General features: G+C 67.8%; 57 protein-coding genes and 3 pseudogenes (1 of these 60 only partly in view). 30 read left to right on the forward strand and 30 right to left on the reverse strand.

Annotated elements, in window-relative coordinates; all coding sequences use genetic code 11:
* The 3 genes from ABZY57_RS04265 to ABZY57_RS04275 all read left to right on the forward strand — a co-directional run.
* Positions 1–793: hypothetical protein (locus tag ABZY57_RS04265; RefSeq protein WP_356507951.1), on the forward strand; the 793-nt coding region annotated here is incomplete at its 5' end.
* A 494-nt stretch (positions 794–1,287) separates the two neighbouring features.
* Positions 1,288–2,277, forward strand: a complete 990-nt coding sequence (locus ABZY57_RS04270) for a Ku protein (protein ID WP_356507953.1) — start codon at positions 1,288–1,290, stop codon at positions 2,275–2,277.
* 164 nt (positions 2,278–2,441) lie between these two features.
* A complete protein-coding gene (locus ABZY57_RS04275; RefSeq protein ID WP_356507955.1) occupies positions 2,442–3,464 on the forward strand; it encodes an ATP-dependent DNA ligase in 1,023 nt (340 codons plus the stop codon).
* 673 nt (positions 3,465–4,137) lie between these two features.
* Here the strand turns inward: ABZY57_RS04275 and ABZY57_RS04280 are convergent.
* From ABZY57_RS04280 to ABZY57_RS04290, 3 genes are all read right to left on the reverse strand, one after another.
* On the reverse strand, positions 4,138–5,070 hold the full coding sequence (locus ABZY57_RS04280) for a hypothetical protein (RefSeq protein ID WP_356507957.1): 933 nt from the start codon (positions 5,068–5,070) through the stop codon (positions 4,138–4,140).
* Positions 5,071–5,254: 184 nt separating this feature from the next.
* A complete protein-coding gene (locus tag ABZY57_RS04285; RefSeq protein WP_356507959.1) occupies positions 5,255–5,641 on the reverse strand; it encodes a hypothetical protein in 387 nt (128 codons plus the stop codon).
* Positions 5,642–5,777: 136 nt separating this feature from the next.
* Positions 5,778–6,263 (reverse strand): hypothetical protein, encoded by a 486-nt coding sequence (locus ABZY57_RS04290; RefSeq protein WP_356507961.1) that lies wholly within the window; start codon positions 6,261–6,263, stop codon positions 5,778–5,780.
* A gap of 79 nt (positions 6,264–6,342) precedes the next feature.
* On the opposite strand from ABZY57_RS04290, the gene ABZY57_RS04295 reads away from it, so the two are divergent.
* The 3 genes from ABZY57_RS04295 to ABZY57_RS04305 all read left to right on the forward strand — a co-directional run bounded on the left by ABZY57_RS04295 (position 6,343) and on the right by ABZY57_RS04305 (position 8,851).
* Entirely contained in the window at positions 6,343–7,587 is a 1,245-nt protein-coding gene (locus tag ABZY57_RS04295; protein ID WP_356507963.1) for a helix-turn-helix transcriptional regulator, read from the forward strand.
* Positions 7,584–8,150: a flavoprotein gene (locus ABZY57_RS04300; RefSeq protein WP_356507965.1), complete on the forward strand. Its 567-nt coding sequence runs from the start codon at positions 7,584–7,586 to the stop codon at positions 8,148–8,150. Before ABZY57_RS04295 ends, ABZY57_RS04300 begins: the two co-directional genes overlap by 4 nt.
* 113 nt (positions 8,151–8,263) lie before the next feature.
* Positions 8,264–8,851: a hypothetical protein gene (locus ABZY57_RS04305; RefSeq protein ID WP_356507967.1), complete on the forward strand. Its 588-nt coding sequence runs from the start codon at positions 8,264–8,266 to the stop codon at positions 8,849–8,851.
* A 121-nt stretch (positions 8,852–8,972) separates the two neighbouring features.
* Here the strand turns inward: ABZY57_RS04305 and ABZY57_RS04310 are convergent, their stop codons facing one another.
* A complete protein-coding gene (locus ABZY57_RS04310) occupies positions 8,973–9,269 on the reverse strand; it encodes a hypothetical protein (RefSeq protein WP_356507969.1) in 297 nt (98 codons plus the stop codon).
* 215 nt (positions 9,270–9,484) lie between these two features.
* Here ABZY57_RS04310 and ABZY57_RS04315 point away from each other — a divergent pair, with 215 nt between their 5' ends.
* A complete protein-coding gene (locus ABZY57_RS04315; protein WP_356507971.1) occupies positions 9,485–10,162 on the forward strand; it encodes an HNH endonuclease family protein in 678 nt (225 codons plus the stop codon).
* A 95-nt stretch (positions 10,163–10,257) separates the two neighbouring features.
* Positions 10,258–10,486: pseudogene (locus ABZY57_RS04320) on the forward strand (hypothetical protein).
* A 337-nt stretch (positions 10,487–10,823) separates the two neighbouring features.
* On the opposite strand, the gene ABZY57_RS04325 reads toward ABZY57_RS04320, so the two are convergent.
* Positions 10,824–11,273, reverse strand: a complete 450-nt coding sequence (locus tag ABZY57_RS04325) for a lamin tail domain-containing protein (protein ID WP_356507973.1) — start codon at positions 11,271–11,273, stop codon at positions 10,824–10,826.
* 329 nt (positions 11,274–11,602) lie between these two features.
* Here ABZY57_RS04325 and ABZY57_RS04330 point away from each other — a divergent pair.
* A pseudogene (locus tag ABZY57_RS04330) lies at positions 11,603–12,373 on the forward strand (transposase); the annotation flags it as partial.
* Positions 12,374–12,766: 393 nt separating this feature from the next.
* On the opposite strand, the gene ABZY57_RS04335 reads toward ABZY57_RS04330, so the two are convergent.
* Positions 12,767–13,039, reverse strand: coding sequence for a hypothetical protein (locus tag ABZY57_RS04335; protein WP_356507975.1), 273 nt, complete (start codon positions 13,037–13,039; stop codon positions 12,767–12,769).
* A 1-nt stretch (position 13,040) separates the two neighbouring features.
* Positions 13,041–19,952: an HYD1 signature containing ADP-ribosyltransferase family protein gene (locus tag ABZY57_RS04340; RefSeq protein WP_356507977.1), complete on the reverse strand. Its 6,912-nt coding sequence runs from the start codon at positions 19,950–19,952 to the stop codon at positions 13,041–13,043.
* 276 nt (positions 19,953–20,228) lie between these two features.
* Here ABZY57_RS04340 and ABZY57_RS04345 point away from each other — a divergent pair, with 276 nt between their 5' ends.
* From ABZY57_RS04345 to ABZY57_RS04355, 3 genes are all read left to right on the forward strand, one after another.
* Positions 20,229–23,531, forward strand: coding sequence for a hypothetical protein (locus ABZY57_RS04345; protein WP_356507979.1), 3,303 nt, complete (start codon positions 20,229–20,231; stop codon positions 23,529–23,531).
* Positions 23,532–24,314: 783 nt separating this feature from the next.
* On the forward strand, positions 24,315–24,752 hold the full coding sequence (locus ABZY57_RS04350) for a hypothetical protein (RefSeq protein ID WP_356507981.1): 438 nt from the start codon (positions 24,315–24,317) through the stop codon (positions 24,750–24,752).
* Between the two features lie 14 nt (positions 24,753–24,766).
* Complete coding sequence (locus ABZY57_RS04355) at positions 24,767–24,916, forward strand: hypothetical protein (protein ID WP_356507983.1); 150 nt, start codon at positions 24,767–24,769, stop codon at positions 24,914–24,916.
* A 65-nt stretch (positions 24,917–24,981) separates the two neighbouring features.
* Here the strand turns inward: ABZY57_RS04355 and ABZY57_RS04360 are convergent, their stop codons facing one another.
* Both ABZY57_RS04360 and ABZY57_RS04365 read right to left on the reverse strand, forming a co-directional pair.
* Positions 24,982–25,734 (reverse strand): HNH endonuclease family protein, encoded by a 753-nt coding sequence (locus ABZY57_RS04360; protein ID WP_356507985.1) that lies wholly within the window; start codon positions 25,732–25,734, stop codon positions 24,982–24,984.
* A 158-nt stretch (positions 25,735–25,892) separates the two neighbouring features.
* Positions 25,893–26,189 carry a hypothetical protein gene (locus tag ABZY57_RS04365; RefSeq protein WP_356507987.1) on the reverse strand — a complete coding sequence of 99 codons (297 nt, stop codon included), beginning with the start codon at positions 26,187–26,189 and terminating at the stop codon, positions 25,893–25,895.
* A 176-nt stretch (positions 26,190–26,365) separates the two neighbouring features.
* Here ABZY57_RS04365 and ABZY57_RS04370 point away from each other — a divergent pair, with 176 nt between their 5' ends.
* On the forward strand, positions 26,366–26,788 hold the full coding sequence (locus tag ABZY57_RS04370; protein ID WP_356507989.1) for a hypothetical protein: 423 nt from the start codon (positions 26,366–26,368) through the stop codon (positions 26,786–26,788).
* 157 nt (positions 26,789–26,945) lie between these two features.
* Here ABZY57_RS04370 and ABZY57_RS04375 read toward each other — a convergent pair whose 3' ends face one another.
* The 9 genes and pseudogenes from ABZY57_RS04375 to ABZY57_RS04415 form a co-directional block, all read right to left on the reverse strand.
* Entirely contained in the window at positions 26,946–27,518 is a 573-nt protein-coding gene (locus ABZY57_RS04375; RefSeq protein ID WP_356507991.1) for a S1 RNA-binding domain-containing protein, read from the reverse strand.
* A gap of 44 nt (positions 27,519–27,562) precedes the next feature.
* Positions 27,563–28,685, reverse strand: a pseudogene (locus tag ABZY57_RS04380) (IS630 family transposase).
* Positions 28,686–28,768: 83 nt separating this feature from the next.
* On the reverse strand, positions 28,769–28,975 hold the full coding sequence (locus ABZY57_RS04385) for a hypothetical protein (RefSeq protein WP_356507993.1): 207 nt from the start codon (positions 28,973–28,975) through the stop codon (positions 28,769–28,771).
* Positions 28,972–29,790: a hypothetical protein gene (locus tag ABZY57_RS04390; RefSeq protein WP_356507994.1), complete on the reverse strand. Its 819-nt coding sequence runs from the start codon at positions 29,788–29,790 to the stop codon at positions 28,972–28,974. The genes ABZY57_RS04385 and ABZY57_RS04390 overlap by 4 nt, the downstream gene beginning before the upstream one ends.
* A 13-nt stretch (positions 29,791–29,803) precedes the next feature.
* Positions 29,804–30,052, reverse strand: a complete 249-nt coding sequence (locus tag ABZY57_RS04395) for a hypothetical protein (RefSeq protein ID WP_356507996.1) — start codon at positions 30,050–30,052, stop codon at positions 29,804–29,806.
* Positions 30,053–30,133: 81 nt separating this feature from the next.
* Entirely contained in the window at positions 30,134–31,009 is an 876-nt protein-coding gene (locus ABZY57_RS04400; protein WP_356507998.1) for a sigma-70 family RNA polymerase sigma factor, read from the reverse strand.
* A complete protein-coding gene (locus ABZY57_RS04405; protein ID WP_356508000.1) occupies positions 31,006–31,389 on the reverse strand; it encodes a VOC family protein in 384 nt (127 codons plus the stop codon). The genes ABZY57_RS04400 and ABZY57_RS04405 overlap by 4 nt, the downstream gene beginning before the upstream one ends.
* A gap of 337 nt (positions 31,390–31,726) precedes the next feature.
* On the reverse strand, positions 31,727–32,089 hold the full coding sequence (locus ABZY57_RS04410) for a hypothetical protein (RefSeq protein WP_356508002.1): 363 nt from the start codon (positions 32,087–32,089) through the stop codon (positions 31,727–31,729).
* An 87-nt stretch (positions 32,090–32,176) separates the two neighbouring features.
* Positions 32,177–32,590, reverse strand: coding sequence for a hypothetical protein (locus ABZY57_RS04415; protein WP_356508003.1), 414 nt, complete (start codon positions 32,588–32,590; stop codon positions 32,177–32,179).
* A 315-nt stretch (positions 32,591–32,905) separates the two neighbouring features.
* On the opposite strand from ABZY57_RS04415, the gene ABZY57_RS04420 reads away from it, so the two are divergent.
* Positions 32,906–33,208, forward strand: a complete 303-nt coding sequence (locus tag ABZY57_RS04420) for a hypothetical protein (protein WP_356508005.1) — start codon at positions 32,906–32,908, stop codon at positions 33,206–33,208.
* A gap of 204 nt (positions 33,209–33,412) precedes the next feature.
* Positions 33,413–33,649, forward strand: a complete 237-nt coding sequence (locus ABZY57_RS04425) for a hypothetical protein (RefSeq protein ID WP_356508007.1) — start codon at positions 33,413–33,415, stop codon at positions 33,647–33,649.
* Between the two features lie 51 nt (positions 33,650–33,700).
* On the opposite strand, the gene ABZY57_RS04430 is transcribed toward ABZY57_RS04425, so the two are convergent.
* Positions 33,701–33,958, reverse strand: a complete 258-nt coding sequence (locus tag ABZY57_RS04430) for a hypothetical protein (RefSeq protein WP_356508009.1) — start codon at positions 33,956–33,958, stop codon at positions 33,701–33,703.
* 21 nt (positions 33,959–33,979) lie between these two features.
* Between ABZY57_RS04430 and ABZY57_RS04435 the strand changes: the two genes are divergently transcribed.
* The 3 genes from ABZY57_RS04435 to ABZY57_RS04445 all read left to right on the forward strand — a co-directional run bounded on the left by ABZY57_RS04435 (position 33,980) and on the right by ABZY57_RS04445 (position 35,985).
* The gene (locus ABZY57_RS04435) at positions 33,980–34,153 is read left to right on the forward strand and encodes a hypothetical protein (protein WP_356508011.1); all 174 of its coding nucleotides are present in this window, start codon (positions 33,980–33,982) and stop codon (positions 34,151–34,153) included.
* A 184-nt stretch (positions 34,154–34,337) separates the two neighbouring features.
* Complete coding sequence (locus ABZY57_RS04440) at positions 34,338–35,030, forward strand: hypothetical protein (RefSeq protein ID WP_356508013.1); 693 nt, start codon at positions 34,338–34,340, stop codon at positions 35,028–35,030.
* A gap of 85 nt (positions 35,031–35,115) precedes the next feature.
* The gene (locus ABZY57_RS04445; protein ID WP_356508015.1) at positions 35,116–35,985 is read left to right on the forward strand and encodes a DNA ligase; all 870 of its coding nucleotides are present in this window, start codon (positions 35,116–35,118) and stop codon (positions 35,983–35,985) included.
* A 14-nt stretch (positions 35,986–35,999) separates the two neighbouring features.
* Here ABZY57_RS04445 and ABZY57_RS04450 read toward each other — a convergent pair whose 3' ends face one another.
* Positions 36,000–37,931: a hypothetical protein gene (locus ABZY57_RS04450; protein WP_356508017.1), complete on the reverse strand. Its 1,932-nt coding sequence runs from the start codon at positions 37,929–37,931 to the stop codon at positions 36,000–36,002.
* 150 nt (positions 37,932–38,081) lie between these two features.
* Between ABZY57_RS04450 and ABZY57_RS04455 the strand changes: the two genes are divergently transcribed.
* Complete coding sequence (locus tag ABZY57_RS04455) at positions 38,082–38,231, forward strand: hypothetical protein (protein WP_356508019.1); 150 nt, start codon at positions 38,082–38,084, stop codon at positions 38,229–38,231.
* 91 nt (positions 38,232–38,322) lie between these two features.
* Here ABZY57_RS04455 and ABZY57_RS04460 read toward each other — a convergent pair whose 3' ends face one another.
* Positions 38,323–39,570 (reverse strand): NPCBM/NEW2 domain-containing protein, encoded by a 1,248-nt coding sequence (locus tag ABZY57_RS04460; protein ID WP_356508021.1) that lies wholly within the window; start codon positions 39,568–39,570, stop codon positions 38,323–38,325.
* Between the two features lie 313 nt (positions 39,571–39,883).
* On the opposite strand from ABZY57_RS04460, the gene ABZY57_RS04465 reads away from it, so the two are divergent.
* The 5 genes from ABZY57_RS04465 (at position 39,884) to ABZY57_RS04485 (ending at position 43,611) form a co-directional block, all read left to right on the forward strand.
* On the forward strand, positions 39,884–40,033 hold the full coding sequence (locus ABZY57_RS04465; protein ID WP_356508023.1) for a hypothetical protein: 150 nt from the start codon (positions 39,884–39,886) through the stop codon (positions 40,031–40,033).
* A gap of 144 nt (positions 40,034–40,177) precedes the next feature.
* Entirely contained in the window at positions 40,178–40,603 is a 426-nt protein-coding gene (locus tag ABZY57_RS04470; protein ID WP_356508025.1) for a hypothetical protein, read from the forward strand.
* A gap of 164 nt (positions 40,604–40,767) precedes the next feature.
* Complete coding sequence (locus ABZY57_RS04475; RefSeq protein WP_356508027.1) at positions 40,768–41,898, forward strand: tyrosine-type recombinase/integrase; 1,131 nt, start codon at positions 40,768–40,770, stop codon at positions 41,896–41,898.
* Positions 41,895–42,230 (forward strand): helix-turn-helix transcriptional regulator, encoded by a 336-nt coding sequence (locus tag ABZY57_RS04480; RefSeq protein WP_356508029.1) that lies wholly within the window; start codon positions 41,895–41,897, stop codon positions 42,228–42,230. Before ABZY57_RS04475 ends, ABZY57_RS04480 begins: the two co-directional genes overlap by 4 nt.
* 736 nt (positions 42,231–42,966) lie before the next feature.
* On the forward strand, positions 42,967–43,611 hold the full coding sequence (locus tag ABZY57_RS04485) for a hypothetical protein (protein WP_356508031.1): 645 nt from the start codon (positions 42,967–42,969) through the stop codon (positions 43,609–43,611).
* 17 nt (positions 43,612–43,628) lie between these two features.
* On the opposite strand, the gene istB is transcribed toward ABZY57_RS04485, so the two are convergent.
* Both istB and istA read right to left on the reverse strand, forming a co-directional pair.
* Positions 43,629–44,444: an IS21-like element helper ATPase IstB gene (gene istB, locus ABZY57_RS04490; RefSeq protein ID WP_356508033.1), complete on the reverse strand. Its 816-nt coding sequence runs from the start codon at positions 44,442–44,444 to the stop codon at positions 43,629–43,631.
* On the reverse strand, positions 44,441–46,126 hold the full coding sequence (gene istA, locus ABZY57_RS04495) for an IS21 family transposase (protein ID WP_356508035.1): 1,686 nt from the start codon (positions 46,124–46,126) through the stop codon (positions 44,441–44,443). Before istA ends, istB begins: the two co-directional genes overlap by 4 nt.
* Positions 46,127–46,745: 619 nt before the next feature.
* Here istA and ABZY57_RS04500 point away from each other — a divergent pair.
* Complete coding sequence (locus ABZY57_RS04500) at positions 46,746–47,855, forward strand: hypothetical protein (RefSeq protein WP_356508037.1); 1,110 nt, start codon at positions 46,746–46,748, stop codon at positions 47,853–47,855.
* 115 nt (positions 47,856–47,970) lie between these two features.
* On the opposite strand, the gene ABZY57_RS04505 is transcribed toward ABZY57_RS04500, so the two are convergent.
* Positions 47,971–48,762 (reverse strand): hypothetical protein, encoded by a 792-nt coding sequence (locus ABZY57_RS04505; protein ID WP_356508039.1) that lies wholly within the window; start codon positions 48,760–48,762, stop codon positions 47,971–47,973.
* Between the two features lie 10 nt (positions 48,763–48,772).
* Here ABZY57_RS04505 and ABZY57_RS04510 point away from each other — a divergent pair, with 10 nt between their 5' ends.
* Positions 48,773–49,189, forward strand: coding sequence for a DUF1524 domain-containing protein (locus ABZY57_RS04510; RefSeq protein ID WP_356508041.1), 417 nt, complete (start codon positions 48,773–48,775; stop codon positions 49,187–49,189).
* An 18-nt stretch (positions 49,190–49,207) separates the two neighbouring features.
* On the opposite strand, the gene ABZY57_RS04515 is transcribed toward ABZY57_RS04510, so the two are convergent.
* From ABZY57_RS04515 to ABZY57_RS04530, 4 genes are all read right to left on the reverse strand, one after another.
* Positions 49,208–49,402, reverse strand: a complete 195-nt coding sequence (locus ABZY57_RS04515) for a hypothetical protein (RefSeq protein WP_356508043.1) — start codon at positions 49,400–49,402, stop codon at positions 49,208–49,210.
* 353 nt (positions 49,403–49,755) lie between these two features.
* The gene (locus tag ABZY57_RS04520; RefSeq protein ID WP_356508045.1) at positions 49,756–49,965 is read right to left on the reverse strand and encodes a hypothetical protein; all 210 of its coding nucleotides are present in this window, start codon (positions 49,963–49,965) and stop codon (positions 49,756–49,758) included.
* Between the two features lie 465 nt (positions 49,966–50,430).
* The gene (locus ABZY57_RS04525; RefSeq protein ID WP_356508047.1) at positions 50,431–50,583 is read right to left on the reverse strand and encodes a hypothetical protein; all 153 of its coding nucleotides are present in this window, start codon (positions 50,581–50,583) and stop codon (positions 50,431–50,433) included.
* Positions 50,580–51,578 carry a hypothetical protein gene (locus ABZY57_RS04530; protein WP_356508049.1) on the reverse strand — a complete coding sequence of 333 codons (999 nt, stop codon included), beginning with the start codon at positions 51,576–51,578 and terminating at the stop codon, positions 50,580–50,582. The genes ABZY57_RS04525 and ABZY57_RS04530 overlap by 4 nt, the downstream gene beginning before the upstream one ends.
* A 246-nt stretch (positions 51,579–51,824) precedes the next feature.
* On the opposite strand from ABZY57_RS04530, the gene ABZY57_RS04535 reads away from it, so the two are divergent.
* The gene (locus ABZY57_RS04535) at positions 51,825–52,721 is read left to right on the forward strand and encodes a hypothetical protein (RefSeq protein ID WP_356508051.1); all 897 of its coding nucleotides are present in this window, start codon (positions 51,825–51,827) and stop codon (positions 52,719–52,721) included.
* 368 nt (positions 52,722–53,089) lie between these two features.
* Here ABZY57_RS04535 and ABZY57_RS04540 read toward each other — a convergent pair whose 3' ends face one another.
* The gene (locus ABZY57_RS04540; RefSeq protein ID WP_356508053.1) at positions 53,090–53,251 is read right to left on the reverse strand and encodes a hypothetical protein; all 162 of its coding nucleotides are present in this window, start codon (positions 53,249–53,251) and stop codon (positions 53,090–53,092) included.
* Between the two features lie 47 nt (positions 53,252–53,298).
* Between ABZY57_RS04540 and ABZY57_RS04545 the strand changes: the two genes are divergently transcribed.
* Positions 53,299–53,460, forward strand: coding sequence for a hypothetical protein (locus ABZY57_RS04545; RefSeq protein ID WP_356508055.1), 162 nt, complete (start codon positions 53,299–53,301; stop codon positions 53,458–53,460).
* Between the two features lie 92 nt (positions 53,461–53,552).
* On the opposite strand, the gene ABZY57_RS04550 is transcribed toward ABZY57_RS04545, so the two are convergent.
* Positions 53,553–53,894 (reverse strand): hypothetical protein, encoded by a 342-nt coding sequence (locus ABZY57_RS04550; RefSeq protein ID WP_356508057.1) that lies wholly within the window; start codon positions 53,892–53,894, stop codon positions 53,553–53,555.
* A gap of 474 nt (positions 53,895–54,368) precedes the next feature.
* Between ABZY57_RS04550 and ABZY57_RS04555 the strand changes: the two genes are divergently transcribed.
* Both ABZY57_RS04555 and ABZY57_RS04560 read left to right on the forward strand, forming a co-directional pair.
* Positions 54,369–55,382 (forward strand): integrase, encoded by a 1,014-nt coding sequence (locus ABZY57_RS04555; RefSeq protein ID WP_356508059.1) that lies wholly within the window; start codon positions 54,369–54,371, stop codon positions 55,380–55,382.
* A gap of 187 nt (positions 55,383–55,569) precedes the next feature.
* On the forward strand, positions 55,570–55,591 hold the 5' end (the start) of the coding sequence (locus tag ABZY57_RS04560) for a hypothetical protein (protein ID WP_356508061.1). It continues 764 nt past the right edge of the window; 22 of the gene's 786 nt are visible here — the first part of the coding sequence; the start codon lies at positions 55,570–55,572; the stop codon falls past the right edge of the window.

Here is a 55,591-nt window from a genome sequence, read left to right on the forward strand (position 1 = left end):
CCCCGGATTCGATGTCACGACCCCTGGTGTGGGAGACATAAACGCCGGAATCGAAACTCTCAAAGAATCCGGCTCAGCCAAGAATATGGACCCCGGAATCGAAGCCCCAGGCTTCGGCTCAGTCGCGAACATCGACCTCGGGATCAAAGCCCCCGAACAGAACTTCGGCACGGTCGCGAAACCGGAAGGCGGAGGAGATAAGAATAGTAAGCCCTCAATCAGCAAGGATCAAAAGCAGTGGGAAAGTGGCATCGGCACGATTGACGTTCACGATGATGTCACGAAAATAGATAGCCATAACAGACGGGCGGAGGGCACCGTCGACTCCAGTGCATTCAGAAGGGGCGACGGAAAGACGGAAATCGACACTACCGCCAGGGATGCCACCGGCAACATTACCGAAACTTCCAAGTCCGTGGTAGGAACGGAGGAAGGGGTAACGAGGACCCATACCGATAAGTCTGATGGCAGTGGAAAGAAGACGGGCAGCTCCGACTCTGCGTCGGTAGCGACGCCTGACGGAAAGACACACACCTTCACTGACCGCTTCGATGCCAGTGGCCATAAGACGGGTAGTTCTGAATCGACGTCACATACAGACAATAAGGGGGTGACGCATACGCATACCGTAAACCGTGACGCCAATAACCATAAGACCGGAACTTCCGACTCGACATCGCGGACGGACAGTAATGGCGTTACTCACACCAACGTAATCACCAAGGATGCACATGGGCACCCAACCGGAAGGGAATCACATTCAAGCGACGTGAATTCTTACACCCGTTCTTGACATCTGCGCCCCAGCTGCGATCTCTTGTTTTCATGGCAGACAGAGACCTGTACATCCCCTACAGCAGACCGGCACTCTGCTGGGAGACATCACTGCAATCCGCTGGCCCTCGCTGTGCGGCGACCTGACTACCGCGGTGTGATGCGAGGGGCAGTCACACGGCAAGACGGCAACTAGACGTCTGCAAGGACGGAGTGCTCCGTGGCTGCGATCGCGTTATGGCAGATTTTGAGCATCGAATTTGTCTGTCCAGCCACCTACCGTGCTCAACCATAGACGTGACTGACACGCCGCCACTGACACCCGCTCCGCCTGTGCCCCGGCAGGGCTGATGCGTTTCGAGTGCCGGTGGCTTACACCTCTCACCGACCCGTCTCCGCCTGCGCCTGCGCTGTGCATCGAAGGTGTCCGTCCGTGCCACCTATCGTGCACGGTCACACTGGGTAGGCGCTGTGAGCTGGGATGACGAGGGGGGCCTGAAGGAGGTGGCGCTCGTGGCTCGTCCCGTCTGGGCCGGAAATCTGTCTTTCGGGCTGGTCAGCCTGCCGGTAGGGCTCTTCACTGCTACCGACAGCCACACCATCCACTTCCATCAGCTCCAGCGCGGCACCTCCGACCGCATCCGCAACCGCCGCGTGAACGAGCGGACCGGTGACGAGGTACAGCTGGAGGACATCGTCAAGGGCTACGACACCGGCGGCGAGTACGTCCTGGTCGAGCCGAAGGAACTGGACGACATCGCCCCGGGCCGCTCCCGCTCACTGGAGATCTCCGGGTTCGTGGACCTCGCCGAGGTGGATCCGATCTTCTTCGACAAGACGTACTACCTCGGGCCGCGCGGCGCCGAGTACAAGAAGGTCTACAGCCTCCTGGAACAGGCCCTCGCCAAGACCGGCAAGGCGGGCATTGCCACGTTCGTCATGCGCCAGCACGAGTACCTGGTGGCCCTCAAGGCCGAGAACGGCCTCCTCACCCTCCACACACTTCACTGGGCCGATGAGCTCCGCGACCCGAAGAAGGAGATCGACAACCTCCCCGGCAAGGCGAAGGCCTCGGAGAAGGAGCTGAAGATGGCCGAGCAGCTCATCGATGCCCTGAGCATGAAGTGGGACCCCGCGCAGTTCCACGACGCCTTCCAGGAGAAGGTCGCCGCACTCATCGAGGCCAAGAAGGCAGGTGACACGGTGGAGAAGGCCGAAGCCCCGGCCGAGCCGACTGCGGTGGTCGACCTCATGGAGGCCCTGCGTGCCAGCGTCGAGCGGGCCGACAGCCCGAAGGCCACCGGCGGGAAGGCGACCGCTTCCGGCAAGACCGCCACGAAGAAGCCGGAACCCAAGAAGCGCGTGCGCTCCGCACCGAAGGAAGACCTGAGCGCCATGTCGAAGGCCGACCTGTACAAGAAGGCCGCCGCCACCGACGTCCCAGGCCGCTCACACATGACCCGAGACGACCTGCTAAAGGCACTCGCCCCAACCCCACGCTGATGGCACAGCACCTGTCCTGACGGAGGCCCGCGCCTGCTGGTGGGATGCCCCGGCGTCCCTCCGGGCGATGTTGCAGGCCGTGCGTGGTGCCCGGCAGGCCGGGCTGCCGCCAGGAGGTCATGCTGGGTGAGTTGGTGCGAGTGGCGGTGAGGAGGCCATCCCGAGTGGTTCTGACCCCGCCTCTCGCGCCGATGCTCGCGCAGGCCGCCGAACAGATGTCCCTCCCCCCAAAGCCCGGGACCCTGGCGTACGAGCAGAAGTTCGACGGACACCGGCTCCTAGTCTTCACCCCGACCAGGCCGGGAAGACGGGTGCAGTTGCAGACCCGGCGCGGAGCCCTGGTAGAGGAAGCGTTCCCCGACCTCGTGGCAGCGGCCGCGCAACTCCCCGGCGGCCTGGTCCTTGATGGGGAAGTCCTCGCCTGGGACGTGGAAGCCGGAGCCCTCTCGTTCGAGGGGCTGCAGCGCCGTGCTGCCGCACGCGCCCGCGGGGCTCCCGCCCTGGCCGCCCGCCTGCCTGCCTTCTACGTCGCCTTCGACCTGCTGCAGCAGGAGGGTGAAGAGCTGCTCGCTCTCCCGTACAGGGAGAGGAGGCGCCGCCTGGAGGTGTTGTTCGCCGCATGCGCCCTGACCTCGCCCTGGACGCTCTGCCCGATGACCACGGACGTTGCCGTCGCCGAGGACTGGTTCGAGTCGTGGACCGACGCAGCAGGCCTGGAAGGCCTCGTCGTGAAGAACATGTCCCAGCCCTACCGGCCGGCCACCAGAGGCTGGACCAAGATCCGAAGGCGGGACAGCACAGAGGCGATCATCGGCGCGGTCACCGGGACCCTGACCCGCCCGCAGCTCCTCGTCCTCGGCCGCTACGACCACGAAGGCCGGCTGCGCACGGTCGGCCGCACCGTTGCACTGCGCCCCGAGCAGGCCCGACAACTCGCCGAGCACCTGTCCGCCGCGCCCCCCGGACACCCGTGGGAGGGCATCCGGTTCGCGGCCGCATGGGGCAGCAAGGACGTCCTGGACGCGGTCCTGGTCCGTCCGGACCTGGTGGCCGAGATCAGCGCGGACCGGGCAGTGGACCGAGGCGGCGTCTACCGCCACCCGCTGCGCTTTGTGCGGCTGCGCCTGGACGTGACCGCAGTCGACGTCCAGCCCTTCGGCCAGGGGCCTACCGGCCCGGCCAGCTGACCGGCTGGCGGGCTATCGGTAGGTGCCGTGACAGAGCTGGCTGATCGTCGGACTCGTGACCCCGTGCGAGGAACGGCAGAGTTCGGCCATGGAGACGTGACCGGGCACGGGAGCCGCAGTCGCGCGCGAGCGCTGGGGTGCCACCGGCTTCGACGGCCCCGCTCGGTGCGGCTTGGCCTTCAGCTTCGTCGCCTGGCGTTGCGGGGTGGACCGCTTCGCCTTCACCGGCAGCCGATCCGGCCGCTGCCGCACCGTCCGCGTCCGCTCCTTCGGACCCGATGATCTGTCCGTCTTCGCCGTGCGGGGTGCCTGGCGCGGTGCCGAGGCCGGCGTGCCGTTCTCGGGCTCGGCCACCACAACGGGAGCGGGTGGCTGGCTGACGGGCAGCGGCGTCAGCGGCAGCGCCTCATCAGTCACCCGCCCGGACGCGGGGGCAGGAACCGAGACCGCCGGCCGGGCCCGCGGGGGCTTGTCGTCGGCGGGGGCGACGGAGACGCATCCAGCCGTGGCCAGGAGTACAGCGAGGAGCAGGGGCAAAGTCCGGCGGTTCACATGATCACTGTCGCGCACACCCGACACGGGCACGGCCGACGGCACGCCAGGCCCTCGCCCGGACCTGCTGCTCACGACGTACACCCAACACGTCGTCGACGACCGCGAACCGTCTGCCCGCTCAGGCGGTTTCCCGGGTGGGCAGAGCGATGACGGCGGCGGCCGAGGCCCGGTCGAGAGCGGTGGTGAAGGTCTTCGCGACGATCGCGGCCTCCTTGCTCATGGCCTCGATCTCCGCGACGGCCAAAGCGTCGGCCGCGGTGCGGGCGAGGAGGTCGAGCGCTTCGTCGTTGCCTTCGACCAAGCGCTGGATCTGCTGGAGTTCCTGGTAGCGCCGGTCGGCCTCGCCAACCTGCACGGCGTACTCCTCCAGAGCCGCGATGCGCTGCTCGACGCCGTCCCGGCTGACGCGCAGAGCCTGGCGGCGGGCGGACTGCAGGGCGATGACCTCTGCGCTGGAGCTGTCCGCCTCCGTGCTGGCGGAGAGCCGGCTGTGCTCGCGCAGAGCGCTCGCGATCTCCCACACCTGCACCGGGAGGACGACCTCGTTGCGCTGGCGGTCGATCAGGTCGAGCCGGTGGACCTGCGAGGCGAGGACCGTGCTCTGGGCCCGCTGTGCGCGGGCGAGGAGCGCCCGGGTACCTTCGGTGAGGTCCCGCTCCTGAACGTAGTGCTCGGCTGCGGCGTCCAGGGCCCGGAGCTTGCGGCTGTACAGGACGCACTGGAAGGCCCGTACGCCGGCGAACAGTACGGCGGCGGCCCCGGCGTACGGCCACAGGCCTGCGAGCCAGTGAAGGGTCGCGGCAGTCTTCGCCGTTCCGGCGAAGACGGTGCCGGGGACCGGCACCACGTCAGACGGTGCGGTCACGAACCACACCGGCACCATCGCGGCGAGCCCGAGGCTGCCCTTGAGGAGGATGGGACCCGCCGCCGCCAGAGGATGAACTGCCGGTCCGGCGGCGAGGATCGCGTTGCGGTTGCCCAGCAGGGTTCGGATGGGGCCGGGCGCCTCCGGATTGACGACGGGGGCGACCGGAGTGGGGGTGTCGGGCACGGGCTCTCTTCTGCGTTAACGGACACGGCCACCCTGGAGCGAAGCCCACCAGCACCGCAGCGCGGCTGGCGCCGCGCACGGGGTGTCGTCACCCGTGCGCGTGACCGTGGCCCACACGGCAGAGGGACGGCTTCCCGTAGCGGGAAGCTGTCCCTCTGCCGTCACGTGCCCGTGGACAGGAGGTCTATCGGGTGGAGCGGTGGGTGGTTCCGTTGTGTTCGCCGGTGCCCGGGTCGGGGGCGGTGACGGTCAGGGTGACCTTGTACTCGGAGGTGTCCTCGCGGGGGCCGTCGGTGCGTGCCCAGGCGAGGGAGTGGATCTCCAGGCTGGGGGCTCGGCGGGCGACGGCGGCGGCGGCGCCGGTGCAGACGATGGCGGCGAACGCGGAGACCTCGATGTCGGCGGCGTCCGAGTTCTCGCCGAGCGCGAGGGTGCCGACCGCGGTGGTGGCCGCGTGGAGGGTACGGACAAGGTCCCTGCCGAACGACGGCCCACCGAGCGACTGCGGCTGCAGCGCCGTCTCGGAGGAAGGGGCGGTGGGGGCGGGGAGGGTGTGTGCGGTGTCGGTCATGCCCGGACCGTACGGCCACGCCACGCGGAGGTGGGCACGCAGTGTGCGTGCGTCGTTGTCACAGTAAGAGGCCCCCGGACGCTGCTGGTGAGGGCAGCATCCGCGGGCCTGGAGACGGCAGGGAGGGCGGAGCCCTTCACTCGGCGAAGGCGTGCTCGATCGTCTGCGCCTCGGCGAGGTGCCGCGTGTCGACGGCCAGGAGCGCGGCCTTCAGCCGGGCGGGGTCGATGAGGTGTTCCACCTCGGCTTCGGTGTCATGGGGGCCGCTGAGCCAGGCGGCGGGGTAGGTGCCGTACCGGCCGGCCGGGACCAGGAGGTCGGTGCCCTGGCCCAGGACCCGTACACCTTGGACGCCGTCGAGGACGGCCCCGGTGCCGCAGGGGATGTAGACGATGAGTTCGTGACGGGCATGGTCGGCGATCACGGTGTACCCGCCGTCGGGATCCAGCGGGAGGGCGTCGAGGGCTTCGAGCCCGCGCTGCAGGGGCGCGATGACGACAGCGTCCCAGGACCATCCGCACGCAGCCCACGAAGAGCTGCCGTTGCGCAGGGCGTCGAGGACTTCGGGGGCGGGGGTGAGGAGGGCGGCCCATGTCCGGTCGCCGTTGGAGGAGTTGGCCATGGACGGACCGTAAAGGGAGTACAACCGTATGTAGGCACGCAGTGTGCGTGCCACATTCCCCCGGCCGGGAGCCGCGCTCATGGACAGCCGACGCATCGGAGCCAACGTCGCCTGCTGGCGAGGTCGGCGCCGCCTCACCCAGACCCAGTTCGGCGCGCTGATGGGCAAGAGCAAACGCTGGGTCCAAGACCTCGAAGCCGGATCCCGCCAGGCCGACCCCCGCCTGTCCGTCCTGGAAGCCGCCGCCCGCGTCCTGGCCATCCCGCTCGCCGTCCTCCTCGCCGACAGCGTCGACGACCCCGGCGACCAAGCGGACGACATGGAAGCGATCCGGGACGTCCTCAACCGCCACGACATCGTCACCGGCACCGCCCCCGACGCGGACCCGCTCGACGTCGAGACCCTGCGCCGCTCCGTCCACCACGCCTGGCGCCTCTTCCAGTCCTCCGCCGCCTTCGGCAGCCTCGGCGGCCGCATGCCCGCCCTGCTCACTGATGCGACCCAGGCCGCTGCCCTCCATCAGGGCGACGACCAGCTCGCCGCCTACCGGGCCCTGTCGATGTCCCTCCAGCTCACCGAAGCCCTCGCCATCAAGGCCGGAGCCCCCGACGTCGCCGCCCTCGCCGGCCACCGCGCGGTCCTGGCCGCCGAACGCTCCGGCGACCCCGTCATCCAAGCCAGCGCTGCCCGCCACCTCGCCGACGCCCTGACCGCCGACGGACAACCCCACGCAGCAGCCGCCTTTGCCCAGGCCGCCGCGGCACGCCTCGCCGACGACCTCACCCCGCGCGGCCCGGCGGGCCTGTCCACCCTCGGCATGCTCTACCTCAAAGCAGCCATCGCCCAGGCCACCGCCGCCACCCTCACCGACCGCCGCGCACCCGCCGCCGCCCGCGCGGTCCCCGATCTCCTCGACCAGGCCGACGAGCACGCGGCCCAGCTCCCGCCCGACGCCGACGGCAACGCGTTGTTCACCGCGTTCAGCAGTGCCAACGTCGCGCTCTACCGCGTCGCCACCCACGTCAAGCTGTACGAGGGCGCCGCCGGAGCCGCCGTCGCGCAGGCCATCACCAGCGACGAGCGTGCCGCGCTGCCGCGCGAGCGCCGCGCCCACCTCCTGACCGATCTCGCCCACGCCTACACCCAGGCCGGACAGCGGGAGAAGGCCGTCGACGCCCTCCTGGACGCGGAACGCGAAGCTCCCGAGGAAGTCCTCGGCCGCCCCCGCACCCACCAACTCGTCCAAGACCTTCGTCTCCTGGGCGCCGGATCTTCCGAGGGGCGCTTGCGCGCGCTCGCCGAGCGCTGTGGACTACCCGCGTGACCAAGACCCTGTACGTCATCTCGTGCGCCGCGCCGCCGGCCCGCCACGTCACCACCGGCATCAAGGCCGCCCAGGCCCGCGGGTGGGACGTCGCGCTCGTTCTGACCCCCGCCGCCCACCGCTGGTCCGTCGAAGAAGCCGCAGGCGAGCGCGAACTCGACGCCTGGTGGGAGCTGACCGGACACCCGGTGCGCCACGCCTACAAACTACCCTCCCAGAGCGACGTCCTGCCCGACCCCGACGCGCTCCTCGTCGCACCGGTCACGCTGAACACGACGACGAAGTGGGCCGCCGGCCACGCCGACACCCTCGCCCTCGGCCTCATCACCGAAGCCCTCGGCATGCCCGACCGGCACGTCGTCGCCCTCCCCTACATCAACGCCGCCCAAGCCCAGCACCCCGCCCTCGCCCCCGCCATCGCCACTTTGCGCCGTGCGGGAGTCCACTACCTTCTCGATGATGGCACCGGTCCCGGCCTTTGCCCCCATCAGCCCAAGCACGGCAATGTCGACGCTTACCCCTGGGCTCTCGCCCTCGACACCCTCGACAAGGTCTGCATCTGACCGCGTTGCCGGAGCAGGGAATGGGAAGGTGCACCATCTGGCTCCGGACCGCTGGGTTGCATGGTGGTGGTGCCATTGCAAGGGTGTGGGGCAGGCCTTGAGACTGCACCTTCATGGACCTCATGAACCTGACGCCCGTACAGGCGACGCTGATCGCCACGGTGGTGACGACGATGGTGACGACCTCGACCGTGGCCGGTACCCATCTGCTGACCCGCACCCGTGAGCGCCGCCACCTGATCTGGAACCGGCGCATGGACGCTTACGGGGCAGCGGTCCAGTCCAGCGTCGACCTCGCGCGGATGCGCCGGGACACAGTCGAGCGTGTCAACCGCGAGTCATACGGCGACACAGTCCCTGACCTGACGGCATTGGGGCTGGTCGGGGCCCAAGTGGAGATGTTCGGATCACCGCAGGTCGCGGACCTCTGGAACGAGTTCTACGCCGCTGTCGCCTCATGGAAATCCGACCTGGATCGTGTCGAAGGTCGAATGCAGGTGACCTACGGAGGCTACTTCAGCATCGGAGAGGACTACATCGACGGAGGGAGCCTCCCTTCGGTGCCCCTGCCACCGACTGCAGAACAAGTGCAGGCAGACAACCGGGAAAGGTTCTACGAGGCAGAAGACCACATGAAGGCCGTCGACGCACGCCTCATCAAGGCGATCAAACGCGAGGCCAGATTCCAGCGGCCCAGATAACGGCACGCCCTCAAAGACCCCGCTACCTGCGAGGTGAGAGCGGTGGAGGCGGAGTGCGGCGGCCGTGCAGGTCCCCTAGCCGCGCCCCGCTGACAGGGCGAGCCCGCCCTGAAGAAGCGCTTCAGCCCGCCGTGGTCGGCCGATCGTCGAAGGCGGAGACACCCCCGGATGCAGGAAGACACCCCGCATCCCAGTCCGGGGTGCTCTCCTGCTCGGCGCCCCCATCGACGTAGCCGCCTTCTCCGGGACCCCGGTGAACGTTCGCGTAGACAAGAACCTCTACGTCCGGCTCGCCGGGGGTTCGCCGGAGCCGGCAGGGGCCGGTCGACAGGAAGAGGTCCGAGATACGGCGAGAGGCTGCAAGCGCGGCCTTCTCCGGTCCCCGGATTGCGATCGTGATCACGCTCTCGTCGCTCATGCTCCAGGAACCCGCCAACGGCGGAGCCGGTTCCGCTGTGCCGCCAGGTCCACTCCATCGAGTTCGGGCGTCAAGGTGCTTGATGTGCCAGGAGTTCCTTTGAGGCGGGCTCGGGTGGTCTTCGCGGGGTAGGCGCGGTGGGTAAGGTCGCCGTGGACTTTTCGAGAGGGTTTGGCGTGGTTATGCATCGTCAGATGCGGGTGGGTGTCCGTACGGTGACGGCTGTTCTGCTGGCGGTTGGTCTCGCGGGCTGTAATCCGGGGGTTTCGGCCGGCGGTGACGCCAAGCCGTCCCTACCCGGGCAAGGCAAGGGTGGTGCGCAGGGCGCGCAGGGGGCGCCGGCGCTTCCGGGTCTGTCGACGACAGCGGTCGCCCGTACTCAGCTGGCCGGGCTGAAGGTGGCCGGCCAGCAGGCGATGACGGGGTACTCCCGGGAGAAGTTCACGCACTGGGCCGGGCAGGGTGACAGCTGCGACACCCGCGAAGTCGTCCTCGAGCGCTCCGGGAAGAACGTGAAGCGCGATGCCGAGTGCAGGGCCGTATCCGGGACCTGGGTGTCCGTCTACGACGGGATCACCGTCACTGACGCCGGGAAGCTCGACATCGACCACATGGTGCCTTTGGCCAACGCTTGGCGCTCTGGAGCTGGAAAGTGGACGGCGGAGCGGCGTAAGGAGTTCGCGAACGACCTGACCCGCCCCCAGCTCCTGGCGGTGTCGGCGACCACGAACCGGGCCAAGGGTGACCAGGGTCCCGAGGACTGGCAGCCCCCGGCGAAGGGCTACTGGTGCACCTATGCGACGGCGTGGACGAATGTGAAGGCCACCTATCAGCTCACGGTGACCCAGGCGGAGAAGAAGAAGCTGACCGAGATGCTGGAGACCTGCTCATGACCGACCACCAGCCCGACAGCACCCCGCAGCCCGACCACGGCGCCGACCCGGAGGTGCCGCTGACCGACCACGTGAAGGCGGGCCCGGGCGGGGCCATGACGGATGAGGTCGGCGTCATCACCGGCGACGTCACACTGACCACGGAGCCCGGCCCGGACGGCACGGCCTCGGTGCGGATCCAGTACACCGGCGCCGAGGAGTGGTACACCCTCACCGGCAGCCCCCGCACCCCTGCCATCCGACGGCCTCGCCGCCCTCCACCACCGGGTCGTCGAGGCCACGAAGGCCGGCGCCGGCGCCGAAGTCCCCGACGCCACCTCGTGAGTGCCCGGCAGTGGAATCGTCCGGTCCTGGCGGCTGGGCAACGAGGCGCAACGATCCGAAGTACCGGAATTTCACTGTGAACAAATGGTGTAGACGAGAGGGATTCCATGCTGGTTGTACTCGCCAAAAGTGGACGTTATGACTACCTTCCCGCCGCGGGGTGGGTGCTCGGTTTCATAGCCCTGTGCTTCATCGGCGCGTTCGTCATCAAGGGCATGAAGAAGTGACATGACGTGGCAGCAAACCTGCCCCGGCCGGGGTGTGGCCCGTTGCCATCCGTCTGACGGCCGCCACAGAGAGCCCGAAGACCTGGGAGACCGGCCGAGCGGGTGTTGGCTCAGCAGGTCTTGTAGTCGGACTTGCTGGAGTTGTAGGCGCAGGTGTGGTGGATGGTCTTGTTGGCGCGGCGCAGGGTCGCGGTGTCCTTGTCGTTGTTCCAGACGTAGGCGGCGCGCTGCTGGAACAGGGTCGTGGCGGTGTTGGTGCCCTTTCCCGTTTTGACCGTGACCGTCTTCCCGGCCTGAAGGGTGAACGTGGCGAAGGTGTAGACGTGGCTGGAGGTGTCGGTCAGTGTCCAGCCTTTGAGGTTGACCGCGGTGGTGGTGCCGTTGGTGATCTGGACCCATTCGCCGTTGAGTGAGGTGTTGGTGCGGGTGTCGGTGCCGGGGGAGTCGTACCAGATCTTCGAGATGCGCAGGGTGCCGGCGGCGTGGGCCTGGCCGGGGAGCAGGAGCAGGGCCACGGCGGTGATGGCGGTGCCGGCGGCGAGGTGGCTGGTGCGGGGCATGAGCAAGGTGGGGCACGTCCTGTCCGGTGAAAGGCCCTCGCCAGAGGTGGCGGTGGCGGTGCGGATCTCGGACATTAGGGTCCCCGGACCTGGGGTGGGGCTCTCGTGACAGCCTCGTGACACAACGTCACCCTTTGGTGTCTGATCGCCCGCTATCTCCGAACCGAGAGACCATCGGGACAACCACCAACGCCCCCGAAGCAGAACAGCTCCGTCGCCACTTTGACCTTCAGCGGCAACTTCGTCGCTTTCACCACCAGGTCCGTGACGAGTACGGGATCGTCGTCCTCAGGAACGGTACGAGCGGACCGTGGATATGGGAGGGGTGCGACCTGGCGGGTGAGGCGACCCGGGTCGCGAACCGGCTGCACGGCCTGCTGACCCAGATCCACCCTTCGCTGGAGCGGGTGCTGGGGCCACGGTTGCAGCACCCGGCGGTGCTGGCCCTGCTGGAGCGGTTCGGTTCACCGGCCCAGATCCGCAACGCCGGACGCCGGCGGCTGGTCACGCTGTTACGGCCGAAGGCCCCGCGGATGGCCGAGCGCCTGGTCGAGGAGATCTTCACCGCCCTGGACGAGCAGACCGTCGTTGTTCCGGGGACCGCTTCGGCCGCGCTGATCGTCCCGAGCCTGGCCGGATCCCTGACTGCTGTCCTTGACCAGCGCAAACTCCTGGCTGGGCGCATCGAGGGACTCCTGGAGGCTCACCCCCTTTCGAAGGTCCTGACGTCCATGCCGGGAATCGGCGTCAGGACCGGAGCCGGGATCCTCATCGAGGTCGGTGACGGCAGCACGTTCCCGACCGCCGGCTACCTCGCCCCCTACGCCGGTCTCGCCCCGGCAACCCGCAGTTCCGGGTCCTCGATCCGCGGCGAACAGCCTTCCAGGAGAGGGAACAAGCAGCTCAAGAGGGCCTGCTTCCTCTCCGCGTTCGCAGCCCTGGGCGACCCGGCATCCCGGGCCTACTACGACAAGAAGATCACCCAGGGCGAGCACGACACCCAGGCCCTGCTCTGCCTCGCCAGACGTCGGGCAGACGTCCTCTTCGCGATGCTCCGCGACGGAACCTTCTACGAACCTCAACCCGCCAAGTCAGGCTGAATCGCCGAGAGCCCGCAGTGCCTCGCCCAAAGCCGCTCGAACTCCTCCGTGGAGATCTCGGCCGCCTTCGGCTGGTCCTGCCAGCCGTCCGCTCCGCGCACGGGTACGCCTGCAGTGGGCGCGAGTATCTCGATGAGCTTCGCCGACGCTCGTTCCGGTCATGGAGGTGCGGCTGCCCACGCCCACCCGTCACAACATGGGACCCACTTTCCGGTACCGGTCTGCCACCGGCGCACGAGTTGCCCTCGACGGTGCCGTCGTCTCCGCCGACGCCTTAGGAAACGAAAGCAGGTTGACTCCTGTTGGGAATCTGCAGGAGCCAACCTGTTTACAGCATGTGTTTCACGTCAAGTGGGGAATTTCTAGATTCCCATTCGGCGCGTATTTTGGAGTCTAGTGTGAAGATCTCCACGCCTGATCAAATTCCGCCGCGCTAATTTCTTCGGCTAGGAATTCGGGCTGCCTGGAAATCTCTCCTAGTTCAGGAAATGGGATTTCTGAGAGGCCGATGCTGGGAGTCTCGTGGCCATCGTCGGCCCATTCTGAGCGCCCGTCGCTGTAGACGTTCACTTTTCGAGTCTCGTAGTCGTCGTCGCCGATCTCGCTGAGGCATAGAATCGGCTCGTCTGGGAAGTTGTGTTCCCAGGATACCTTGATGTATCGCATTTCAGTTCCTCCCAGAACTTACGATTCTGCCGGTGAGGTCGAGCGGCTTGTCGTTGAGGATTACGAAGACGTTCGGTCTTCCGTTTACGACATCGTATCCTCGGGTGTCAATTTCTATGTAGTGGGTGAATTTCTGACCCGCCCAAGGGACTCTGACGAATGCATGTGAGAGTTGTCCGAGTGTCCTTGTTCCCGGTTTGATATCGGTCACGTATTGGCCATCCCCGTATCTGGCATCCTTCGGATTATTCACCTTCAGGGATGGGAGCATGGACTTGCTTGCAAGGATCCCGTCGTGGCCTGCCTCGTTTGTGTAGTGGTAGTACGTTGTTGCGCAGTCGTTGTGCACGAGCACAGGGGTTTCCCCGGCGAGTACATAATACGTGTGGAGTTCGTCAACGGTGAAGTTGTAAGTCTTGGTTTTCTCAATGAACGGATGGTTTCCCGCTACTTGGACGGTGTTCCCCTCGTTCGTCAAGAGCTTGACACCAGGCTTGAGGTCTCCGGCGTTTATCCATTTCTTCTCTGAGGGTGACCAGAAGGGATGTTCTCGGGTTGCTGTCAGCTTTTCGACACCGGTGGGCGTCTCAATGGAAAGCTCGTTGAGGTGTTTGTATCCTTCAGATGGGAGAAGCTCCGTTACTTTTCGAGGTCCCGACTTGCCTGATTCTGGATCGGTGGCGAGGACTTCATCTCCGACGGCGATTTCTTCGATTTTCTTGGTCGTGCCATCGGCCATGAGGATGAGAGTTCCTGCGAGGAAGCATTGAGCCAGAGGCATTCCTCGTCCGGGGCGTCGGGCGAGGCCTCCGCCTTCTCCCATTTTTCCGTGACCGATCATTTGCAGAAAGAAGCTCGGTACCGTATACCAGTCAGATGACGTGTTGATGCCACTTTCCAGAGCGTCCTGCGTGAATTCGGCTGCGTAGTCGCAGCCACGGTTGTCGAGACCTCCATTTCTGCAATCCGCGTCCCAGATCGACCCGAAGAGCGAGGCGAAACCGTAGGCGTTGCCGACGAGTCCATAAACGATTTCATCGGCAGTGCCGGAGGTGCTTACGTCCCAGTCGATTGCGTCTTCCGTCGGCGGCTTGCTGTAGTTGGAGTTGCAGTCCGGGTCGTTTCCGCACTCATTCCCGCCCGTCGTACTGCGGTCTTGGTCGCGATTGTCACTTCCGTCGGTGTTGTAGTCCTGTTCGAAGCAGGAGTTTCCGCCTGCGCCGCACATTTCGCGCATGCCGGTGGGGTCGTATGAGGTGATGGGGCTGTTGTTTGCGTAGTTGTAGCCGTTGAGGGACTGGGGGAGGTCCAGGCTGAGAAGGGGGTCGACGCTGATGAATTGGCCTGTGGTGGGGTCGTATTCGCGGGCGCCGATGTGGGTGAAGCCGGTGGTGCTGTCGATGTCGCCGCCGACGAACCCCTTCTGGCCGGGCCAGAAGGCTGGGGTTGCGCCGCGCTGGGCTCCGAACGGGAGGGCTTTGCGGCGGTTGTAGGCGAGGGTTGTGGCGCTGATGGAGAGGGTGTTGGTGCCGTGGTGGTCGGCGATGAGGAAGCGGACGCGGCCGTCGCTGCTGGAGCGGATGGCGCTGCCGCCGGGGAAGGTGTAGTAGCGGTTCCCGGTGACCGTGTTGGTTGCCTTGGTCAGGATGAGTTCCTGGCCGCCGGGGAGGTAGAGCGTGGTTGTGGCCGGTTCACGCTTGAGGATCCGGGCGCCGGTGGTGTCGTAGAGGAACGATGTTGTGGCGCCGGAGGCCGTTGACGTGGCGAGCTTTCCCTCGTCGTCCCAGGTCATGGTCTGCGTGGCGCCCACGGCCGGGTTCTTGGTGGTCATGTTGCCGGTGGCGTCGTACGCGTAGGCGTCGGTGCCAGAGGTTCCGCCGGTGGAGGTGACCTTCTGGAGCTCATGGCCGGCGGTGGTGCCGGTGGGGTAGGTGTGGGTGCGGGTCGTGTCCGCAGTGACGGGGCCCGCCTTGTGCTGCTTCTCCGTGGCCCGCTGGCCGGTGTCGGTGAACGTCCAGCTCGTCCAGTACGGGTCGACACTGCCCAGGTCGGGGGTGCCGGTGCCGTTGACGGGCTTGGTGGTGCAGTTGTCTGCGGAGGTCCAGGCCTCGGTCATCCGGCGGGCCCAGTCATAGGTGAAGCACTGGGTGTCGGTGACCGTGCCGTCCTCTTGGTCGTCCGTGAGCCGGGTGATGTTGCCTGCGGGATCGTACGAGTAGGTGGTGTTGGACAGCTTCCTCGGCGAGGGGGCGGCAGGTGTGGCGTCTCGCTCGACGGTCGAGTTCAGGACCTGCTGGGTCACCGTGTCGTACTTGAATGTGTTGTACACCTGCTTGTCGCCGTTGCCGGTCACGGCTTGGGCAAGCTGCCCGAAGGGGGTGTAGGCGGCGCTGGCCAGGTAGACCTGGGAGAGGTTGCTGTCGATGAGCCCCATGAGGTCTTGCGCGCCGTAGTGGTTCGTCAGTGTTTCTGCCGGCAGGGCAGTGGTCGCCTTGCCGTTGCTGGTGCTGTAGGTAGTAGTCGCGGGCATTCCCGAGACCGGGGTTGCCGTGCCGGAGACGGTGTAGGTGCCGGCGAGGTCTTCTTCTCCGGTGACCGAAGGGACGGTGACCTTGGCACCGGTGGCACGACCGCCGTTGTCGTAGCCAAGGATCGTGGTGACGTAGGCGGCAGCTCCGTCGTAGCGGTAGGACGAGGCGGGCAATCCCTTGCCGCCGGTGGCGGTGTCATAGGTCCATGCGGCGAGCCTGGTACCGGTGACCGAGTCTTTGCGCAGGCTGGTCTTTCGGCCCAGTTCGTCATACGTGGTGGCGAGTGTGATGCCGCGTGCGTCCGTCGTGCTCTGGGGGCGGCCGTCAGCACCGTAGGCGGTGGTGGTTATGCCCTTGTCGGGGTCGCTGGCGCTGGTCTGGCGTCCGCGCAGGTCGTAGGTGTAGGTCCAGGCGTTGCGCCCGGCGTTGTCGGTGACCTTGGCCAGCTTGCCGGCGCGGTCGTAGCTGTTGGTGTGCTTCTCGTAGAGGGTGGCCGCGTCGCCGATGGCGGGGGTGCGGTCCTTGTAGTCGCGGCGTTCGATGACCCGGCCGCGGGCGTCGTTGACTGTCAGGGTGGCTGTGCCGCCCTGGGGCGGGACGGTTGCCTGCCAGTTGGGTCCGTAGGTGGTGGTTGTACGCCACTTCTCGACGTTGAGGGACTTCAGGATCGAGGCGGTCACGCGGCCGCGGCCGTCGTAGAGGGTTTCGGTGGCGTTGTAGATCTTGTTGTCGGCGACGACGGTTATCGTTGTGCTGACGCGCCCCTCTTCGTGATAGGGGGCATTGGTCCACACGACGCGCCCGTAGGTGTCGTAGTACGTGTCGGTGACGACCCGTCCCGCTCCGGTGAGAGAGTCGCTCTGTGTCTGACGGGGCCGGAGGAGAGAGTCGTAGAACGAGACTGAGGTGCCCCAGGTGCCGTCTTCGTAGAGCTTCTTGACGGTGACGGTTGAGGGGGCGGTCGAAGACAGCCGGTAGGTGTAGGTGGCGTTCGGCAGTTCGGTTGTCGGGCGCCCCGCGGCCCAGCCCTTGACGAGGCGGCCCAGCGCATCGTACTGGGAGGTGGTGGTGCGATTGTTGGCGTCGGTGGTGGTCAGGGCGAGGCCGCGCAGGCCGTCGTAGGTGGTGGTGGAGGTGTAGCCCTTGGGGTCCGTGACCTTGATGCTGGTGGGCTGGGCGGCTGCCGCCGGGGTGTAGGCCGTCGTGAGGGTTTCGCCGTCCTGGCCCTTTGCGGTCAGGACTCGGCCGTATCCGTCGTACGTGGTCTGCCCGATGGTCTCCCAGACGAGCTGACTGTTCGCATCTAGCTTGGATGCCTGCTCGGTCTTGGTGGGGAGGGCCAGGCCCGGTTTGGGTGCAGTGCCCGGGGCCTGGCCGTCGTAGGACGTACGGGTGGCGCTGGTCACGGACGGCGTGGTGACGCCGGCCGTGCATGGCTTCGCGTTTGTGGTGGTGACCTGGCTGGGGTAGGCGATCAGCCAGTTTGTCGTGTCCGCCGTCACGTATTGGGTGACGGTGCACGTGGCCTCGGTGGTGTTCGCCCCGTCGTTGCCCTCGGTCACGAGCAGACCGGAGGCATCGTCGTACTTCCGGGTCGTGGTCGATGCCTGCCAGGCATCGTTGGCTGCGAGTTTGCTCGCGACCGTGGTGACGGTTCCTGAGTACCGGGCGACCTTGGGGGCCAGCGTCGGGCCCTTTACGTTTTCCTTGTCGGGGTCGGTGATGCCTGTAACGGGCTGGGAGGCATTCTCAGGGGACTCCCACGGGGTGTGGGTGGTCTTCTCTACCACGGGGCCGGCTTCGCCGTCGTAGGTCCGGGTCTCCGCGACCTTGCCGGCGTGTTCGCGCCGGTCGGGGATGCCGTTGACCATCGGGCCGACGCGGGGGATACCTCCGGCGAGCTTGTCGCCCGTCATGCCGAGGTAGTAGTCGGTCTCGGACCTCAGCCGGTTGCCGGTGCCGACCAGGGTGCGGACGGTGCGGTAGCCGCGGAAGTCGTTCCAGGTGCGTTGCTCGTCGAGAGTGAACTCGCTCTCGTCCCGAGCCCAGTTCGCACTGGGGCCGTAAATGTACTTGGTCGTCTTGGGAGGAGAACCGTCGCCACTGGTGAGGTCGGTGTCCTGGACCGTGTAAACCAGGTACTTGTGGAAGTAGTCCTTGACCGGATCGATTCCACCGTCGCGTGTCCACCAGGAGGGGTAGCAACGCTTCGTGTTGGTGTCGTCGGCGGTGGGCAGGTTGGTCGGGGTGCACTCCTGAGCCGTATAGGTGACGAGGGTCTTGCCGCCGGTCTCATTGATGATCTCGGTGAGGCGCCGCTTGTTGATCGCCGGACGGCCCTCGGTCTCGTTCACCCGGTTGGCCATGAGCGTGCCGGTGAACGTGGTCGTCAGTGCGCCCGAATCAGCTAGGTCCCCAGCCTTGCCGGTGTGCGTGACCGAGGCCAGGCCCAGGGCTGGCTTGGTCGTGTCGCCGGTCCCGAGGTAGGACTGGTTGAGCGTCCAGGTGTCCACGGGTACGTGCGCGGTGCCGGAACGGGCGACGGTGTCGATGGCGATCAGGCGCTTGGTCGACCAGAAGCTGGGCGAGGCCTGGAGGCACTGCTCGCCGGCTTTGCAATTCAGGTAGACGGGGACGTCGGGCCAGTCGGTGGCGTGTTCCTCGTCGAGTGTGCAGGTGGCCTGGGTGCAGCGGTTGGTGACAGTGAAGTTCACCTGCGCCGGGGCGGGGGTCGAGGCGTAGACCTGGCCAGCGCGCAGACCGTAGGAGATCTTCTGCAGGACGCTGTCGCGCGTATAGATGACGGGGTCGTCGATCTTCCCGTTCTTCGCGTAGTAGCCGCCGTACTTGATGTAGTACAGGGCCATGGCGTTGTCGTGGGGGTCGACGACGTAGTCGAGGTTCCACCGCCAGCCCTGGATCTCGCTGGAGGACGCGAAGTCTGTCTCGTGACCCTGCTCGCCGGTGTGGTTGCCGAAGACGGTGACCGTGTTGACCGACCTGGTTTCCTCGTCGCCGGTGGTCCAGCCGGGCAGGCGGTTCTTGCCGAACCAGTACTGCGTGCCGTCGGTGGTGGTGACCTTCCAGTACTCGGAGTCGCTGTCGCCGGAGGCGTTGCCGGGCGAGTCGTAGATCCGCTCGACACGGGAGCCGTCGTCGTTCGACAGCTTCCACACCTTCTTGGATGCGTCCCAGAGGAGCTCGGAGCTGGTGCCGTTCAGCGACATCGTCGCGTTCTCGGACTTCCAACACAGGTCGCCGCTCTTGACGTCCTCGTTGTTGCCGCCCAGCTTGTCGTTCTCACAGGAGGCGTACTTGCGTTCGATGAAGCCGGGGTTGTATTCCCAGCCCTCACCGACCCACGAGGCCTGGTTGTTGGTCGAGCCGGTACGCCCGTCAATGGACGATGAGCTGTAGTTCAGGGCCACCTTGGGGGCGAGACCGCCGGGTGCCGGGGGAACCGTGATGGGCATGTTCCAGGTGAATGAGCCGGAGTTCCCGCCTGCCGCCCAGGAGCCGGACGGGGAGAGGGACGTGGCCTTGAAGGACCCCTCGGAACTGTCGGCCGCCGGTCCCAGCAGCAGGACGGCCGTGCCACCGGCGGGTGCCGCGAGTCTGCTGGCTGCCGGCTTGAGGAGCGTGGACGGCGCAGGCGTGGCGGGCAGGTTCACGGACGCGGTCACCGTCGTGGACTTCGCGTTGTTGTCCGTCGGCAGCGGCGTCCCCTGAAGGCACTCCGGCTTCCGAGGGGTTGTCAGGGCGCAGCCTGGCATCAGGGTCAGGCCCAGCGAAGAGGCCCAGTTCGCGCCATAGGCGTCCTGGATCTTCGAGTAGTCAACCTCGATTTTGGCGCTTCCGGCGTGGGCCTTCCCGTCGGTGCGCTGCACGGACAGGAGGAGACCGGTGATGCCTGCCTGCTGCGTGGCCTCGTGGTCTGCGACCGTGACCCGGACCCGGGACGGGCCTGAGCTCTGAGTGTCCTCCGCGGGGGCCGTGGAGCCGGCGCGGCCGGCAGAAGGCGCCGGCGTGATCGGCGCGACCCGTACGGGCAGGGAGCCGGCCTTGACGAGCGCGGCGGCGTTTCTCTTCGCCGGCGTCGCGGAGGCAGGCAGGCCGACCTCGGCAGTACCGACGCCCGGCCAGCTGACCGGTGTGGGCTTCCACTTCGGAACCTTCGCCTTGGGCTTGGGCGCAATCGGTTCGAGGTCCTTGCCCTTGACCGAGGGGGTTTTGGGAACGGCCGGTGGCTTGAAGGCAGCCGGGCCCGCCCATGCGGGACCGGTAAGGAGAGAAACGGTCAGAGCGGCCGAAAGCGTGCCGACAATTCCACTCCGAAGGAAACGTTTCCTCTGGAAACGATCACTCCCAGGCAATCTGGACATAGGGTCCGTTCTGTTAGGCATAGCAAACCCTCTATGTGAATAAGTGACAGATAAGTCAGCAGCCAACACGCCTTCAGAGTGCGGCGCAAGACTCTTCTTGATCACACTTTGACCTGCTGAAATGCGCCGAACTGGCTGAAGGGGCACGATGCTGGTCGCCGCGACCTCTCAGTATGTGACGGCGACTCAGGACCCACTATGCCAATGCGAATCAATTCGCTTACTCTGCGTCTGTTTAGCCACGGCCTTACAGTCACCAGAGAGACACGAAACTTCATGACCCATCGAAGAGCCACTGCACGTGCGCCCCGGTCACTCGCAGCCCTGCTCGCCCTCACCCTCCCGCTCACCGCAGCAGCCTGGCTGGCCGAGCCCGCAACGGCGTCGGCAGCCGAATCCGGCTCAGTCGGCGGTGACGCCGAGGCTGCAGGTGCCCAGAAGTCGGCTTCGGAGGCGGAGGCCTTTGCCCTCGCCCGGGAAACCAGCCAGCGGGTCGAGATCATCGACCGGCGTGAGGAGTCCGTCGAGACGTTCGCCAATCCCGACGGGACCCTGACCCGCCGTCAGTACGCGGCGCCAGCGTGGACGCGTTACGACAGGACCTGGAAGAAGGCGGATGCCACCGTCGTTGAGCACCCGGACGGCACAGTGGGCCCGGCAGCCCCGGTCTTCGGCATCACCTTCTCCGGTGGTGGCACCACCCTGCTGGCGGCCATGGCCAAGGGTGACAAGAAGCTCGCACTGTCCTGGCCCACCGCGCTACCCAAGCCCGTCCTGGACGGTACGACCGCCCTGTACAAGTCCGTGCTACCGGACGTCGACCTGAAGGTGATCGCCGGGACCGACGGATTCGCAGAGCACCTGATCGTCAATACCCCCCAAGCAGCGCGCAACCCGGCTCTCAAATCCATCAAGCTGGGCATAACCACCCAAGGGGTGACCCTGGCCGACGACGCCGGCGACAACCTGACCGCCAAGGACGCGGCCGGCAACATCATCTTCAGCGCGCCGCGCCCCACAATGTGGGAACAGCCGCCCGCCGACCCCAGCCCGGCTGCCTCGAGTTCCCCGGCCACAAAGAACCTCTCCTTCTCCACGGCAGCCGACGCACCGCCCGCGGTCCAGTCGGCCCCAGTGGCTGTAGAGGTATCCGGCACATCCCTCACCCTCACCCCCAACGCAGCCCTACTCGCAGGCGCCGACCAGTTCCCGCTGGTCATCGACCCACCCTTCGACGGTGGCTCACGGGAGAAGTGGGCGACGGTCTACGACCAGTACCCCAACGAGGCCTACCCCAATGGATCCGGCTGGCACTCCGACACACCCGCCGACGAACCGCGAGTGGGCTACAACGGCACGGGCAACACCCGGGCCTTCTTCGCCATGGACGCCACCGGCCTGAAAGGCGCCACCATCCTGGACGCCACGTTCGCCGTGGAGGAGACCCACTCCTGGGGCTGTGACCCGGCCGCCGCCGGATGGACCGAACTCTGGTCCGCCACCGACATCTCCACTACCCCTACCTGGAACAGCCAGAGCTCGTACTGGGGACACGTACTGGCCTCCGACTCCTACGCCCACGGCAACCCCACCTACTGCCCCGGCGTACAGGGCCACGACTACCACAGCAACGCGCTGACCAACTATGTCCAGGAGGCCGCCACCAAGGGGTGGGACCCCTTGGTCTTCGGGCTCCGTACCGACAACGCACACCTCGGCGACCGGGACAGCTTCAAGCGGTTCAGGAACAACCCGGTACTGGAGGTCGACTACAACTTCAAGCCGACCGTGGACGCGTCCAAGGCATACGAGGGCCACTGGGTAGAGGGCGGCGACGGCAACAAAGAAGTGCCCTGCACGGCTGCCATCGGCAACAGTGCCCTGGTGATGACCGCAGAGGTCACCGACAAGGACCTCGGCCAGGTAGTCGCCATCTTCAAGGTCAACAACTCCGCCGGTGAGGACGTGCCCTTCCCCAACAACTACATGCCCGTGTCGAGCGGAGACACCGCCTTCGCGAAGATACCGACCACAAGCCTGTCCAACGGCAACTACTTCTGGCGCGTGTACGCCCAGGACAGTGAGGGCACGACGAGTGCCAGCACCCCCTGGTGCTCGTTCAAAGTCGACCAGGTTGGTCCCGCCGATCCGGTTACGGTGACGGTCCCCGGCCCCGATGGCAAGCCAGTCGCCGCAGCGACCGCGACCTACCAAGCCCGCACCCCGAGCACGTTCACCCTTTCCAACACCGCAACCGATCTCGCGGGCTTCTGCTGGGCAATGCACAGCCTTACAGTCTCCAACACTCGCTGCCCGAATGGAAACTGGGTACCTGTCACCGCAGGCACCCGCACTGCCACCATCACCGCCGAGCCCACCTGGTACCCCTCCACCGAGTTCCACGCCTTGGCATATGACACGGCAGGCAACCACTCGCCTGTGGGTGGCGGTGTCGACTCCGTCACTCTCACCACGACCAAAGCCGAATTCGTCTACGGCCCTGGAAAGAACCCGGGCAACGCCCTCCTCGCGGACCAGTTTGGGGACCTGAACGGTGACGGCTACCCCGACCTGCTCGCCACCGACACCAACGCCAATCTGCTCCTCTACCCCGGAGACGGCACAGGCAAGCTAGGTGATTCATCCGTCGCACGGCGCGGCGCCTTCGGGAGCGGAGTACTTGTCGCCCACGGCGGAGATTTCACCGGAATGGACGCACGCAGCCAGGGCGACGGCTACGAGGACTACGTTGTCAGAAGCGGCGGCGGCAGCCTCTACCTCTTCGCCGGCAACGGACAGGGCGAACTCTGGCTGGAGAGCTATCGCACGCTGGCAAGGCCATCCGCAAGCGGGACCACCGACTGGAAGCGCACACAGCAGATGATCACCCCAGGTGACATCGACCGGAAAACCGCCACAGGCTACGCCAATGGCAACGACCTGCTCACCATCGAATGTGCCGATGGCAGCAACCCGTGCACCAACGGCGAACTGTGGCTCTACAGCGGCATGACCCGCGCTGACGGCAAGGTCGACCAAACGAAACCGTTCGACATCCAGAACCGCGTCAAGCTCGGGTGGGGCTGGCAGGCCTACACAAACCTCTCCCTCGGCGACCTGAACGGCGACGGGATCAAGGACCTCGTCAGCCGCAACTCCGCCGACGGGAAGCTCTACCTCTACCCCGGCAAGGTCACCAACGGCGTCTACTCCCTCGGCGACCGCGCCCTCTACGGCTCCGGAGGCTGGGCCGAAAACTCACGCCCCCACATCACCTCCCCGGGCAACATTCAGGGCACGGTCGTCAGCATGACCTACACCGACCCGGACAACCCAAACAACCCCATCCCCTACCGCCAGTTCCGGCCCAAGACAGGTGAAGCGTACGGCGACTGGTGGGCCACAACCCCGGCCGATGCCAGCGTGACCGTCGGCTACGTCGACGACTCCGGCGCCGCCAAGACCACAACCAGCTCCACCGGCTGCCTCCTCTTCTACGCCGGAGGCCCCGCCGCAGGCCGATCACCCCGACTCCTCGGTTGCGGAGGCTGGGACACCTACATCACCAACATCTTCTGAGCCCCAGTCCACGGTGGGGGGTGGCCTGGAGCGCTTCCCTCCCACCGTGGCCCCCTCTCGGAGGGGTTCGGAAGGCTCGGCAGGGGGTCGGTGGGAGCCGGGCTGTTGTGATCCGGTCCTCGGCCCTCTGGGTGCGCGACTGGATTGGGGGAGCCTGCGGCGCCAGCTGGCTGTGGCCGCCTTCTCAGCACGCGCTCGGGTGCCGGCGAGGCGGTGGAGGCCGATGCGGGCGGGCTGAGTCTCGTCTCCGGCCTGGTCGCGGCCGGGTAGATCTACATCTTCCGATGCTGGCGCGAGAATTTGGCAGTCAGGGAACGTCTGGCTCCTTGGGTGACACCGCTGGTTTGATCGGTCTCGTCGTAAGAGGCCGCCGCACCAAGGGCAAGCCGTCCCTGCTCGGACAGAGCTCGGGCGGTGGGCCGGGTGCGTCGACTCTTCCGTCGTCCAGACCCGCGCCGAGAAGGCCTTCTTCCACCGGCACGGCTGGTTCAGCAGGTTTTGTAGGACATTAGGGTCCGCGGACCTGGGCTAGGGCTCTCGCGACAGCCTCGTGACACAACGTCACCCTTTTGTGTCTGATCGCCTGCTATCCCCGAACCGAGAGACCAGCAAACCAACCGCTAACGCCCCGAAGCAGAACTGTTCCATTGCCATTTTGACCTTCAGCGGCAAGTTCTTCGCTTTCGCCACCGGGTCCGTGACGAGTACGGGATCGTCGTCCCCGGGAACGGTACGACCGGACCGTGGGCGTGGGGCCGGACCGTGGAGGTGGGAGGTGGAGGGGTGGACGACGAGACGTGGACGTCGGATGAGTTCGGGGCGTCGCATCAGGGCCGGGTGGGTGTGCTCCTGGCCGACGGGAGCACACCGAAGCCGGTCTACTTCGATGGTTCCTCCAGCACGGGACACTACGTTGCGCACTGGAGCGTCTACGACGGCGGTACCTGGCCGGACCGCGCCCGCGCGGCGGTCATGCGGGCCGAGTGCGTGTGCGGCTGGGCCGGCGCGGTCCACACCGTGGACTGGGCCGGGTTCGGTGACCTTCCGTTCCGCGAGGCCGGTACCGAGGACGCGGACCGCTGCATGAACGACTGGGACGGCCACATCGCCGACGTCGCCCGCCGCACCATCCCGCTCCCACCCGAGCTGGAGACCCTGCTGGAGTCGGTCCCAGCGCCGCGATCGAGAACCTGGCCAGCGACGCGCCGGTCGCCGCGGTGAAGGCGGCCCGGCAGTTGGAGATCATTGCCCAGCGCACCGGGTACTGGCCCGCGAACCAGGCCCGCTCCCAGGAACCGGAAAAGGTTGCCGCGGCGCTCGGGCTGAACGTGGATCAGACCCGGTCGCTGTTGGCCCGCTTCGGACGCTGGAGCCCGTACCTCTGACCCTCCGGAAGCGGCGCCCGCGCTGTGCCGGGGCGCCGTATCCGGGCGTCCTGGAACCCTGGGGGCTACGGGGCGGTCTCGTAGATGACGGTGGTGTTCGGGCAGTCCTCGGCGAGACCGAGGAGGGCTTGTACTTCGGCGTCGTCGGCGGCCAGGTCCCAGCGCAGCTTCGTGCCGACCCATGTGGCGGCGTACGTGCAGTGGTAGGAGCCGTCCGAGGGCAGCCACTCGGCCGGGTCCTTGTCGCTCTTGCTCCTGTTGGAGGCGGCGGAGACCGCGATCAGGGTGTCGGGGCTGTTCTGGTCGTTGGCATACGCCTCCCGCCGCGCCGCCGACCACGGCGCTCGTTCAGAATCGAACACCTCAGCCAACGGGACAAAATGGTCGACATCGAGGCGGCCGGCGTCGGTGACGACGAGGTTGTCGTACGGGCTGCGCCAGGACCCGCCCGTCAGCTTGCAGCCGGCGGCGACCTGAGGTGCCGTCACCGCTTCGGCCAGGATGACTTCGCGCCTCGTGTCGCAGCCGTCGGAGGCGATCAGGCCCTTGTTCCAGTGCTTGTATAGGTCCCGCCTGTAGCCCTCACGGTGCTCGACAGCGACCGGGAGTCGGTCGATCGCCTCGAACAGCGGCAGCGGCACTTGCGCCTCGGCCGCACCAGGCGCCGCAGCCGCGGCGCTGTGGAGGAAGCGGTGCCCGGTGGGGGAGCTCGTTGTCGTGGGCGGGGTGTTGGCAGAGGCCGGCAGCGCGGTGGTGAGGAGGGGGAGGGCGGCGAGGGCGAGCGCGGGCAGGTCGCGGCACAGCAGATTGTTGATCATGCTCCGGGTTCTAGCCGGGCCCGTGACCTGCCTGGAAGGGGGTATCGGGGCAACTCACCCGGCCGGGTGGCCAGTTTCACCGGGAAAACGGATCTCCTGCCCCCGGCTCGGTGTACCAGAGGCCCACCGAAAGGCCGAGCCCGTCTTGGAGTAGGGGTTCAGCCCTTCCCGGTCAGCCGGTCGTCGAAGGCGAGGGCGGCCTCGGATACAGGTGAGTACCCCGAATCCCAGTCCGGGGTACTCACCTGTATGGCGCCCCCATCGTCGTAGCCGCCTTCTCCGGGACTCCGGTGGACGTTCGCATAGACGAGAACCTCTACATCCGGCTCGCCGGGGGTTCGCCGGAGTCGGCAGGGGCCAGTCGACAGAAAGAGGTCCAAGATACGGCGAGAGGCTTCAAGCGCCGCCTTCTCAGGGCCCCGGATCTCGATCGTGATCACGCTCTCGTCGTTCATGTCCGGCTAACCGCCGTCCACGACGACCGGTTTCGCGCAGAGGACGGGGCCACCCCAATGAGTGGCGCCGAAGACGCGCCCGCACGGCCCCTCCTAACGTCGGCCGCTGCATTCCCGTGCAGCAGGCGCGGTTGTTACGGCAGGCTGGGTGCAAGCCCCGGAATTTGGAGTATGACGTGACCCCTGAGCTGGACCTCATCTGTGATGGCTGCCGCAGGCCTATTGCCGACGACGACGGATACCTGTGGGTAGATACGGCGGAGGTCCGTCGCACCGAAGACGCTGTTCGCGCGTGGGACGAAGAGCACACGGATGGGGTCGATGGATCACTCTCTTTCAGCGGGGCTGACATCTTCGGCTACCCCGCGAAGGTGCGCTGGCAGGCACACCACGCACTGTGCGACCCGGCCCCGGGCGAGGGCGCTTATGACATCCCTGCGGCCAAGATCCGTTCGTGGGAGCAGCTCCTGGACTGGACGGCCCACCTCATGGAGAAGTCGTGGCTTCCGCACACGGACTGGGATGACCTTCTTCGGGGTGTCCACCATGGTGAAGGCCGCCTTGTAGTCGCGTCCCAAACCCCCGCACCGAGTTCTTGACCCGGATGCCGGTGCCCTCTGCGAGGATCAGCGGATGGCCGCTAGTGCTCTGACCGCATTGGTTCGCCGGGTTGGAGCGGCGCTTCCCTTGCGCCGAGCGGGCGCTCAGACGCTCAGGAACGCTCGTGCGAGGAACCGTCACGGGAGTGTGGAGGAGTCACCGGTGGTCGGATGAGCTCTGTCGTCGAGAGAGAACCAGCCTGCGTCGCTCCCGGTCGATCTCAGTAACGACGACTGTGACCTCATCGCCGGCCTGGACGACATCTGACGGGCTTTCCACGGGGGTCGATGTGAGCTCTCGCAGGTGGACCAGTCCCTCGATCCCGTCAGTGACCTGGACGAAGACGCCGAACGGGACCAGTTTGGTGACCCGTCCGTGCAGTTTCTGCCCCACCGCAGTGCGGTCGGCGAACGTTTGGAAGGGGTCCGGCTGTGTCGTCCGCAAGGACAGTCTGGCCTCCAGGTTCCATGTGTCGAACTGGAGGAACTCAGCTGAGACGCGCTGTCCGACCTGCACCACGTCGAAGGCGGTTTCGATGCGCCGCCAGGACAGTTCGGGGATCGTGATGAATCCGACGCCGGGGTAGACCGGGTGGCCGGGGCCGTCGTCCAGTGCCACGAACACACCGAAGGGTTCGATCGCTGCGACGGTGCCGGAAAGGATGTCGCCGCAGTGCAGTGATTCCAGGAAGGCCCAGAGCTCTGGGTTCTCGGTCGGTCCACCCATCATGCTCCCAGCCTTTCACAAGGAGCTGCGCACTGGGCGGGAGGGCGTCACACTGCAGTTCTGAGGGGTCGTCCGCCCCAGCGAATGCCCTTCTCACTGCGGATGCGGGCGCGTTCCTTCCGTTCGGCGGCGAGAACGTCGCGATGGCGGGCGTTGGCGTTGCGCCAGCGGAGGTATGCGTGCAGGGCCCGGGGCTGGACCGTGTGGTTGGGGTGGTTGGAGTTGGCGATGGTGAACTGCCTCAGAGGTCCGAAGTGGGCTTCTACCGGGTTGGCCCAGGAGGCGTAGGTCGGGGTGAAGCACAGCTCGACCTTGTTCTTCTGGGCCCAGCGCCGGATCTCGTTGCCTTTGTGGGCGGACAGGTTGTCCATGATCACGTAGATCGGTGCTCCGTCGGGACGGGCGGCGCGGATCGACTTCAGCGCGGCCAGCGTGTTCACGGAACCTTTCCTGCGGCGATTGACACCCCACAGGCGGTCGCCGCCGACGGAGTAGCAGCCGTGGAAGAACCGGACCCCGTGGGTGCGGTGATAAGTGGCCGGCAGCCGGTTGGGGTGTCCCTGGCCTGCCCAGCCCGAGCCCGTGGTGGGCCGGATACCAAGGGGGCCGAACTCGTCGAACGCGAAGACCCGGTCGGGGGAAGCGGTCCAGGACCTCCTCGATCCGGTCCAGTTTCACCTCGCGGTCCGGGTCTGGCGACTCCTTCCACGTCTTGGTCCGCTGGAATGTGACGCCGCGGCGGCAGAGGAGGCGTCGTAATGCCTCGCGGCCTATGCGGATGGTCCGGCCGTGGACTTTGCGCAGGTAGGCGGCGAGTTTGCGCAGTGACCAGCGGGTGAAGGGCTGGGCGAGTTTGGCAGGGCGGGTCGTGGCCGTCTGGATGACGAAGTCCTCGTCGTCAGTGCTGAGCAGGCGGGGACGGCCTCCCGCCCATCGAGGGTCCAGGCAGGCGAGGCCGATCTCGTTGAACCTGTGGATCACGTCCCGGACTGTGTCCTCGTCGGCCTGTACCAGCTGGGCGATCACAGGGACACGGTTCCCGCCGGCCGAGGCCAGCAGCATCATCGCGCGCCGGTATCGCACCGAACTCGTGCTGCCCCGGCGCACGATCTGCTGCAACCGCTGCCCCTCCTGATCAGTCAGCCTCCGCACGCGGACAGGCTCTGCCACCGCACCTCCAGCGATCGAATCGGACACCACCCCGCATCCAACCGTCACGACCACCAACCCGGCGAACCAATGCGGTCACAGCACTAGCCTGGCGCACCCTGCGCGCTGAACCGCGCGGTCACCTGTATGTGCCGTGGCAGAGGGGTCTGATGCAGGTCCTTCTGGCCGGGGTTGATCTTCTCGATCTGTTTCCAGAAGGTTCTGACCAGGAGGTTCGTCAGTCCCCGCAGGGTGGAGTAGTCGAGGTTCGCCGAGCGGCGGCGGATGTACTCGACCAGCAGGTCCCTCATCTCGCGGTTGTGGAGCTGGTGGTGGTCGACGGCTTCCTCGACGGAGACCTGCCCGCGGGTGACGGCCCCGCGCAGGCTGCGGGGTGCGGATGCCGGGAAGTGGCCCATCTCGTGGAGGATCGGCCAGCCAGGGTCCCGGCGAAGCTCGTCTTCTCCCCGGCCAGCTCGTGCTTGCGGGACTCGACGGCGTAGTGCAGCAGGCCCTCGGGGGTCAGGTCCTTCAGGTCGATGCCGAAGACAGTCAGCGCGCAGCAGACGTCGAACTTGGTCCGGGTCCGGCGGGCCTGGCTCATGGGCAGCTGGTCGGCCCGTCGGCAGAACTCCTCCAGCAAGGGGTCCTGGGCGACGCCGCGGAACCAGGGCGAGTAGTGGAAGAAGCGGTTGCAGCGGAAGCCCAGCAAGGTGGGACGCACCAGCCTCAGGGCGAACGCCTGGCCGGCCGCGCAGTTCAGTTTCATGCGCAGGGGTTTGTTGTCCCCGGCGTCGTCGCCGACAGGCCGTCCCTCGTCGTGGCCGGATGCCTCCCACCGCTCCTGCCACGTGTTCCCGGGGAAGGTGGCGAGGTGGCTGAGGAAGGCCCGCATGGGGACGCGTTGCTTCCACTTCAGGGCCTCGGACTGGGAGAAGTGGTCCGCCGCGACGTTGACGATGTCCTCCGCCGGCGCCGCGCTGAAGTTGCCCAGCGAGCGCGGCGGCCGGGACGGCGGCGGAGGCGGAGCCGGGAGGATCGCGGTCGGCTTGTAGATGCCGGTCCGGGCAGGCTCCTCGGCCTCGTGGCGGCGGACCCGGTTGGTGGTCGGGCCCTTGATCCGCATGCTGTTTCCGACCTTATTGCCCGGCACCGAACACCGCCTCGATGTCGTCCGCGGCGTACTGGGTCGGCCACGACACCGGCTGCACCGGCCGGGCGTAGTAGGCCCCGAGTTTGTCCAGCAGGTCGTCCAGGCCGACGGCCGTGTAGAGCTCGGTGGTGCTGATATGCGCGTGGCGCAAGATCGTCTGCACTTCGTGCAGCTTCAGCTCGGGGTCCCGGGCCATCCGCTTCGCGGCGGTGTGGCGCAGCACGGCGGATGGCATGTGGACTCGATGCCGGAAAAGCGTGGTTCCGCCACCGCACCGGACACTGTCCTGTCGGTGTGCGAGGTGCCCGACCCCGGCTCAGGTCTCCGCGGGCAGATGGATCGAGGCCAGTTTGGCTGGGTCGACGACGATGTGGATGCCAGTAATCCGCCCTTCGACGACGGTGAAGGCGATGAGGGAGAGAGGGGTTCCGTCGGGGCGCCAGGACAGGTGGCCGGGGATGCCGTTGACCAGCACGGGCCGATGGCGGGCGACCTCGCCGGAGAACATGCGGGCCCCGGAGGCGACCTTGGTGGCGCCGAGGGTGACGACCACGCCGTCGGAAGTGTCGACGGTCAGTTCCACGTTCGGGTCGAGGACACGCAGCAGTGCTTCGAAGTCCCCGCTGCGGGCGGCGGCACCGAATGCCTGGACGACCTCTCGGTGCTCGCGGCCGGAGCCCGCCCGACGGTCCGTGGCGTGGACCTTGCGGCGGGCGCGGCTGGCGACCATCTTGGTGGCGGCGGTGGACTTGCCCAGAATCCGGCCGATTTCGTGGAACGGGACTGCGAACATGTCGTGCAGGACGAACGCCAGGCGCTCGCTCGGGGTGAGCGAGTCGAGCACGACGAGCAGGGCGAGGCCGACCGAATCGGCCAGCGCCGCCTGCTCGTCCGGCGCGGGGTCATCGTCGGGTATCACCACGAGGTTCGCGAACTCCTGCTCGTAGGCGATTTCGGGGTGGGCTCGGCGGGATCTCAGAAGGTCCAGGCTGATTCGGCCGACCACCGTGGTCAGCCAGCCCGCCAGGTTGCCGATGGTCGCCGCGTCCTGCCGGACGAGGCGCATCCAGGCTTCCTGGACCACGTCCTCGGCGTCGGCGTGCGAGCCCAGCACGCGGTACGCGACGGCGCGCAGCCGATCGCGCTGGGCTTCGAACGCCGCGGTCACAAGGCCGGACGGGTGGGCGGTCACGGCTTCCGCTGCTGACGGAGCGAGACCCGGTTGCCGTCCGGGTCCACCGCCTCGATGCGGACCCCGAACGGGTAGTCCTCGGGCTCGGACTCTTCGAAGACGACGCCACGCTGACGCATGATCTCAAAGTCCTTTCGCAGATCGTCGGATTCGAGGATCAGCGGACCGGGAGCGCCCGCTCCCCCCGGCTGTCCCGCGGCCGCCGCATGCGACCACAGGATGATCTGCACCGGGCTGTCGGGAACCCCGACGGTGAGGAACCGTCCGTCGGGCCCCGGGAAGTCGAGCCGTTTCTCCAGGCCCAGCCCCTCGGTGTAGAACTCCAGTGCGCGGTCCTGATCGGTGACGTAGATCGTCACGTACATGATGTTGGTCAGCATCCTGCTCTCGATTCACTCGTTTGAACGACCGTTCGTATGCGGTCGTCGCTCTTATGACGAGTGCCGACGGGAGAAGGTAACAAGACCGGTCCGCGGGAGCGGAAACGCTGCGGGGCCCGTCCCCCAGCGGCCGACGCCCCGACGAGGCGGAGATCCCCCACTCCGAGACGGACAGGTGGAGCTCATCCTGCGCGGCCCGCTCCGCGGCGGTTCGCCGGGGGCCGCTGGCGACTCCTGGTCGGCGACGGCGGGGACTGGTCCGTGCCCGAGCGGGCGGCGCATGGTGCTCATCGCCGCAGTTTCGCAGGAGGTCTGACGACCCGTCCGAGGAGGGCGGCTACATCGGGCGCGGGTCAGGGGTCGCGTAGGTGATGCCGACATCTCCGGCGGTGGTCGCGGCGAGCGCCACGACCTTCCAGATCGCGGCAGGAACGCCGGCCCTCGGACCGTCGTATGTGTCGTTGAGCAGATCCACGGTCAACCCCGCGGACTTGCCGTCCGGCCCCTTGGCCGAGAACTTGACCTGTTCCACTATCCACGGTCCATCGTGGACAGCAACGAACTCCACCGAGGCGTGGTACGCCTCGAAGTCCTTGCCATTCTGGGTGAGGGTGAGAGTGCCCTGCTTAAGGTGGATGCCGACGTCAACCTTGGTCTCGTCCTGCACGATGACGGGTTCGCCGTTGGCGCTCAGGCCCATGGTGCTCTCCAAGGAGAAGGGGTTGGGGTTCAGCTGCTCAGCATTGCAGCTGACTGCCCCCGGAAGAGGGCGTCCAGCAACCGATCGTCACTGGTCGTTCGCGGAGTCGGCGTCTTCTGCTGGGAAGCCAGAGACCGACCTCAAGAACTCGGCGGACACGAAGTAGGGATTGTCGGCATCGCCCAGCACCTCGATCTGGACCGCGTCCCCGTCGCACTCCATCACGCGGTACTCGTCGCCGGCGCTCAGCCTCAGCCCGCTGCCGTCTTCGCCGTCGGAGGCGACCTCGAAGACCTGATCCTTCACCGCGCAGGGCACGTTCCTCTTCGCGAGAGCGGCCTTCGACGCTTTGACTGCCTTCTTCACTCCGGCTTCGGCACAGCGCAGGACCCCATAGCCACCCGTGGCGACCACGGACCCGACGATGATCGTGGCCTTGGCGGGCCCACCGAGGCTCTTGATAACCGTCGTTATCGTCTGGTAGCCACCGAGATTACCCATCCGCGTCTCCCCCACAGCCGTGTCCGGCGATCCTATCGACCGGCCTGCACCCGAACCGACCGTTCAGTAAACGATCCGTTTCTGCACACCCCCGCGACACGCCCGGGAGCCGGGTCCCCAGAGCAGTTCCGGTGTCGAACAAGGGTGTTCAGGAACTTCGGCGTTTCGACCCTGTCCTGTGCCATCGCACTTTGATCACGTGCCATCGGAACTTGAGCGATGGTCTGACTGCTGGCGGCGTAACCAAGATCAGGCCGAAGGCGTTCTCATTCTCATCGCCCCTGCGGTGGGACACGAACGAATGGAGCAACCTTGATGCGTGTGACAACGCTGGCAGCAGTCGCGGCACTGGCCGGCGCTGCGGTACTCGGCAGCGGTACGGCGGCCGCGGCGGACTCCGGGCCGTTCGACAACTCACCCGCGGTCGTCCCGATCGTGGACGTCCTGGCGGCCGCGGCGGACGGCGCGCCGATCGGCTTCTCACCCGCGGACGGCCCGATCGTGGGCGCCCTGACACCCTCGGCCATCAATTGCGTGGCTCCCTGGAAGCAGTGGGGCTTCGGCTTCCAGGACACCTACGCGGCGTGCAACACCACTGCACCAGTCGGCGACCGCTGATCCCACCGCTGTGCGGCAGCGGTGCGGAGCCCTCGCTCTGGGTGAAGACTCCGCACCGCTGCAGGACTCTGGGCCTCTGACCAGAGCGGTCAACCTTCGGTGGCACGTGATCAAAGATCGGTGGCACAGGACAACCCCGCGTAGCGCGCACCGGGCCGTGGTGTCGCCTTGCTCCTAAAATCGAACATGTGCGCTACTGAGGGTATGGCTCCGCTTTTCCCCCACGACTTGATCCGCCTCCAGTACGAGTGGATCCGCACCTACGAGGCGCTCGCCCGGCTCACCCCCACGCAGGGCGCCACCGAGCTGCGCCGCCGGCTCATCGAACTGTCCGAGGAGCTGGCCTCCCATCCCTACTGGGCAGCCCCCGGATCTACGCCCGCCACGCGCGCTGAGCTGGTGCGCCAGGCCCGCGCGTACGGGTGGGAGGAGGCGGCGTGATCCCGCTCAAGCCACGCGGCCTGCTGATCCTCGAGTCGATCTCCGGCTACATCACGGTGCACGGCCGGGGGCCCACGATCCGGAGATCGGGGTGATGGCGGGGTTGTCGAGCACGTCGTCCGTCGCGTTCCAGCTGGCCCAGCTGGAGAAGGCCGGTCTGCTGGTGAGGGGCACGCGGTCCTGGACCAGCGTGGAGCTCACCAGTACCGGGCAGCGACGGCTCGCCGCCGAGCAGAGCGTCGCGGCCGCGCCGGCAGCATCCGGTGGGGCGCCGGGGTGACGGCCGTGTTCTTGGTCGTCCTCCAGCATGCGGAGGGTGGTCCCGAGACCGTGGGTGAGTGGGCGGCCGAGGACACGGCGCGGCGTACTTACCGGCGATGGCTCGGTCTGTACGGCAGCACCGCGGTCATCCGGCTCATCGAGGAGACCGCCGTGGGACGGCAGGTGCTGCGGACGTGGACCGACCAGGGCGAGACCGTCACAGAGCCCGCATCGCGCAGCTGAGCCCCATCACGGTTCCGTCGCCCGACTTCCCAAGCCGGCGAGTGATGAGGGCTTCCGCTTCGGTGTGGCCCCGACCTCGTTGGCCCTCGCGGGTTCGGCGCGTTTTTCCGCAATCGGCCCGCAGCGGTGCGGACGTCACCGATAGCGTCGTAGCGCCAATCCGACAGTGGACGGGGAGGGGCCGATGCCGACGATGGTGGTGGGGTTCCGGCTGGGCAAGGCGGCGACCAGCCGGCAGGTGACGGTCCTGTTCACCGAGTCCGGGGTGCTGCACCGTTCCCACGGTGTGTACGGGCAGCCGCCCAAGCTCGATGCGCCGAAACTGCCGCTGCGCTACCTGCACCCCGGCCTGCCGTGGATCCAGGGCGAGCAGGTGCTGACCGGCCCGATCAGCGCCCTGCGCGGACACCACGCCACCGCCCTGAAGAACGGGTACGACGAGGTCCTCATCCCGCCGGCGTGCGTGCGCCTGGACGTGGCGGAGCGCCCGCTGCCACCGCGGGAGGACCCCCGCGCGCCTGCGCACCTCGAGCTGACCGAGGCGTTCCTCGGGTCCGCTCCCCACATCGCGCAGCCGCTGGACCGTGCTGTCGACGCCTTCCGTACCGCGCTCGGCCTCCCTGTCCGGATGCGGGACGTGACGTGGCGGCCGCGGCAGACGCCGGTCCCTCCCCGGATCGAGGCCATGCTCCGCACCCTCGCTCACGGCTCCGAGATCACCTCCCCGGGCCGGGCGCCCGTGGGCTGGAACGTCAGACCCGAAGCCGTCACGCTGCGCGCCGGCCGGACAGCGCAATCCCTCGACCGTCAGGACGTACTGGAGCTGCAGGCCGCCCTCACCGCGTGGCTGCGCCTCACGCAGCCACCGCCGTCGTAGCCGCCCACTTGCGGGACGGTCTTCCGCGCCGCTGTCCGGCGCAGTCGGGCGCGCGCCCGGCTGCCGGGCGGCGGACGCTGGCGGGGTGGAGTTTCCCGTGTCCGTCGCGCTGGCCGAGCCCGTCACGGTGCTGCCCGTGGGGCCGGGCTGGTGGTACGAGCCCAAGTTCGACGGGCACCGGACGGTGATCAGCGTGGCCGCCGAGACCGTGGTGCTGTACGCGCGGTCCGGCAGGTCGGTGACGTCCCCGTGGATGGATCTGGCTCTGGCGGCGCAGCGGGACCTTGTGCCTGGGACGGTGCTGGATGGGGAGGCGGTGATCTGGAGGGCGGGCCGGATCGACTTCTCGGCGGTACAGGCCCGGGCGGCCTCCACGCCGGCCCGTTCCCGCGAGCTCGCCCGGACCCTGCCCGCGTCCTACGCGGCCTTCGACCTGCTTGCCCACCCCGTCCTCGGCGACGTGCGCGGTAGGCCGTATGCCGAACGGCGGCGTCTGCTGCTCGAGGTGCTGGAAGAGGTCGGCCCCCCGATCCAGGCAGTACCGGCGACGGATGACCGGGACACCGCTCTGGTCTGGTACGAGTCGCTTCAGGAGCAGGGCATCGAGGGCCTGGTGGCCAAGCGGGCGGTCTCCCCGTACCGGGGCGGCCAGCGCATCTGGCAGAAGATCCGGCATACGCAGACCGTCGACGCCGACGTGCTCGGGTACACCGGCACCGCGGCCCGCCCCCACCACCTCGTGGTCGCGCTTCCCGATGGACGCATCGCCCGCTCCCAGCGCCTCACCGCGGTGCTGGCCGGTCAAGTCGCCGCTGCTCTCCGGGGCGTGGCAGGCGCCGAGGCCCGTATGGAGGACGGCGAGATGTACCGGGAGGCGGTCGGCGCCCTGGTGGTAGAGGTCGCGGCGGGCACTACGCGGCACCCCGTGGTCACGGTGGTACGCCTCCACGACTGAGGTCCAACCAACCGCTAGAACATCCCGACCACATCGGCCAGCCAGTGACCCGCGGAATAAGTGCTGGTGTCTGTCGTGGGGAGCCAGATCGCGATGATGAGGCCGATTGGGGTGCCGATCCAGGCCAGCCGGCGCCACCCGAACCGGATGGCCTGGGTGAAGAAGAGGACCGTCAGGAGGATGGAGACCGAGCCCGCGATGATCAGCTTCCAGGGGGCTGACGCGGGTTGGGCGTACAGCCCTTCCACGAAGACGGAAGCCGGCAGGATCACGGCGAAGTTCAGCGGGATAGCCGCGGTGATCCATCTCAGAAGAGCGTGGGTCCCTGTGCTCGGTGCGGTACCGGTGTCTGCGCCAGTCCTGTCCGGCGGGACCCAGGGCGCGCCCTCTCCTGTCCCCTCGGATGCGGTCCGGGGAGGTTCTTCGCGGAAGACGTGGGGACGCTGGAAGGGGATATCCACGGAGCCGACCCGCGCGGGTGCGCTCTGGGAGGGCTCGTTGCTGGGCCCCTTCGGAGTATTCTGCGCGACCCGGTCCCACGCGTCCTCGAAAGCTTCCGACTCGAGCTCGGTGGCTCCGAGGGCGACGACCAGGCGCCGCAGCACGTCCTTGTCGGACAGGGCCCGGCCGGAGAGCCAGGCCGAGACGTGGATGGCCGTTTCCTCCCTCGCCGGGATTCCCGAGGGGTAGGCGGCGCTCTGCAGCTTGGCCAGCGGCCAGTGGTGGGCGCCGGCACGGACCCGTAGCGCGCGCAGCTGTTTGGCCACCGCGGCGGTGTTCGTGGCGTCGGCCAGGTCGGCCGCGAGGGAAGACATCGTCCCCTGGGGCCCGGCCGCGTTCGCCTGCCGGTACGGGGGCGCCGACGCCGTCTGGTGGTCCGCGTCGGAGACGGGAGGGCTGGCCGGCGCCGGGGCGGGGGCTGGGTTCCTCACGGGAGGAGGGCCCTCGTTCTTCATGGGTGAGGGCCCGGCTGAGAGCAGGGGGATGTCTTCGTTTTCGCTGGTCAGGTCACTGTCCAGCGTTGTCTTGGACAATGCAGACAGGGCCGGGGCGGCGGGCTGGACGGTCAGGGCCTGGACGTTTTGGGGGATGACCGTGCCCGTGATGACCGTGGGATCCTGCGCGTGGTGCGGGTCGGGCTCGAGGTGGGCTTGCTCGACGAGGTCGGCGATGGTCTCGTCCGCTTCCCTGCCCTCCTCGACGATGTGGTCGAGCTCGTCGTCGATGGCGTCCAACAGGACCTGCGGCGTGGGACCGGCCGGGGATACCGCGGGGAGGTCCGGCACGGTCAGTTCCTCGACCCGCTGCTGGAGCCGTGCGATCTGCTGCCGTGTCTCCAGAGCCTCCTTGGCCAGCGCCTGCTGGGCCTGCTCGGCGGTGTACCGGCGGTGCTGGGCCTTGTCCAGCTCGGTCTCGGTGCGCTCAAGCCGGCGGTGGGCCTGTTCGAGCTGGAGCTCCAGCTCCGTACGCTCCCCGGCCACGGCCAGGTGCAGCTGCGTCTGCACCGTGTTGATCATGGCTTCGAGCGTCGCGCCCATCTGCCGCAGGGTCGCGACCGTGTTGTTCGCCTTGGCGGCCTCGTCCTCGGCCCGGATCTTGCCTTCCAGCGCGTCGTAGAGCTGCTGATGCAGCAGCTGCACGCTGGAACCCGACTCTTCCGGCCGCCGGGACTCTTCGACCGCCGCGGCGCGCAGGGTCTTCCCGTCGTGGAGGAACGCGCGCCGCTTCACCTCGTCTTTGGCGAACAAGGTGCTGATGAGGCTGGTCAGAAGGGGGGCCGGAATGATCTCGGAGCCGTTGAGGTACTTCGCCCACGTGGCATGCCCGGCACCGGGTATGTCCTGGGCAAGCTGCCTGGTGGACCTCGGCTCGCTGATGCTGACCAGGAACTCGGCCAGCTTGTTCGCCTCCGGCCGGCCCACGAACGACCTCTTCCGCCCCGCCACGCACCCCTCCTTGTCCAGCCCAGACCCTCTTCGTCCAGACCTTCACCGCGCTGACCAGCATTGATGAATCATCAGTCCGTAGACACATCAGATCAGTTCGCAGTCTGGGATCACATCCCCTTCCGCACATCACCCTCGGGAGACTCGAACATGATCTGGGCCGGCCTCTACGACTTCCTCGTCCACGACGTCCTGGGGAACACCACAGCCACCGTCCTGCTCGCCGCGAGCACGTGGACGATCCGCAAGATCAAGGCGGCCCGAACCCGCAGGGACGACCAGACCGAAACGACCACCTAGAACAATGAACGGTTCCAGCGGAGTTCCTCCCGCAGCAGGTCCCCACTGCGCGAGGAGCTCCCGCCCATCCGCCTGCACGGTCAGGGCAGGTTCAGGCGGCGGGGGTCAGGACGGGGTCGATCCAGACGGCTTCGCCTTGCTTGACGGGGACGTCGCACTGGCCGGCTTTGAGGGTGATGCGGAACGCGCCTCGGACATCGACGTTGAACACGCCGACCTCCTTACCGGGCTCAGAGCGTCCATCGGCGACGACTTTGTCGTCGACCGTGATGATGAACTGCAGCGAGTAACTGGAGATCGTGTCGTCCGTGGCGCCGAAGCGGGTGACGAGGGTGGAGTACTTGCGGTCGAGCTGCCAGGTCGTTTCCGCGCAGTCCGAGTTGAGGGTGACGGGGTAAGTCACCAGGTTCACCTTGCGAGCGCCGGTCCCGTAGGGGCTGTAGGTGGTCTTGAGCGGGTTCATGGTGACCAGCGAGGTGGTCGGCCCCGTGGGCGGGGTGAACACCGGGCCGGGGCTCACGGTCGATGACGGGCCTGCCGACGGCGTACTGGCACTCGCCGACGGGCTGGGCGTCACGGTCGGGGTGGGTGTCGGTGTCGGTGTGGGGGTCGGGGAGGATACCGAGGGCTTGGAGTCCGCAGCGGACGAGGCGTCGTCCTGCGAGGCCCAGACCCCCGCGGCGACGCCCACACCCAGCAGGACGAGCGCACAGGCGGCGGCCAGGACGATCCGCCCGCGTCCCCGGCCCCGCACGGGCGCCGGCGGCAGGGTGGGCATCGGCGGGGCGGTGACGGGCGGAACCAGCTGGTGATGGTCCCCACCACCCGCCTCGGCGGCCTCCAGCAGCTGCAGATGGGCGCGGGTCCGGTCCAGATCCGCGACCAGATCCGCACGCCGCCGGTTCAACTCCGAGGCCTGCCGGGCCAGCGCCTCGCCCTGCTCCCGCAACTGCTCGACCGCCCGCGCGTCCTGGGCGTCCGCGCCCTGAAGGCGGGCGAGGTTCTGGCCGAGCTGCCGCTCGCTGTCGCGGACCGCGGCCAGCTCGATGCCCAGCTGGTTCAGGGCCCGCTCGCCGTCCAGCAGGCGCAGCAGCAGGGAGTTCTGGTCGCTGCCGCGGACGTCCGCGCCGAGCCGCACGAGGAGGTCCCGGTAGGCGTCGAAGACCTCTTGGCCCCGCTGCTCGCCGTGCTGGTCCCCGGTACGGCGGGAGACCTCGGTGAGCAGGTCCCGCAGGAAGTCCCACGCCGGCAGGTTCGCGCCCAGGACGTACTTGCGGATCGTGGAGTCCTTGTACGCGGGATACAGCTGCGCGAACTCCCGCGAGCTCAGCCCCGTCAACGTCAGGAGCGTACGGACGCGCTGTCCGAAGTCGGCGCGTAACCGGTCGCGTTCCTCACGCGGTACCGGCCCGGGCACACGTTCGGGCAACCCGTTCTCCCCGTGCTGTGTCACTGGTCCTCCCCCGCACCAGTACTGGTGCCCCACCCGACAGAAAACCCGCCCCACTGGCGCACTCGCCCACCAGCAGCGGGTCGGATCACTGTATGAGCATCACCCCGCCCGGTTCAGGGGAATGCCTGACAGCACGTCACCAGGCGCCTGCCTTGCCCGTATCTGAGCGGGATCCCGATCCACCGTCTGGAGGTTCGCCATGTCCCCGACCGCCATCCTCATCCTCGTGCTGCTCGCTCTCGCCGGCACGGGCATCACCTACACCGTCTACCGCAAGCCGGCACTCGGCACCGCCATGGTCACCGCCACCACCGTCCTCACCCTCCTCTACACCCTGCTCCGCACCTGACCGCAGCCGCACGGGCCGCAGGCGGAAGTGGCCATGCACCGGGGCAGGGCGTGCCGTTTCTGCGGTGAAACAGCACGCCCGCCTGGGTGACGGCCCCACCGTCTTCCTCCCGGCCAGGCTGGCGGAGCGGCTACAACCCTGGGCGTGATCAAGAACCTGCTGCGCCGCGGCCTGCCCGCGCTCGCCCTGTCCGTCCTGCCTCTGCTTGCCACCACCGCGCCAGCCAATGCCGCAGACGGCCCGGCCTCGGCCGCCACCCTGCCCTCCCGGGTCGAGACGGCGTCCCTGTTCGAGGGCATCGACCGGATCCCCGTGGCCGTCGAGTCCCGTGACGGCTATGTCCGCACCGCCTTCAAGCACTGGAACGCCGGCGCGATCGTGGACGACGGTTGCAACACCCGCGCCGAGGTCATCCTCGAAGAGGCCGTTGAGCGGCCCGAGATCGCGCCGGGCTGCAAGCTCGTCGGCGGGCGCTGGTTCTCCCCGTACGACGACACCTGGGTCACCGCCGCCTCCGGCCTCGATGTAGACCACCTGGTCCCGCTCGCCGAGAGCTGGGACTCGAAGTAGGCGATGTTGTGCTGGCTGCATCATTCCGCCTGGCCCGGTAGGGGCCCTGGCCTGGTCGGGAAGGGGGGGCGTGTCACTCGTATGGGTGACGGTGAAGCCTTCGGCTTCGGGTGATCTCGGTTCGACGCCACGATGTTGCATCTGATGCAACCGTTGGAGCGGGCGTGGATGCAGTTGATGTGCCGGGCTCGATGCGCTTGGTGATGCCGGGCAATGTTCGGGCCCTGGATCCGGCGCCGACGATGTTCGACGCGATGCTCGCGGGCTGGACGCGGCAGCAGCAGAGCCGCCTTCTGGCGCGGAAGACGATCGCCGACCGGATGAGTCTGGTACGCCGGTTCGCCCTGTTCAACGGCACGTACCCGTGGGAGTGGACCCCGGAGGACGTCGAGGCATACTTCTCCGCCCAGATGTCCGGCCCGTTGCCGCTGGCGCACTCCACGGTGCGTGGCCAGCAGAGCGACCTGCGCCTGTTCTGCACGTTCGTCACCGATGCCCGCTACGGCTGGGCGGCCGCCTGCATAGAGGAGTTCGGGCGAGCACCGGTCCAGGTTTGTCACGACTGGAACACCGCCGACCACGTCGCCGACTACGAGGGTCGGCCCGGACGCCGCGCCCTGACCTACGACGAACTCCAAGCTCTCTTCGACGCGGCGGACGAGCGGGTCGATTCCATCCGCAGGCGAGGTCGCAAGGGCGTGCTGTCGGCCTGGCGGGATGCCGTGTTGCTGAAGGCGGTGTACGCGTACGGGACCCGGAGGCGCGAGACCGCGATGCTGGACCTCCACGACCTTCGGCACAACCCGCGGGCGAAGGCTTACGGCAGGTTCGGCGCCCTGGAGGTCCGGTTCGGGAAGGCATCGCGGGGCAGCCCGCCCAAACGCCGCACGGTGCTCACCGTTCCGGAGATGGACTGGATCGTGCCACTGCTCACGGAGTGGACCGCCGAGGTCCGGACCGGGTTCGGGGTGGGTGGGCATCCGGCGCTGTGGGTGACCGAGCGCTGCGGTCGGATTAGCCTGCGACGCCTGGACGAGGTGTTCTCCCTGGTCCGGGATCTGGCGGGGCTGCCGGACGAGCTGGAACTGCACTGTCTGCGGCACACCTACATCACGCACCTGATCGAGTTCGGGTACCCGGAGCGGTTCGTCCAGGACCAGGTCGGCCACCGCTACGCGTCCACGACGGCGATGTACACGTGGGTGTCGGACGAGTACCGCAACCGGCTGTTGGAGGACTCGCTTCGCCGCCGCGCCGCCCGCGCGGCCACACGAGTGGGAAGGGAATCACGGTGATGAAGCAGATGGGGTTCCGCTGGAACCTGCGTCGCCTGATGGCCGCCCGCGACATGTTCCAGACGACCGACCTGGTGCCCAGACTCGCCGAGTACGGCATCCGTCTCTCCCGCGAGCAGGTGTACCGCCTGGTCACCCAGGAGCCGCAACGCCTGTCGATGGACACGCTCGCCGCGCTTTGCGGGATCCTGCAGTGCACGCCGGCCGACCTGATCGAGGTCGTCGAGGTCCGTAGCCAGGTCGTGAAACCGGCAGCGTCCGGCGAGAGCACCTCCCAAGCGGTCGCGCCGCCCGCGCGCCGGACCCAGATCCGCCGCCCCGAGGGCCTGTGACCACCGCCGTCGGTCAGGTCCCCGCTACCTGGGTCGAACTGGCCAAGATGCTCACCGCGTTCCTGCCGGAGCTCGGCCCCGAGACTGCCGCGGATGTAGTGGCCACGCTGACGCCCTCCGCGCGCGGCCGGATCCGCGCGCACCTGGGCAAGCATCCCGATGCCCTTGTCAGCGGCGCCTCCCTCGCGCCTCCCGCCGTGCAGAGACTGATCAGCGCCCTACGCGAGCAAGGCATCGAGGCCACGGCTCCGGCCTGCATGCGCTGTCGACGCGTCCGCCGGCTGCGCCGCCTTGTTCCCGGCGGCAGGGTGTGCCTGGGCTGCGAAGGCATCCTCGCAGCCCACGCCAACGTCGGCACCTGCACCGCCTGCACCCGGATCAGGCCCCGCCCTGTCGGCGACACCTGCACACCCTGCCGCTGTTTTCGGCGGGGTGAACGAGAGCCACGTGGGCGGTGGTTTCGGGAGCCGCTTTGGTCCATCCGTGCAGGAGATGGACAACGATGTAGGTCCATGATCGGCGGCGGGAATGGGAGCCACCCTGATCGAGTGATGTCGGGTTGGGAGTGTCTGCGACCGCGGATCGATGTAGGCCAGTAGTTTGGTGGTCTGGGCCCTGCCGGTCCGTGTCCCTGACAGGCGCGGTGCGGACGGGCCCGCCTCTTTGGTCGAGCCGGCCTGCCGAAGGACCGGTTCACGCGCTGTCAGCGGTGGATGGGATGATCCCCGCGGCGGGCGTGAGCACGTCGATGTCTCGACTGGGGGTAGCTCGGATGGAAGCTTGGCAGGATCTTTCAGCACTGGTGAAAGAGCGCCTGGAGGCCGTGTCGTCCAGTGAACGGGGCGTTTTCGCGGCTGGCGTTGCCGAGCGGTTGATGAGCTGGCACGAGGCCCTGCCGGAGGATGAACAGGCCGACTTCACCCTGAGCCTGCGCCCGCTTCTGAACTCGGTCTGGGAAGGCGCTCTCGGCGATTCGACGGCGTTCACCGCGATCAACCGCGGCGTGGCCGACTACATGCTCAGCGATTACTGCCACAACGACGGCCAGGACGGGCCTGACGACGCGGACGAGTCCGCCGCTGCCGCGACCCTCTATGCCGCGCATGCATACCTCTTCGGGTGCAAGGACTTCGCGGCCTGGGTCAGCGACCGGGGCGTCGAGGCCGTCGACCAGCACCTTCAGTACCTCGCCGAGCAGGAAGAGGAAGACCTTCCTGACCCGGACGAGGCACTGATCGCCGAGCTCCAGCGTCAGCTGCGGGACCTCGACCTCATCGCCGAGCGTGCGAAGGAACTGCGTCACGCCAAGTTCGGACTGCCCATCGACACGTCCATCCGACTCCGCGTCGAGTTGCGCACTCCTCTTTCCAGCCGGGACTAACCGGTAGAACTTCCCCGTCAGCCTCGTCGTTCGGCTTCAGTGATGCGGAAGCGGTAGGACTCGGTGCCGGTCTGGATGAGGGTGCAGCGGAAGGTGATCCGGTCGGCGATGGCCGCGCAGAGGCGGGGGTCGCCGAAGGTCTTGTCCCACTCGGCGAACGGGGAGTTCGTGGCCACGGCAGTCGCCTTGCATTCCTCGCGCTCGGTGAAGATCTGGAACAGCAGCTTGGCGCCCTTCTTGTCCAGGTTCAGATAGCCGAACTCGTCCAGGCAGAGCAGGTCGACCTTGCTATAGCGGGCGATCACCGACGACAGGCGGCGGCCAGCCTCCGCCTCGGCGAGCTCATTCACCAGGGCTGAGGTGCTGGTGTAGCGGACGGACAGGCCGGCCTCGGCGATCGCGGTGCCGACCCCGATCAGCAGGTGGGACTTGCCGGTGCCCGAGTCCCCGATCAGGACGAGCGGGCGGCCCTGCTGAACCCAGGACGGGGACTTGAGGTCGGCGACGACCTCGGGGCTGACGTTGGGGTTCTTGTCGTAGTCGAAGTCCTCCAGCCGCTTGGGGCGGGGGAAGCGGGCGGCGCGGACGAGTCGCTGCTGGCGGCGGACGTCCCGGTCGGCGATCTCGACCTGGAGGAGGTCCAGGAGGAACTGCTTGTAGGTGGCCTGCTCACGGCGGGCGGCGGTGGACAGCTCCACGAACCGCTCCCGGAAGGCCGGCAGCCTCAGGTCCCGGCAGGCCTCGTCGATCAGCGCGTCCTCGGGATCGCCTGGCAGGGGCATCCGCCGGGCCGGAACCTGATCGGTTGCCTCTTCGGTCTGGGTGGCGGTCATGCGCTCGTGCCCTTCCTCGTGGTGGCGGTGTTCTTCACCGGCATCAGCAGCCGGTCGTACTTGGACATGTCCGGCAGCGCGGAACGGGCGTCGGAGGGCAGGCGCCGGGTGTTCAGGGAGATCACCTTTGCCCCTTGATCTGCCGGTTCCACCAGCTCCTGCTCGACCGTCTCGTCCTCGTCGTCGGCCGAGCCGTTGTGCGCGTGGAGGTCGCTCTCGTCGGTGTCCTCGATGGCCTTGCGGGCCTCGATTGCCACGAGATCCGTACTGATCGAGCCGATCCTGACGACCGTGGCCATCCCGGCGATCACGGCATGCGCGGGCAGCTGACGGTGCAGCAGCAGGACCTCGATCAGCTGCCGGGTGCCTTCCCGGTCCCCGCACTTCTTCTTCGCCGCCGCCCAGAACGCCTCATGGGTCTTGGTGAACCCGCCTTCGGCCCGTGCCTGCGCGAGCGCGGACGCCCCGGCGAAGGCACCAGGCTTGACCAGCAGGATCTCCAGGTAGTGGTCCAGAATGTCGTGGAAGGTGTAGCGGCGGGTCAGCCTGGGGTGGCGGGCCACGACGTGACGGCCGTCGTAGATCCAGAGCTCGTTCGCCCGCAGTTTCACCCGTACCTTCAGGCCGATGAACTTCGCGGGGACCGAGTAGTAGCACTGGCGGACGGTGACCCGGCCGTTGCGATGGACCACCGGGGTCAGGTCGATCCCGCAGTCGTATTCGTCCGCGGGCAGCGGTCCCAGCAGGGGCCGTTCCTGTTCGAAGTCGAAGCCGATCGAGGTCGGCCGGCCGTGGACGTGCCGGGCATCCTCGGCGACGTCAATCGCCGCAAGGCGCTCGTTCAGCTCGGCCAGCGATTCGATCTCGGGCGGCGGGACCAGATGCTTGCGGCGGAACCTCCTGCCTTCGTGCTCGACGCCGCCCTTCTCGTGGGCGCCTTCCTCGCCAGGCGTGCAATAAAACGCCGAAAATCCATACCAAGATCGAAATGCGGCCCATCGGGCCGACTCGGTGCGTGAACGCCCGAACAGCACCTGCTTGACCGCGGGCTTGAGGTTGTCATACCGAATGTGGACCGACGGGACACCGCCCAGAGACTCGAACGCTTCCACGTGCCCTTCGAAGAACGCCTCCTGCGAGGCGGTCGCGAACACCCGGTGGACGGCCTTGCCGGAGTACGACATCCGGAGCGTGAACAGCACGCACTTGCGCCGCTGACCGGCCAGGTCAAGCCACACGTCCGCGAAGTCGACCTCCGCCTCCTCGCCCGGATTCTTGGACTGCGGCACCGTCCCGTCCAGGTGCCGGCGGCCCTCCTTGGCCTCCAGGACCAGTTCCGGACGGCGTTTGCGGACGTAGTCCCGCACCGTCGAGTACGCCGCGAGCTCGAAATCGTGCTCGGCCGCCAGACGTTCCCGGATCCGGTCGATGGTGTGTTTCTGCTTCGCCGGGGCCACCAGATCCGAGCGCAGCATCGCGTCGACGAAGCCCTTCACCGGCTCCAGCACACTCTCGCGCGGCGGCGGCTTCCTCCGCTTCGCCGGCACCGGACACACCAGCGCCTTCGCCACCGTGTTCCGCGACACGCGGTACCGCTGAGCCAGCACCCGGCCCGACACCGTCGGATCGAGCCGCTTGTCCCGGCGGATCCGCTCAAAGATCCACTCACGCGACCTGTACACACCGGTCTCCTGACATGACCGTGATCAACAAGCACAGAGTGTGAGGGGCCAATCAGCTCAATGCACTGATTACGCCAACAGCAGCATGTTCCACACCATCACACCGGGTGGCTCCCAAACTCACCGCCCAAACCCGCGGCTCTCGAAACGGCCGCCCCAGCGGCTCCACTTCACCCCGCTAGAAACACTGCCGCCAACGAGCCCAAGCCTCCACGCGCTCGTGCACCGGGTGCGGACGACCCAGCCACATGGACCCGTGCACCACCTGCCGGCCACGCCCGCCCGCCCCCTGCGCGCTGTGCTCGGCCAGTTCACCGGTCTGCGCCCGCTGGCCGCTCGGGCCGGTCTGCAAGCCCTGCTACGCGCTCGCCCGCCGCGAGCCCGGGCCGTGCCCCGGCTGCTCGGCGGTGAAGGTCCTGATCGCCCGCATCGGCGGCCAGAGGACCTGCGGCCCCTGCGCCGGCCACCCCGACCCGTACGCGTGCCCGCGCTGTGGCGCGGCCAGCAGCCCCATCACGGGGGATCTGTGCGACCGCTGCGCGGTCGACCATCACCTCAATGCCCTCCTTCATGGCTGCCGGGCCCCGCTGCCCAGCTGGCAGTCCTGCGCGAGGCCCTCATGGCCGCCGAGCACCCGCGGACCGTCCTGACCTGGCTGCGAACCTCGGCCTCCGCGCGCCTTCTGCATGAGACCGCTGCGTGCGGCCGGCTCCTCACCCATGTCGACCTCGACATCGTGGCCGGATCGGGACGCGGTGCCGCCCAGAGCACGGACTACCTCCGCAGTCTCCTGGTCGCCTTCGGTGTCCTGCCTCCACGCGACGAACATCTCGCGGCCATCGAGCGCCACCTCGCCCGCACGCTCACCCGGCATCCGGAGTACGCCATGCTCCTAGGCCCGTATGTCCGCTGGTCGGTGATGCCCCGGGCCCGTCGCAGGGCCACCCGCTCCGCCAGCACCCGCGGCCGCGCACGGTGGGCGTACACCCGCATCAACACGGCCGTCGCCCTTCTGGAGCATCTCGCCTCGCTCGACCTCACCTTGCGCGACGCTACCCAGCTGGAGATTGAACGGTGGCTCGCCGCCGGTCCCAGCACCCGATACGAGGTGCGGGACTTCCTGGTCTGGACGGCCCGGCGCGGCCACAGCGACGACCTACTGGTTCCTCACCGGGGCAAGGCCGAACCAGAGGGAATCGACGAGGACACCCACTGGGACCTCCTCCAGCAGTGCCTCCACGACGAGGACCTCCCCCTGGACGTGCGGGCGGCTGGATGCCTGCTCCTGCTGTTCGGCCAGCACCTCACCCACATCATCACCCTCACCACCGGGCACCTCGACCACCAGGACAGCCACCAGACCATCCGCCTCGACAGCACCCCCATCCGCCTCCCGCAGCCCCTCGCCACCCTTCTCACCCGACTGATCGACCAGCAGCCCAGGCAGGGATGGAGCGGCAACACGCCCGGCACCTGGCTCTTTCCCGGCAGCCTGCCGGGCACCCACCGCTCCGCCAGCTCCCTCGCCCGAGCCTTGACCAGACACGGCATCCCCATCCGTGCCTCCCGCGCGACAGCCCTGGTCAAGCTCGCCGAAGAGATGCCGCCCGCAGTCCTGGCCCCGCTCCTCGGGCTCCACGTCATCACCGCGCTGCAATGGCGCCGTCGAGCGGCAACCGACTGGACCGCTTACCTCCAGGCCCGCCAGCGCGGGCTCGCGGACAGATGACCGCCGTCCGGGCCGTGATCGTTGCTGGCCTCGGTCATCCCGGTCTCGCAGGCAACGTGAGAGGGGAAGCCGCTTCAGCCAGCTCCGGTGCGGGCAGAGGCAATGCAGCATGCTGCTAGCGCAGCACTGGGCAGTTGGCAGCCTCGTACTCGTCCGCGATGGTGAAGACGCTGGCACACCTCGGGCACTCGGCTTTGCCGAAGAGATGCGCGATTCCCTCAGCGAGTGCGACTTCCCCATCGCGGACAGCAATCTCGTACATCCACCGGCCGACGCCCGTGAGCTCCTCGCCGGGTCTCGGCTGCAGATCACGCCGGTTCACGTCACCCAGGTTCCAGTCCCGGATCGCCGAGTAGCACCCGTAGGCGCCGATGGCAACGGTCACCTCCACACCGCAGTGAGGGCACCGCAGGTCGTAGAAGTCGTCCGCGAAGTCCCCCAGGACGTTGGCCCAGTGGTACTGCTCCTCGACCGCGAGCAGAGCGCGGAAGGTAACCAGGTAGTCGGATGGCCGCGACTGCAGGTGCCGGTCCAGGAGGGCACCGAACTTGGCAATCACGTCGGCGCTCTCAGCCAGCAGTTCGTCACTGCCATGGTGGCCGGCCGCACGCTCCATGATCTCGCCTGCCAGGTGGCGTGCCTCCCGACTCCTCGATGCGAGGCGCACCAGTCGGGGGAGGGCAGCGATACTGGCGGGCGACACCAGGTCATGCTCGAGGATCAGCCGGTGTCCCAGCTCCGTCCACGCTTCGGAGTCGTACTCGCGCTCCACCCGAGCGAGAAGCTCAGGGACGCGATCTACGTCAAAGTGACAGTCGTGCATCTGTGCCCAGTTCACCACCCAGGCATTGAACCGTCCCGCGGGCTTCGAGTCGACTTCGGACCCCAACGGCTTCCCGAGAGCCATCCACAACTTGATGCCTGGCTTCGTGAGGTGCGCTGCCTGTTCTCCCGGATACCAACGTCGTCGCCCAGGGGAGTCGTACCGCCATCAGGGGAATACCGCACGCTTCGAATGCCGCTCCCCGCCAACAGGGGCCTCCGCCTGGACCGCGAAGCGCCGCGAGGCCTATGCCAACGACCTCGCCGCCCCGACCTCGCTGATCGCGGTCACCGCGAAGTCCAACCGGTCCAAGGCCGACAAGGACCCGGGCGAGTGGCTGCCCCCGACCGCGACGTACCACTGCGCGTACGTCACCGGATGGGTCGAGACGAAGCTCCGATGGTCCCTTGCCGCCGATGACCGCGAGCGCGAAGCGCTTCTCGGGCTCGCCGAGGACTGCCCCGGAGCCACCGTCGCCTATGAGACCGTCCCCTTCACCACGACGAAGTAGCCGGGCTCCCGCCCCTGCCTACAGCGGCACGGCCAGCCGCGACCCGATACGGAAACGGAGCTCCACGGCGGCCTGACGGATCTCCTCGGGGTGCCCGGCGTCGTCGAGCACCCCGAGGAGCACCATCACAGCCCGAGCTTCGTCCCCGCTGATCAGCTTCAGGCGCTGCTCGGTGGCCGAGTCGAGGAGCACGTCCAGCAAGTCGTCGTCCATACCCGGAACAACGCCGCCCCGGCCCGGCCGTCACAGATTTGACGGGGGCCCTGGTGGGCGAGGTTGTCATACCGAAGCGCTTCCCTGTCGCGGCGAGGCGTCGGCCTGACCAGTAGCGTCGTCGAGCGCGTACACGTTCTGTCGTCGCTGCCGATGTAGAGATCCCGGCCGCCCCGCCAGTCTGCGCCGCCAACGGCTGGTGGAACCCGAGCACGACGAAGTCCCCGTCGGCACCGGACCGGTGGGGGCTTGCTGGTGATGTCGTCGCGGACGGTCAACTGCGGGTGGACCACCATGCGAATGCCGCGCCGCCGACGGGGCGGCTCGCATCAGCCGACCCGCCCGAGGGTTTGCTACTTCGGCATCACAGCCCGCAGGACGCTCGGGATATCGGCCGGGTCCACGAGCACGAGCGCGACGGCACCCAGGACGAGCACGGGCAGCGTGCGAGCAGCCGTCGCGAGAACGGCGGGCACGTCCGGAGTGGCCGCGCGGTACAGGGCGTACACGGCGAGGCCCGCCAGGACGAGGGTTCCTAGCAGGGTCAGGAACAGAGGGTTCACGGTCGTGATCCGTTCTACGGTGCCGGCACACCCGGCTTCACGCCTTCGCCCTCGAAACCGGGCCCAAGACAGTACGGGCGTCGGGCGATCTGCATCACAGCTCATCGGGCGTTGGGTCTGGTCTTTCCCCTCTGGCTCCCGTCGCGTGCCCTTGCGTGACCGGGACGTTGATGCGGTGGGGCTTCATGGCGCTCCGGTGGTCGAACTCGGCGACGAACCGGCTGCGACCGGAGAGCGTTAGGCGCTGGCTACTCGGGCCGCTGTGGGTAGGCCGCCGCGCCCCCGCGACCGCCTGTTTCATAGGTGGTCACCGTTGCAACACGGCGCTGCGGGGTCGCCCACCTGCAGCGATCAAGTTTCATGAGGCGTTGCAAACGGTGGGTCGTCTGAAGTACCCGTGAACGGGCGGCGGTCTTTGGGGACGGCTGGCCGCACGCACCGCCGTTCGCGGCCGGCCATCCCAGATCAGCCTGTGATGCGATCCTCCTCCTGCTCAGCGGGACGCGATGATGCCCGTCGGCGGGCAATCCAGGCGCCGATCGTGAGGACGAGCCCGGCGCCCAGGCTGCCGAGGAACTCGGGCAATGCCGCCCAGGCCAGTGCGAGCGCAGTGTTCACGCGACATCCGCCAGGGGCCGCCGACGTCGGTGTTCGAGGCCGAGTCGCCGGAGCTTGCGCATCACGCGCTCGCCAGCCTGAGGCGGCAACCCGGCGGTACTCGCGGCTTCGGCCCAGGATCCGCCGCCGAGCGCGAAGGCGTGGACGATGCGCCGCTCGTCCTCCTTGAGTCGGCCGAGGACGGCGCAGGCGTCGCCCCGATCCGGGGACCAGGTCAGGGCCTCGTCCTCGATCCGGTACGCCCCGCCAATCAGGTCGTGGAGGGTCTCCCCAGATGGGAACTGGTAGTCCAGCATCCACACCCTGCCGGGGCCAGACTTGCGCTGCCACAGCGGCATCAGATCGCGGTGCACTGCGCGCGCCTCCCGCCGCAGATGGTGCAGCTCGACCCCATCGGCGGGTGGACCTGCGCCAAGGGCATCGATCCAATCGCCGAGCAGCGCGGTCGAGACCGCCTCCAGCCATTCCCCATCCGTACGGGAGATGCCCAGGTACGTCCGCGCGAAGGAGGCGACGGCAGGCTTCCAGTCGTCCACCCCCTCAGACTCCAAGATCGCGCGGCGAGCGCACAGAGCAGCGGCCACCGCCGACTCGGCCTCGGCCCGGACAGCGGGGTCGCTGGCGCCGGCCCGCACGAGGAAAAGCATCAGCATGCGGCCGACGAGGATCGCCAACAGGCGCACCACCGGCCGAGGAGGACACGACTGGAGGAGGTTGTCGGCGCTCAGCTGGCGTGCCTGCCGCTGGATCGGGCCGACTTCGGCGACGGAAGTAGCGATATAGCTGAGCCACGCCCGTCCCTGTGTAGGCAGGGGGTAGGGGTAGAACACGTCCCCTCGATTCGGCTTGGTGCGCGGAGCCCGTACGACGCAGCGCTGTGGGGTGCTGTCGATGCCGAGGACCAGGAAGCCGCGAGTCAGGTCGAAGTTTCCATGGACGGTCGCTTCCCAGAGCCCCCCACCGAAGGTGGTGTTGTAGGGACCGCCGAACTCCATGTGGCTCATCATCTGCTGCTCCCTGCTGCTTGGTGTCCAGCCTTCACTGCTCGGGCCCGGCGCGGCAGCGGAGTGTCAAAAAATCTTGGGACAGAAAAAAGTGAGCTCGTTGTTGGTAATGACGGCTATTCGGGAGGGGTGAGTAGGCCTCTCTTGAGACAGTCGTGACATGCGGGCGGGTTGGGTAGGTTGCAGGATGATGGCGTTGCGGCACGGATCTCCGTGTAGCCGCTTAGCCTGCGGTCCATGAATCTGGATGCTGAACTGAGCGCGCTGGCAGCGCAAGAGGATCTCCCCTCCGACCTGGTGTGGCGTCTGCTCCGGCATCCGGCGGCCCGCCGCTCGATGGCGCTGCGGCGCCGGGACCTGACCGAGCGGCTGATCGAAGAGATCATTAAACTCGGCTCCGCACGTTCCCTCGCGGCCAACACCTCCGTGCCCGCAGACGTCAGGGCTCACCTGGCGGAGCACCCGGAACCGTCGGTCCGGTGCGGAGTCGCCGCGAGTGTCGCGGACGAGCCGCCGGGGTTGCTGGCCCGCTTGGCGGATGATCCGGATCCCTCCGTGCGGTCGTTTCTCGCGATGAACGATCGCCTGTCGCCGGAACTGCTGGCCCGCCTGGCCTCAGACCCAGAGTCCAGTGTGCGGTCGTCGATCATCCAGCACTGGCGCGATGCCCCGGACTGGGTGCGTAGGGCTCTGCTGACGGATGCCGATCCCAACGTCCGTAGGGACAGTGCCTCGGCCTACTCCCCGCCGGCGGACCTGCTGCCAGGTCTGCTCGCTGACCCTGTAACCCGTGCCGCCTCTGTCCCATACGCAGCCCCATCGCTGGACCTGGCTACCGACCCGGATTCCGCCGTGCGCGAGGCCATCGCCGCCCATCCGGATCTGCCTGCCGACCTGCGTGATCTGCTGGCAGAAGACCCGGACATCTTCGTCCGCAACGCGATCGCGGCCCGCCCGGACACCCCGCTGGCTCTGCGTGAGCGGATCTTGGCCAGCGTGGAGACCGACAGCCCCCTCGCGGAGTGGATCCTGTCGTCCCGCCGCAACCCACACACATGTCCCTCACCAGCACCGGCCCCGCCGATTCTCACCCGAGAACAGGCAGAAATGCTCCTAGCCAGGGCTGACTTGTAGGCATGACTGGCAGGTAGCCGAAGAGGGCCAAGACCCCGGCCTTCGACGGGCGCACACGGCGTCAGCGGATGAAAGGACAACTGAACATGGCGCACATCGAGCAGAACGGCGAGCAGTCCGACCCCCTGGGGAAGGGCGAGCAGCCGGGATGCCGAGGTGCACACCGCAACGAGCGCTCTCCCCTCGACCTCATCTTGGCCATCCGATCAGTGACCTGCGAAAACGTGACCGCGATCCAACCAGCACTGCGCCTCCCCATTCCGCGCCATAGGGACCTGTGCTCCTCCCGGGTCCAACCGCCGGCTCGCTGAGGGCGGCACCTGCCGGTTTGAGGTGTGCCGCCCTTTGGCGGGCTGGACATGGAGCAGCTATCGATACAGCGCCAGCGGCTCGGCCGCGTACGTGCCGTCCGGCAGGAGCGCGTCGGTCAGCTCGAACCACTCCTCCTCCCCGGTGGGGCCGACCCAGGGGACCCGGGCGCCGGCTCCCTGCCTCGCCAGATGGTCTTCGTGTGTACGAGACCTGAGCATGGGCATGGTCTCCAGGCCGTCGGACGGGCCGACAGCGGGAGGGGACCATGAACACGTACCGCGAGGACAACGCAGAACAGCACGCCCGCAATGCGGTGATCGCAGACACTCCGGCTGAAGCCACCGGACAGGGTCTGGCTGCGATTGCGTTCGCCCTGCTGGAGGTCGCGCAGGCGATCCGCGAAGCCACGGCCGCCAAGGACTGCTGACGAGGGCGTCCACTGGCGCTCGGTAATGCTGGCGCAACGTGCGGGGCCAGACCGGTGCGCCAGGTCCGGCCTCGCACGTTTTGCGGCGGACGCTACCGGCCGTCGTACACCGATACTTTCTCCGCCGCGTGTGTGCCGTCCTGCAGAACTGCGTCGGTCAGCACGAACCGCTCCTTCGCCCCGGTAGGGCCCTTCCAGGTGACGCGGGTGCCGGCGGAACGGCTGCTGGGCAGGTGCACGGGCTGGCCGTCGGAGGCGCGGGCGCCGAGCAGGGTGTAGGTGCGGACCGGCTGTACGCCCGTGGCGGCCGGGGGGGTGCTGGAGACGACCGCAGTCTGGCGCCGGCGGAGCCGGTGCCAAGTGGCCGCGCCTACGAGGAGGGTGAGGCTGCCTAGGAATTCCGCGGTCCAGCCGGTGAGCACGTCGCTCAGCATGTCGTGTCCTCTTCTACGTCGTGGTGAGGGGCGGAGCATGGAGGGACGCCGGTGCTTGTGTCGCGTCCTGGGCAGCAGAGTGCGACGAGCGGGGGCAAGCCCCGCAAGTCCCGCCGGGTGGGCGCCGGTTCCTCATCAAAGCGCGTGAGATTGCCGTATGAGCCCACGAATGCAGAGCCTTACGCCGAATGGTGGGCGCCCCACCTCCTCCACGTCCTCCGGGACTTGCAGTGCGCGCACCCGTGTGTGCGTTGTAAGCCGCCACCTGCCTGGTCTGGTTCTTGATAAGTTGCCTTATCAAGAACCAGACCAGGCAGCGGAGAAGACGTGGGCGGAGCCGTCGCGAGGAGAGGATCTGGCGACGCCGGCAGCACAGCGGCCGGGATCAGCGGCACCCTAGCCTCGACCGCGCCCGCCGGGCCGGCCACGGTGGTCGGGCCCAGGCAGGAACTGTCAGCCGCCGCCCGCACTGCGATGGCCAAGGGCGTCCCAGCCCAGACCGCCCGCGGCTACGCCGGGGACTGGCAGCGCTTCGAGCAGTGGGCCGCCGAGAACGGGCTCCGCGCGATGCCCGCGAGCGCCGAGACGCTGACCGAGTACGTCGCCTGGCTCACCGTCACCCCGCGCCCGCGCACCGGCCGCCCGTACAAGCCCAGCTCCATCGACCGGGCGATGGCCTCCATCGCCGTCGCCCACCAGGCCGCCTCCCTCCCCCAGCCCGCCCAGACCGGCGCCCGGCTGGTCCTGCGCGGCTACGAGGCGGAGCTGAAGCAGACTAAGGACCCCCGGGGCAAGGTGCGCAAGGCCGGCGCCGCGACCCCGCGCGTGCTCCGGCAGATGATCGCCGCCACCGACACCGCCACCCTGATCGGAGCCCGCGACGCCGCTGCCCTCACCAATGGGTTCGCCCTCGCCGCCCGCTCCAGCGAGGCCGCCCTGCTCGACTGGGAAGACGTCGCCGAGGCCGACGAGGACCAGGGCCTGCTCTACGACCTCTACCGGCCGAAGGTCACCAACGACCAGCCACTCGACGTCCCCTACGGGAACTACGCCACCACCTGCCCGGTCCGCACCCTGCGCGCCTACCGCCAGGCCCTGCTCGACCACGAGCACGAGCCCACCGGTCCGCTGTTCGTCCGCATCGACCGCCACGGCCGCATCAACCCGCCGCTGCACCGAGGTGGCCGCCGCATCGGCGACCCGGCCGGCCGGATGACCGCCGAAGGCATCGGCGACATCGTCACCCGCGCCGCCCGCCGCGCCGGCCTGCTCCGCCCCGACCAGTTACTTCCCGAGGGCGCACCCCGCTGGACCGGCCACGCCCTGCGCCGCGGCTACGCCACCGCCATCCGCGAGGCCAAGAAAGACCAGCTGGAAGCCGCCCGCCACGGCGGATGGGTCGACGGCTCCCGCGCCTTCGCCGGATACCACGACCGGGCCGGCGTCTTCGACGAGGAGCTCAACCCGCTGTACGGCATCGGCCTGTAGATGCGGTCGGTCGCACCAACCACAGGTCGGTTCAGCTGACGGTGTCCTTGGAGCGCTCCTCCAAGCGCTTGAGGCGACGCGCCCACCGCCTGTGCCGCCACCGTAGACGGGCGCCCCGACGCAGTGTCGGCGTCGGAAAGCTCCGCGACCGACTGACGGGATAGGGCCCAACCAGCGAGGATGCGCTATGGCCAAATTCGAGGACCCCG

The organism is Streptomyces sp. NPDC006450, assembly GCF_040612195.1.
In the GTDB taxonomy this organism is placed as follows: domain Bacteria; phylum Actinomycetota; class Actinomycetes; order Streptomycetales; family Streptomycetaceae; genus Streptomyces.

Coding starts and splice junctions, on each gene's coding strand:
- ABZY57_RS04425 (WP_356508007.1), top strand. CDS start 33,413: ATGGCTCCGCTTTTCCCCCACGACTTGATCCGCCTCCAGTACGAGTGG.
- ABZY57_RS04505 (WP_356508039.1), bottom strand. CDS start 48,762: ATGGCTCTCGGGAAGCCGTTGGGGTCCGAAGTCGACTCGAAGCCCGCG.
- ABZY57_RS04390 (WP_356507994.1), bottom strand. CDS start 29,790: ATGCGGATCAAGGGCCCGACCACCAACCGGGTCCGCCGCCACGAGGCC.
- ABZY57_RS04395 (WP_356507996.1), bottom strand. CDS start 30,052: ATGCCATCCGCCGTGCTGCGCCACACCGCCGCGAAGCGGATGGCCCGG.
- ABZY57_RS04440 (WP_356508013.1), top strand. CDS start 34,338: ATGCCGACGATGGTGGTGGGGTTCCGGCTGGGCAAGGCGGCGACCAGC.
- istB (WP_356508033.1), bottom strand. CDS start 44,444: ATGACCGCCACCCAGACCGAAGAGGCAACCGATCAGGTTCCGGCCCGG.
- ABZY57_RS04365 (WP_356507987.1), bottom strand. CDS start 26,189: ATGAACGACGAGAGCGTGATCACGATCGAGATCCGGGGCCCTGAGAAG.
- ABZY57_RS04550 (WP_356508057.1), bottom strand. CDS start 53,894: ATGCTGAGCGACGTGCTCACCGGCTGGACCGCGGAATTCCTAGGCAGC.
- ABZY57_RS04500 (WP_356508037.1), top strand. CDS start 46,746: ATGGCCGCCGAGCACCCGCGGACCGTCCTGACCTGGCTGCGAACCTCG.
- ABZY57_RS04410 (WP_356508002.1), bottom strand. CDS start 32,089: ATGGGCCTGAGCGCCAACGGCGAACCCGTCATCGTGCAGGACGAGACC.
- ABZY57_RS04345 (WP_356507979.1), top strand. CDS start 20,229: ATGACCCATCGAAGAGCCACTGCACGTGCGCCCCGGTCACTCGCAGCC.
- ABZY57_RS04335 (WP_356507975.1), bottom strand. CDS start 13,039: ATGCGATACATCAAGGTATCCTGGGAACACAACTTCCCAGACGAGCCG.
- ABZY57_RS04540 (WP_356508053.1), bottom strand. CDS start 53,251: ATGCTCAGGTCTCGTACACACGAAGACCATCTGGCGAGGCAGGGAGCC.
- ABZY57_RS04285 (WP_356507959.1), bottom strand. CDS start 5,641: ATGACCGACACCGCACACACCCTCCCCGCCCCCACCGCCCCTTCCTCC.
- ABZY57_RS04305 (WP_356507967.1), top strand. CDS start 8,264: ATGGACCTCATGAACCTGACGCCCGTACAGGCGACGCTGATCGCCACG.
- ABZY57_RS04545 (WP_356508055.1), top strand. CDS start 53,299: ATGAACACGTACCGCGAGGACAACGCAGAACAGCACGCCCGCAATGCG.
- ABZY57_RS04290 (WP_356507961.1), bottom strand. CDS start 6,263: ATGGCCAACTCCTCCAACGGCGACCGGACATGGGCCGCCCTCCTCACC.
- ABZY57_RS04420 (WP_356508005.1), top strand. CDS start 32,906: ATGCGTGTGACAACGCTGGCAGCAGTCGCGGCACTGGCCGGCGCTGCG.
- ABZY57_RS04340 (WP_356507977.1), bottom strand. CDS start 19,952: ATGTCCAGATTGCCTGGGAGTGATCGTTTCCAGAGGAAACGTTTCCTT.
- ABZY57_RS04415 (WP_356508003.1), bottom strand. CDS start 32,590: ATGGGTAATCTCGGTGGCTACCAGACGATAACGACGGTTATCAAGAGC.
- ABZY57_RS04325 (WP_356507973.1), bottom strand. CDS start 11,273: ATGCCCCGCACCAGCCACCTCGCCGCCGGCACCGCCATCACCGCCGTG.
- ABZY57_RS04455 (WP_356508019.1), top strand. CDS start 38,082: ATGATCTGGGCCGGCCTCTACGACTTCCTCGTCCACGACGTCCTGGGG.
- ABZY57_RS04555 (WP_356508059.1), top strand. CDS start 54,369: ATGGCCAAGGGCGTCCCAGCCCAGACCGCCCGCGGCTACGCCGGGGAC.
- ABZY57_RS04405 (WP_356508000.1), bottom strand. CDS start 31,389: ATGCTGACCAACATCATGTACGTGACGATCTACGTCACCGATCAGGAC.
- ABZY57_RS04310 (WP_356507969.1), bottom strand. CDS start 9,269: ATGAGCGACGAGAGCGTGATCACGATCGCAATCCGGGGACCGGAGAAG.
- ABZY57_RS04465 (WP_356508023.1), top strand. CDS start 39,884: ATGTCCCCGACCGCCATCCTCATCCTCGTGCTGCTCGCTCTCGCCGGC.
- ABZY57_RS04360 (WP_356507985.1), bottom strand. CDS start 25,734: ATGATCAACAATCTGCTGTGCCGCGACCTGCCCGCGCTCGCCCTCGCC.
- ABZY57_RS04295 (WP_356507963.1), top strand. CDS start 6,343: ATGGACAGCCGACGCATCGGAGCCAACGTCGCCTGCTGGCGAGGTCGG.
- ABZY57_RS04515 (WP_356508043.1), bottom strand. CDS start 49,402: ATGGACGACGACTTGCTGGACGTGCTCCTCGACTCGGCCACCGAGCAG.
- ABZY57_RS04375 (WP_356507991.1), bottom strand. CDS start 27,518: ATGATGGGTGGACCGACCGAGAACCCAGAGCTCTGGGCCTTCCTGGAA.
- ABZY57_RS04385 (WP_356507993.1), bottom strand. CDS start 28,975: ATGAGGGACCTGCTGGTCGAGTACATCCGCCGCCGCTCGGCGAACCTC.
- ABZY57_RS04535 (WP_356508051.1), top strand. CDS start 51,825: ATGAATCTGGATGCTGAACTGAGCGCGCTGGCAGCGCAAGAGGATCTC.
- ABZY57_RS04430 (WP_356508009.1), bottom strand. CDS start 33,958: ATGCTGGAGGACGACCAAGAACACGGCCGTCACCCCGGCGCCCCACCG.
- ABZY57_RS04530 (WP_356508049.1), bottom strand. CDS start 51,578: ATGGAGTTCGGCGGTCCCTACAACACCACCTTCGGTGGGGGGCTCTGG.
- ABZY57_RS04510 (WP_356508041.1), top strand. CDS start 48,773: ATGCCTGGCTTCGTGAGGTGCGCTGCCTGTTCTCCCGGATACCAACGT.